The organism is Fervidobacterium sp. 2310opik-2 (genome assembly GCF_011057735.1).
Taxonomy (GTDB): Bacteria; Thermotogota; Thermotogae; order Thermotogales; family Fervidobacteriaceae; genus Fervidobacterium; species Fervidobacterium nodosum.
The window spans coordinates 57,672-115,342 of record NZ_LNGG01000004.1 but is presented as its reverse complement, the minus strand read 5'-3'; the positions used below and the strand labels follow the sequence as shown (position 1 = coordinate 115,342).

The 57,671-nt window shown below is 35.5% G+C and carries 47 protein-coding genes and 2 tRNA genes (2 of these 49 cut by a window edge); 29 read left to right on the top strand and 20 right to left on the bottom strand.

From position 1 onward, the window contains the following. The 8 genes from xseA to AS161_RS02370 form a co-directional block, all read left to right on the top strand. Positions 1-271: the end of an exodeoxyribonuclease VII large subunit gene (gene xseA / locus AS161_RS02405; RefSeq protein WP_164541667.1), read on the top strand. Its footprint begins 1,217 nt before the window's first position; the window shows 271 of its 1,488 coding nt (coding positions 1,218-1,488); its start codon lies off the left edge, out of view; its stop codon occupies positions 269-271. Between the two features lie 47 nt (positions 272-318). Then, positions 319-585 (top strand): exodeoxyribonuclease VII, encoded by a 267-nt coding sequence (locus tag AS161_RS02400; RefSeq protein WP_164541666.1) that lies wholly within the window; start codon positions 319-321, stop codon positions 583-585. Positions 586-656: 71 nt separating this feature from the next. Then, entirely contained in the window at positions 657-1,388 is a 732-nt protein-coding gene (locus AS161_RS02395) for a hypothetical protein (RefSeq protein WP_164541665.1), read from the top strand. Positions 1,389-1,662: 274 nt separating this feature from the next. After that, complete coding sequence (locus AS161_RS02390) at positions 1,663-2,661, top strand: ABC transporter ATP-binding protein (RefSeq protein ID WP_164541697.1); 999 nt, start codon at positions 1,663-1,665, stop codon at positions 2,659-2,661. Then, a complete protein-coding gene (locus AS161_RS02385) occupies positions 2,654-3,661 on the top strand; it encodes a dipeptide ABC transporter ATP-binding protein (RefSeq protein WP_164541664.1) in 1,008 nt (335 codons plus the stop codon). The genes AS161_RS02390 and AS161_RS02385 overlap by 8 nt, the downstream gene beginning before the upstream one ends. Positions 3,662-3,663: 2 nt before the next feature. Next, positions 3,664-5,400: an ABC transporter substrate-binding protein gene (locus AS161_RS02380; RefSeq protein ID WP_164541663.1), complete on the top strand. Its 1,737-nt coding sequence runs from the start codon at positions 3,664-3,666 to the stop codon at positions 5,398-5,400. Between the two features lie 122 nt (positions 5,401-5,522). Next, positions 5,523-6,488, top strand: a complete 966-nt coding sequence (locus AS161_RS02375; protein WP_164541662.1) for an ABC transporter permease — start codon at positions 5,523-5,525, stop codon at positions 6,486-6,488. Positions 6,489-6,503: 15 nt separating this feature from the next. After that, the gene (locus AS161_RS02370; RefSeq protein WP_164541661.1) at positions 6,504-8,219 is read left to right on the top strand and encodes an ABC transporter permease; all 1,716 of its coding nucleotides are present in this window, start codon (positions 6,504-6,506) and stop codon (positions 8,217-8,219) included. 88 nt (positions 8,220-8,307) lie between these two features. Here the strand turns inward: AS161_RS02370 and AS161_RS02365 are convergent, their stop codons facing one another. Genes AS161_RS02365 through AS161_RS02330 form a run of 8 tightly spaced genes read right to left on the bottom strand, consistent with a single transcriptional unit; the run spans position 8,308 to position 17,302 of the window. Continuing rightward, entirely contained in the window at positions 8,308-9,339 is a 1,032-nt protein-coding gene (locus AS161_RS02365; RefSeq protein ID WP_164541660.1) for a glycoside hydrolase family 5 protein, read from the bottom strand. Positions 9,340-9,352: 13 nt separating this feature from the next. Further along, the gene (locus tag AS161_RS02360) at positions 9,353-10,354 is read right to left on the bottom strand and encodes a LacI family DNA-binding transcriptional regulator (protein ID WP_164541659.1); all 1,002 of its coding nucleotides are present in this window, start codon (positions 10,352-10,354) and stop codon (positions 9,353-9,355) included. Between the two features lie 31 nt (positions 10,355-10,385). Beyond that, on the bottom strand, positions 10,386-11,786 hold the full coding sequence (gene bgaS, locus AS161_RS02355; protein ID WP_164541696.1) for a beta-galactosidase BgaS: 1,401 nt from the start codon (positions 11,784-11,786) through the stop codon (positions 10,386-10,388). Between the two features lie 51 nt (positions 11,787-11,837). Further along, positions 11,838-12,758 (bottom strand): ABC transporter ATP-binding protein, encoded by a 921-nt coding sequence (locus AS161_RS02350; RefSeq protein WP_164541658.1) that lies wholly within the window; start codon positions 12,756-12,758, stop codon positions 11,838-11,840. Next, positions 12,751-13,707 carry an ABC transporter ATP-binding protein gene (locus AS161_RS02345; RefSeq protein ID WP_164541657.1) on the bottom strand — a complete coding sequence of 319 codons (957 nt, stop codon included), beginning with the start codon at positions 13,705-13,707 and terminating at the stop codon, positions 12,751-12,753. The genes AS161_RS02350 and AS161_RS02345 overlap by 8 nt, the downstream gene beginning before the upstream one ends. Before the next feature lie 42 nt (positions 13,708-13,749). Further along, on the bottom strand, positions 13,750-14,592 hold the full coding sequence (locus AS161_RS02340) for an ABC transporter permease (RefSeq protein ID WP_164541656.1): 843 nt from the start codon (positions 14,590-14,592) through the stop codon (positions 13,750-13,752). Next, positions 14,592-15,581 (bottom strand): ABC transporter permease, encoded by a 990-nt coding sequence (locus tag AS161_RS02335; protein ID WP_164541655.1) that lies wholly within the window; start codon positions 15,579-15,581, stop codon positions 14,592-14,594. The genes AS161_RS02340 and AS161_RS02335 overlap by 1 nt, the downstream gene beginning before the upstream one ends. A gap of 41 nt (positions 15,582-15,622) precedes the next feature. After that, positions 15,623-17,302: an ABC transporter substrate-binding protein gene (locus tag AS161_RS02330; RefSeq protein ID WP_011994701.1), complete on the bottom strand. Its 1,680-nt coding sequence runs from the start codon at positions 17,300-17,302 to the stop codon at positions 15,623-15,625. Between the two features lie 360 nt (positions 17,303-17,662). On the opposite strand from AS161_RS02330, the gene AS161_RS02325 reads away from it, so the two are divergent. Next, positions 17,663-21,058, top strand: coding sequence for a hypothetical protein (locus AS161_RS02325; protein WP_164541654.1), 3,396 nt, complete (start codon positions 17,663-17,665; stop codon positions 21,056-21,058). Positions 21,059-21,235: 177 nt separating this feature from the next. Next, positions 21,236-22,039 (top strand): flagellin, encoded by an 804-nt coding sequence (locus AS161_RS02320; protein WP_011994699.1) that lies wholly within the window; start codon positions 21,236-21,238, stop codon positions 22,037-22,039. 67 nt (positions 22,040-22,106) lie between these two features. Here the strand turns inward: AS161_RS02320 and AS161_RS02315 are convergent. Further along, positions 22,107-22,194 (bottom strand) — tRNA-Leu (locus AS161_RS02315). 157 nt (positions 22,195-22,351) lie between these two features. On the opposite strand from AS161_RS02315, the gene AS161_RS02310 reads away from it, so the two are divergent. Further along, positions 22,352-23,536 (top strand): 6-phosphofructokinase, encoded by a 1,185-nt coding sequence (locus AS161_RS02310; RefSeq protein WP_164541653.1) that lies wholly within the window; start codon positions 22,352-22,354, stop codon positions 23,534-23,536. A 37-nt stretch (positions 23,537-23,573) separates the two neighbouring features. Further along, positions 23,574-24,665: an MFS transporter gene (locus tag AS161_RS02305; RefSeq protein WP_164541652.1), complete on the top strand. Its 1,092-nt coding sequence runs from the start codon at positions 23,574-23,576 to the stop codon at positions 24,663-24,665. 54 nt (positions 24,666-24,719) lie between these two features. Here AS161_RS02305 and AS161_RS02300 read toward each other — a convergent pair whose 3' ends face one another. The 3 genes from AS161_RS02300 to AS161_RS02290 form a co-directional block, all read right to left on the bottom strand. Beyond that, the gene (locus AS161_RS02300; RefSeq protein ID WP_011994696.1) at positions 24,720-25,343 is read right to left on the bottom strand and encodes a hypothetical protein; all 624 of its coding nucleotides are present in this window, start codon (positions 25,341-25,343) and stop codon (positions 24,720-24,722) included. Positions 25,344-25,366: 23 nt separating this feature from the next. Beyond that, positions 25,367-28,039 (bottom strand): PQQ-binding-like beta-propeller repeat protein, encoded by a 2,673-nt coding sequence (locus AS161_RS02295; protein WP_164541651.1) that lies wholly within the window; start codon positions 28,037-28,039, stop codon positions 25,367-25,369. A gap of 106 nt (positions 28,040-28,145) precedes the next feature. Next, positions 28,146-29,717 carry a hypothetical protein gene (locus tag AS161_RS02290; protein ID WP_164541650.1) on the bottom strand — a complete coding sequence of 524 codons (1,572 nt, stop codon included), beginning with the start codon at positions 29,715-29,717 and terminating at the stop codon, positions 28,146-28,148. A gap of 176 nt (positions 29,718-29,893) precedes the next feature. Here AS161_RS02290 and AS161_RS02285 point away from each other — a divergent pair. From AS161_RS02285 to fliY, 16 genes are all read left to right on the top strand, one after another. Beyond that, positions 29,894-29,969 (top strand) — tRNA-Ala (locus AS161_RS02285). Between the two features lie 300 nt (positions 29,970-30,269). Then, positions 30,270-30,539: a co-chaperone GroES gene (groES, locus tag AS161_RS02280; protein ID WP_164541649.1), complete on the top strand. Its 270-nt coding sequence runs from the start codon at positions 30,270-30,272 to the stop codon at positions 30,537-30,539. A gap of 21 nt (positions 30,540-30,560) precedes the next feature. Further along, entirely contained in the window at positions 30,561-32,177 is a 1,617-nt protein-coding gene (gene groL, locus AS161_RS02275) for a chaperonin GroEL (RefSeq protein WP_011994691.1), read from the top strand. A 115-nt stretch (positions 32,178-32,292) separates the two neighbouring features. Next, positions 32,293-32,814: a dihydrofolate reductase gene (locus AS161_RS02270; protein ID WP_041257230.1), complete on the top strand. Its 522-nt coding sequence runs from the start codon at positions 32,293-32,295 to the stop codon at positions 32,812-32,814. A 134-nt stretch (positions 32,815-32,948) separates the two neighbouring features. After that, on the top strand, positions 32,949-35,006 hold the full coding sequence (fusA, locus tag AS161_RS02265) for an elongation factor G (protein WP_164541648.1): 2,058 nt from the start codon (positions 32,949-32,951) through the stop codon (positions 35,004-35,006). Positions 35,007-35,163: 157 nt separating this feature from the next. Then, on the top strand, positions 35,164-36,108 hold the full coding sequence (locus tag AS161_RS02260; RefSeq protein WP_164541647.1) for a hypothetical protein: 945 nt from the start codon (positions 35,164-35,166) through the stop codon (positions 36,106-36,108). Continuing rightward, on the top strand, positions 36,105-36,479 hold the full coding sequence (locus AS161_RS02255) for a hypothetical protein (protein ID WP_164541646.1): 375 nt from the start codon (positions 36,105-36,107) through the stop codon (positions 36,477-36,479). Before AS161_RS02260 ends, AS161_RS02255 begins: the two co-directional genes overlap by 4 nt. An 87-nt stretch (positions 36,480-36,566) precedes the next feature. Next, on the top strand, positions 36,567-38,741 hold the full coding sequence (locus AS161_RS02250; RefSeq protein WP_164541645.1) for a flagellar hook-length control protein FliK: 2,175 nt from the start codon (positions 36,567-36,569) through the stop codon (positions 38,739-38,741). Further along, complete coding sequence (locus AS161_RS02245; RefSeq protein ID WP_206518745.1) at positions 38,713-39,369, top strand: flagellar hook assembly protein FlgD; 657 nt, start codon at positions 38,713-38,715, stop codon at positions 39,367-39,369. The genes AS161_RS02250 and AS161_RS02245 overlap by 29 nt, the downstream gene beginning before the upstream one ends. Positions 39,370-39,403: 34 nt before the next feature. Beyond that, positions 39,404-41,716: a flagellar hook-basal body complex protein gene (locus tag AS161_RS02240; RefSeq protein WP_164541644.1), complete on the top strand. Its 2,313-nt coding sequence runs from the start codon at positions 39,404-39,406 to the stop codon at positions 41,714-41,716. A 45-nt stretch (positions 41,717-41,761) separates the two neighbouring features. Beyond that, the gene (locus tag AS161_RS02235; RefSeq protein ID WP_011994684.1) at positions 41,762-41,965 is read left to right on the top strand and encodes a flagellar FlbD family protein; all 204 of its coding nucleotides are present in this window, start codon (positions 41,762-41,764) and stop codon (positions 41,963-41,965) included. 46 nt (positions 41,966-42,011) lie between these two features. Continuing rightward, positions 42,012-42,800 (top strand): motility protein A, encoded by a 789-nt coding sequence (locus AS161_RS02230; RefSeq protein WP_011994683.1) that lies wholly within the window; start codon positions 42,012-42,014, stop codon positions 42,798-42,800. Then, positions 42,800-43,672: a flagellar motor protein MotB gene (locus AS161_RS02225; RefSeq protein WP_164541643.1), complete on the top strand. Its 873-nt coding sequence runs from the start codon at positions 42,800-42,802 to the stop codon at positions 43,670-43,672. Before AS161_RS02230 ends, AS161_RS02225 begins: the two co-directional genes overlap by 1 nt. A 2-nt stretch (positions 43,673-43,674) precedes the next feature. Then, positions 43,675-44,199 carry a flagellar basal body-associated FliL family protein gene (locus AS161_RS02220; RefSeq protein ID WP_164541642.1) on the top strand — a complete coding sequence of 175 codons (525 nt, stop codon included), beginning with the start codon at positions 43,675-43,677 and terminating at the stop codon, positions 44,197-44,199. 45 nt (positions 44,200-44,244) lie between these two features. Further along, a complete protein-coding gene (gene fliM, locus AS161_RS02215; RefSeq protein WP_164541641.1) occupies positions 44,245-45,234 on the top strand; it encodes a flagellar motor switch protein FliM in 990 nt (329 codons plus the stop codon). Continuing rightward, complete coding sequence (gene fliY, locus AS161_RS02210; RefSeq protein WP_164541640.1) at positions 45,231-46,304, top strand: flagellar motor switch phosphatase FliY; 1,074 nt, start codon at positions 45,231-45,233, stop codon at positions 46,302-46,304. The genes fliM and fliY overlap by 4 nt, the downstream gene beginning before the upstream one ends. A 61-nt stretch (positions 46,305-46,365) precedes the next feature. On the opposite strand, the gene AS161_RS02205 is transcribed toward fliY, so the two are convergent. From AS161_RS02205 to mgtE, 8 genes are read right to left on the bottom strand one after another with little or no spacing between them, the layout of a single operon-like run. Continuing rightward, positions 46,366-47,682 carry a GH1 family beta-glucosidase gene (locus AS161_RS02205; RefSeq protein WP_164541639.1) on the bottom strand — a complete coding sequence of 439 codons (1,317 nt, stop codon included), beginning with the start codon at positions 47,680-47,682 and terminating at the stop codon, positions 46,366-46,368. A gap of 34 nt (positions 47,683-47,716) precedes the next feature. Then, positions 47,717-48,253 carry a Gx transporter family protein gene (locus AS161_RS02200; protein WP_238374584.1) on the bottom strand — a complete coding sequence of 179 codons (537 nt, stop codon included), beginning with the start codon at positions 48,251-48,253 and terminating at the stop codon, positions 47,717-47,719. Next, positions 48,184-48,555: a NusG domain II-containing protein gene (locus AS161_RS02195; RefSeq protein WP_011994676.1), complete on the bottom strand. Its 372-nt coding sequence runs from the start codon at positions 48,553-48,555 to the stop codon at positions 48,184-48,186. The genes AS161_RS02200 and AS161_RS02195 overlap by 70 nt, the downstream gene beginning before the upstream one ends. A 6-nt stretch (positions 48,556-48,561) precedes the next feature. Further along, complete coding sequence (gene hutI / locus AS161_RS02190) at positions 48,562-49,755, bottom strand: imidazolonepropionase (protein ID WP_011994675.1); 1,194 nt, start codon at positions 49,753-49,755, stop codon at positions 48,562-48,564. Positions 49,756-49,794: 39 nt separating this feature from the next. Then, entirely contained in the window at positions 49,795-50,379 is a 585-nt protein-coding gene (gene rdgB, locus AS161_RS02185; protein WP_164541694.1) for an RdgB/HAM1 family non-canonical purine NTP pyrophosphatase, read from the bottom strand. 60 nt (positions 50,380-50,439) lie between these two features. After that, positions 50,440-53,217: an excinuclease ABC subunit UvrA gene (gene uvrA, locus AS161_RS02180; RefSeq protein ID WP_164541638.1), complete on the bottom strand. Its 2,778-nt coding sequence runs from the start codon at positions 53,215-53,217 to the stop codon at positions 50,440-50,442. 4 nt (positions 53,218-53,221) lie between these two features. Then, positions 53,222-53,572, bottom strand: coding sequence for a hypothetical protein (locus tag AS161_RS02175; protein ID WP_164541637.1), 351 nt, complete (start codon positions 53,570-53,572; stop codon positions 53,222-53,224). A 35-nt stretch (positions 53,573-53,607) separates the two neighbouring features. Further along, positions 53,608-54,951: a magnesium transporter gene (gene mgtE / locus AS161_RS02170; RefSeq protein ID WP_164541636.1), complete on the bottom strand. Its 1,344-nt coding sequence runs from the start codon at positions 54,949-54,951 to the stop codon at positions 53,608-53,610. A 378-nt stretch (positions 54,952-55,329) separates the two neighbouring features. Here mgtE and leuS point away from each other — a divergent pair, with 378 nt between their 5' ends. Next, a protein-coding gene (gene leuS, locus AS161_RS02165) for a leucine--tRNA ligase (protein WP_164541635.1) crosses the window boundary here: on the top strand, positions 55,330-57,671 show its 5' portion. It continues 118 nt past the right edge of the window; 2,342 of the gene's 2,460 nt are visible here — the first part of the coding sequence; the start codon lies at positions 55,330-55,332; its stop codon lies off the right edge, out of view.

The following is a 57,671-nucleotide window of genomic DNA, read 5'->3' as shown; positions in this document are numbered from 1 at the left end:
AATTAACAACATCAATCAACAAGTAGAACGATACATTAAACTTTCAGATACTTTAGAAAAACAGTATTCAAACTTATCTAATTTAGTTGAAGAGAAAAAAGAAGAATTCGTAAAAATTGGTGGTCCACTTTCTGCGTTATCTTTCGGTGGAGCGGTGGTCTTAAAAGATAGGAAAATTATTCAAAGCAAAAAAGAGCTATCTATAGGAGAAAATGTTATAATAAACTTTATCGACGGAAAAGTACAAGCAACTATTTCCGGGAATGATTAAAGTTTAAACACGATAAAATATATTAAATATATATGGAGGTATAGATAATGGAAATTAAAAACGTCGAAAAATTACTAAATATGACTGAAGAAGACATTCAAAAGTTAACCTTTAAAGAACTAATGGAATTAGTTGAATTCATAAAAACGACTTTTCTATCATCAGAATTGGAGATAGAAAAACAGATAGAACTCTATTCAAAAGCAATATTGCTACTTACAAAAGCAAAAGAAAAATTAACGATGATAAAAAAACAAAAAGAAGAAATCGATAGAAAATACGAAGAATTCATAAATAGAATTGATTTAGACTAACTAGTTTAACTAAAGTTAGCTAAAAATTTAAATTTATCCTTAACACATCTATATTATGGGGGGGAACTTGCATGCATTCTGATAAATACTTCTTTCAAAAATTTCCAATAGGTTCTGTCATAACACTCCTTGTTGGGATTTTCCTTTTCCTGGTAAATTTAAGCTTTGTTGAGCAAATCAAATACTTAAGAGAATACAATTATCTAGTGCATTTTGCAAAAAATTCGATTGCATTCGTTTTAATTGTTTATTCTATCCCTTTCATCTTAATGTACTTCATAAAGTTTCCAAACAAAAAGAAATTTGAAATGAACCTTGAAGAAGTTAAGAAAAATTTCCTCGACAATATTAAATCTAAAGATGGTAAATTGATAGCTGACTTTGTATCCTTTAGACCTTGGATGAACCAGGAATTTTATGTAAAATCAGTGAAAGGTATTCCAAAAATTTTTATACCAATCTACTTAGTTTCATTTACAATTAAAAATGATATTCTTTACATTATAGAAGCCGAAGTTAGTATAAACTCAAAAGAGTACCGTATATCAGGTTATTATTTAGTCCATTTATCAAACATTGTTTCCGCAAACCTCTCTCAAGATAGAATATTTTTTTCTTCATCAATGGGTGATGCTGCAGCAAAAGTTAATTTTATTGAGATAATCCATTCCTCTGGGACTATTAAAATTCCAATTTTTGAGGAAGAATTACTCAGCAACTACGGTAATATATCACCGTTAAGGGAAGAATACTCGCTGAAAGTAATGACGCTCTTAAAATATCTAAACAAAGAATTACTCTAAATTATATTGAATTTTTTTGTAATTAGGCTGGCATACTTAAGGAAAACGAAAAACAATGAAATTAGGAAATTAGAAATCTCAAATTTTATGTTATATTTGAAAAAAGTAAAGTTGATTTAGTTAAAATTAATATGATATAATAAAAAGAGGTAAAATGTGTCGCTTAAGAAGCTAGTATTAAAATATACTAAAGATATAGATAAAAAAATTTGAACCAGATATTTTTTAATTTCTTCGCTAATATCATATAATTATATAAGGAGGCTTGGTAGTTTTGGAATCGATACTCAGCGTTAGAAACCTTAGTACCTGGTTTTACTTAGAAGAAGGGGTATTAAAAGCTGTTAACGATGTTTCCTTTGAACTTTCCGAAAATGAGGTTCTTGGGATAGTTGGCGAAACCGGATCAGGAAAGAGTATAACAGTTAGAAGTATTATGAGACTTATCCATCATCCTGGTAAAATTGTCCAAGGTCAAGTTATATATAGAGGCCGTGGTAAAGAAGAAGACATAGTTAAAATGAGCGAAGATGAATTGACACAAATAAGAGGTAAAGAAATTTCAATGATATTCCAAGACCCGTTGACATCACTTAACCCGTTATATACAATAGGTGACCAGCTTATAGAAACGATTATGCAACATCAAGATGTCGATAGACCAACTGCTTGGAAGCTTGCTGTCGAGATGCTTGAAAAAGTTCAAATACCCGAACCTGAAAAACGAATGAATTCATACCCATTTGAGTTCAGCGGTGGAATGAAACAACGTGTGGTAATTGCTATAGCACTTTCATGTAATCCAAAAATACTTATAGCTGATGAGCCAACAACGGCTTTGGACGTTACAATACAAGCACAAGTCCTTGAACTTATGAAAGATTTACAAAAAGAATTAAAAACAGGAACGCTATTCATAACTCACGACCTTGGGGTTATATCTGCTATGGCTGACAGGGTTATGGTCATGTACGGTGGAAGACAGATGGAACTTGGTCCAGCTGAAGATATCTTCCACAAACCGATGCATCCTTACACAAATATGCTTCTTAAATCAATACCACGTGTTGATATAAAACAAGATAAAATTGAAGCGATACCCGGACAACCGCCAAGAATGATAGATGTTCCCGACGTATGTCCATTTGCACCAAGGTGCCAAAGAAGATTAGATAAATGTACTAAAGAACTACCAAAATTTGAAGAATTAGAACCAGGACATTTTGTAAGATGCTTTAACCCAGTAGAAGCCGGAGGGGATGTAAATGCCTGATAAAAAAAATAACGAAGTAATAATTAAAGTAGAAAACCTAAAAAAATACTTTCCCATATACAAAGGATTTCTAATGAAGAAACATGTTGCTGATGTTAAAGCAGTTGACGATGTTTCATTTGAAGTAAAGCGTGGGGAAACATTCGCATTGGTTGGAGAATCTGGTTGTGGAAAGACTACAACTGCAAGAGTAATGCTAAGATTGATTGATCCAACAGATGGAAAAATAGAAGTCCTTGGTACGGATATTTCAAAAATGTCAAGAGAAGAGCTTCTACCATTTAGAAGAAAAATGCAAATAGTTTTCCAAAACCCTATTGGTTCTCTTAATCCAAGAATGACAGTTGGACAAATTCTTACGGAACCGATGCTCTTCCACAAAATTGTTCAAAATCAACAAGAAGCAAACGAAAAAGCGGTTGAACTTTTGAAGATGGTTGGTTTAAAAGCATTTCATATGGATAGATATCCACACCAATTTAGTGGTGGGCAAAAACAAAGAATTGCTATCGCACGTGCTCTTAGCGTTGACCCAGAGATAATATACCTTGATGAACCAACTTCTGCACTTGATGTGTCTGTTCAAGCACAAATAGTAAATTTGCTCTTGAAGTTCCAACAAGAGCTTGGATTAACATATGTATTTATCTCACATAACCTTGCACTCGTTAGATTTATTAGTAACAACGTTGCTGTTATGTACCTTGGAAAAATTGTGGAAATGGGAGATGTAAATGAAGTATTTGACAATCCTATTCATCCATATACAAAAGCGTTATTATCAGCATCACCAATTCCAGACCCTGCAATAGAAAAGAAGAGAAAACGTATAATATTAACAGGTAATGTACCAAGCCCAATAGCAAGACCAAGTGGCTGTTTCTTCCATCCAAGGTGCCCATTTAAAATGGATATATGTGACAAAGAATATCCACAAATGAAATCAGTTTCTTCAAATCACCAGGTTTCGTGCTTCCTGGTAGATAAAAGGGAGGTGTAGGTATGAAGAAGGTTCTCGTAACGCTTCTTGTTTCTTTATTTGTATTCTTCGCTTTTGCTAACACTTACATTGGTGCAGATGCAACTGGTAAAAAAGGTGGGACACTCATTCTTCCAACACTTAGTGGTCCAAGAACAGTTAACGACACAGTGTCCAAAGAAACAAGTTCTTCTGATGTCATTGCCATGTTCATGAGCTGGGGTGGAACACTTATCGAAAGAGATGCGAGAGACGGTAAGTTCTATCCAGCACTCGCGGAAAAATGGGATGGTCCACGTCTAACAAAAGATGGCGGTATGGAAATTATATGGTACCTTAGAAAAGGTGTAAAGTGGAGTGATGGTACACCATTCACAGCAGATGATGTTGTCTTCACACTCAACGATATTTACACAAACCCAGATATCCCAAGTTCATTCAAAGATGTCATAAAGAGTACAAATGGTTACTTACCAAAAGCAACAAAGATAAACGATTACACAGTTAAAATGTACTATCCAGAACCATTTAGACTTGCTCTCAGATACCTTGGCGGAATGTACATATTCCCAAAACACAAGGCCGAAAGCTGGGTTAAAAACAAAAAATTCGCAGAATTCTGGACAGTCGATTCAATCAATAAGAAAGAAATTGTTGGTTTAGGGCCATTCATTCCAGTAGAGTATGTACCAGACCAATACGTAAGATTTGTAGCAAACCCGAATTACTGGAAGAAAGATAAGAACGGAACACAATTGCCATATTTGAAAGAAGTAGTTTACAAAATTATATCTTCACAAGATGCACAAAAATTGGCATTTGAAAAAGGAGAAGTTGATATTTACTCACCAAGAGGTACAGAATTTAACTACTTTAAAGAAAACGAAAAGAAATTCAACATAACCGTTCTCTCATATGGTCCAGCATATGGTACACTATTCATAACATTCAACTGGAACAACAAAGACCAGGCAAAGAGAGACTGGTTCAGGAACGTGCACTTCAGAAAAGCAGTCGCTTACGCAATGGATAAGAAAAAGATGATTGATACACTCTTCAACGGTCTTGCAATTGAACAATGGTCACCAGTTTCAATGGCTTCACCATTCTACAACGAAAAAGTCACAGTAAAATATCCATACGATTTAAATAAAGCAAGAGCAGAACTTAAACTTGGTGGATTCAGCTGGGATAAAAATGGAAGACTTATAGACAGCAAAGGTAGACCAGTCAAATTCACAATCGAAACAAATGCTGGAAACACAGTCCGTGAAGGTATGGGTAACATTATAACCGCAGCTCTCAAACAACTTGGTATGGATATCACATTCGTACCTGGTGATTTCAACACACTTATTAACAGAATGCTTAACGTTGGTGACTGGGATGCTATAATCATTGGTCTAACAGGTGGAGATGAACCACAAGGTGGAAGAAACGTATGGGCACTTGACGGTTCGTTACACTTCTGGAACCTCTCACCAGAAAATGCAGACTGGGTTGATCCAAAAATTTACTGGGTACCAGATTTTGAAAAAGAAATAGATAAGATATTCAAAGAAAACGTTAGAATACTCGACGAAAATGTTGTGAAAGACTACTGGGCAAAATACCAAAAACTCGCATCTGAAAATATACCACTTATTTACACAGTTAACAGCTTAAGACTCTTTGCATGGAGAAATACAATTAAGAATGTTAAAATAACACTCTTAGGCGGAACAACATGGAACCTTGACTGGCTCTACAAAGAAGAATAATATTTAAATTTTAAACTTTATTAAAACATTACAACCGCGGGGCATCCCGCCCCGCGTTTATTAATAATAATCATGTTTTTTGTTAATTGAGTATTTTTAATAACCTTCGGAGGTGAATAGGGTTGATTAAGTACATAGCACGTAGGCTCATAATACTTCTACCAGAGTTATGGATAATAACAGTAATCGTTTTTACCCTCATGCAACTATCCCCTGGTGACTTTTTAGATCAATACAGGCTTGACCCTTCTGTCTCAAAGGAGACATTGCAAGCTATGGAAAAAGAACTTGGGCTTGATAAACCAGCAGTAGTACAATATTTTTACTGGTTTGGAAAATTACTTAAACTCGATTTTGGCTATTCTTTCTACTATAGACGTACTGTAGCAAGTCTTATATCCGAAAGGCTACTTGGAACTTTTGTACTATCACTTTATTCATTTGTTATTTCATGGATAATCGGTGTTGTCTTAGGTGTAGTTTCAGCGTTAAAAAAATATACTCTTACAGATAAAATACTAACAGTTATAGCATTTAGCGGATTAGCACTTCCCGGATTTTTCCTTGCGCTTGTTTTACTTTACATGGCCGCAAGAACAGGCTGGTTCCCAATAGGTGGAATGTACAGCCCCGAAACATCCCGACTCGATGTCTGGAATGCATTTAAAGATATTTTTTGGAGGTTGCAATTACCCGCTTTTACACTTACGTTTGGTGGTTTTGCCGGTTTAATGAGATACCAAAGAGGTACTCTTCTTGATGTTCTTAATGAAGATTACGTAGAATTTGCAAGAGCGAAAGGAATGCCCGAAAGGGTTGTTATATATAAACATGCATTGCGAAATGCTATTAACCCTCTTGTTACGATGTTTGGTGGTAGTTTAGCAGGATTACTCAGTGGTGCAGTTATTACAGAAACAATCTTCTCCTGGCCTGGACTTGGAAGGTTAACCTATCAAGCCCTTCTACAAAAAGATTATTACGTTGTTATGGCAAGTACAGTAATTAGTACAGTTTTACTTATAATCGGTAACCTCGTTGGTGATATACTCCTCGCAGCAGTTGATCCAAGAATTAGATACGAATAAGGAGGGCCTGATGAAATGAGTGAAAAGAAAAAACTTAAAAATGAACTAAATTCGGCACAAAGTCAAAATGTTTCTAATGAAGACTCAGGAACTGTAGACTTTGAAGATGTTTATCTATCGCGTGGGCAGTTAATGTGGCGTGCTTTTAAGAAGAATAAGTTGGCTATGTTTGGAATGTGGGTACTTATAGTAATGTACATTGCAATGATTTTTGCGGATTTTCTCGCTCCGTACAATCCTTTTCAGCAAAATTTGAACCATTCTTTGAAAAAGCCAACAACAGTGCTTTCAAAATACGAAGTTGCAGATTTAAAAACGAAGATGGCGCCTTACGTTCTGCCAGAAATTAGTTACATCGATAGTTTAGATTTTACACAGAATTTTAAATCTATGCTCTTCCCAAGTAGAATCAAAGTAAAATACAGCGATGGAAGAGAATTAGCTATAATAGACAAAAACGTCGTTGAGGTTAAAGATGACGGTACAATTGTCCCAAAATACTTACCAAAGGGCAGGAAGTTGGATGAACAATTTGCACTAGCAAATTCAATAAAGCTTGTTGTAAGAACTATAAAATACGCGAAAATAGATGGTGAATGGAAACAGTATTCAGACGAAACGGAAGAGATTGAGAAACTTGTTTTTGGTGTTGATAATTCGCTAATTGAAAAAGGTAAAAACATTAGGGAAACAACCTCAAGAACTGCAAGATCAGTTGTTGCACAAAATGAAGGTTGGAAGATAGGATTTTATGCTGTAGACGAACAAGAAGCTATGGAAAGACTCACAGCAATAAGAATAGAGCAAGAAGTTATAGGTATAAAATACTACGATGAAGAATTCAATGAACATGAAATTTCACTTGATGAGGCTAAAATTGTTTCTTACGATTACAAATACTATCCAGTTAAATTCTTTGTTAAATCTTGGGGTCCAGACAGAACTGACCCAGAACGTGTAGGTTATCTATTCTGGATAATCCCACTTCACTATCATCTTTTCGGTGTCGATAACTACGATAACAACGAGTATGTTTCTCTCAACATCTTTGGTTCGGATAGGTACGGTAGAGATGTCTGGAGTAGAATTATATTTGCATCACGCGTATCGCTAACAATAGGTTTCATCGGTTTGTTTGTTACACTTGTATTGTCACTCTTCTTCGGGGCGCTCGCAGGTTTCTACGGCGGACTTGTAGATGAAATAATCATGAGATTTTGTGAAATTTTAATGGCTATTCCTGGTTTTTATCTGCTTCTTATGTTACGCGCGTTGTTACCAATTGATTTGCCAAGCTCGCAAATATACATGTTGTTGATATTCATACTTGCATTCTTGGGTTGGCCTGGAAGAGCAAGGATTATCAGGGGTCAAATACTAGCAGAAAGACAAAGGGAATATGTAGAGGCAGCTATCGCGCTTGGCTTCCCAGATATGCGCATCATGTGGAGACATATAATTCCAAACCTTGCAACGTATATAATCGTAAGTTCCACACTCTCTATACCTGGATATATCCTTGGTGAGGCAGGTCTTTCATACCTCGGACTTGGTATAAGAGAGCCTTCTGCTTCATGGGGTAATATGCTTACAGCTGCTCAAGATGTATACATACTAGAAAAAGCCCCGTGGCTACTTATTCCAGGTGCATTCATATTCATAGTGGTTCTTGCATTTAACTTCGTTGGTGACGGTTTAAGAGACGCTTTTGACCCAAGGGCATTAGGATAAAATATTTTAAAATAATTAAAAGAACAAGAAAGTGGCGGTTTTTAACCGCCACTTTCATTTTACCTTCGTTTCTTAGTATTTTAATTGTTTATTTTCCAAGTGCAGAGGTAGTAAGAGGTTCTATCCATGTTTTTGCCCATCTATCATACAATCCAAACCCTGCACAAAATTCCCAATATGCAAGCGAAAATCCGAATTCTTCAGCGATTCTCCTAACTGTTTTGGTCCATTTCACCCGTGATTCCATATCTGCTTTTGAATATGCGCCAAACTCACCTAAAAATATCGGAACATTGTTTTTCTTTGCCCACTCACTAACATATTTGAAATGATTCCTAATTTGCTCAACTTCCCAATCTTTTCCTTCCCATTTAACGCCAATTGGAAGCGTTGGACTAACCCATTCAGCACCTTGGTGAGTAAAATTAAAAGGTTCGTAATAATGGAATGAAACAATTATATTTTTATCATCAACAAGCTTTAACTCTCTTACGTAGCTATAGTTCGACCAATTTGGAACGTCTATAATTACAATTCTTGATGGATTCGTTTTTCGAATTTCACCTAAAACTTTTGGATAAAGCTCATTCCACTTAGTCGGAGTCAAATTTTGAGCTGGTTCGTTAAATATTTCAAAGAACAATTTGTCTGGATAATCTTTAAAAGCTTGGGCAATTTGTTTCCAAACTTCAACTAATACTGGACCATACTTATCAGGGTCTTGATACAATTCCTCGAAATGGTGACAATTGATTATTACAACCAAATCATTCCTCAATGCAACATCGACAACATGTCTAACTCTGTCTAAAAAGAACTTATCAATTTCGTAAGGATATTCCTCAGAAATATGGGCAGACCATCTGATAGGAATTCTTACAGAATCAAAACCTCTTTCTTTTATTATTTTAAAATATTCATCTTCAATATAAACTCCCCAAGAACCTTCTACAGGGGCTTCTAAAGCATTTCCCAGGTTTATCCCATGTCCAATCATTTTATTATATTCAAAAGCACTACTTTTATCGACATTACTCACACTTTGGTCAGCTTTGCAATTACCATTCATGAGAAAAATTAAAGCGAAACCAAGTAAAACACTCAATATCTTTTTATTCATTATTCCACCTTCTTTACTCAATTTTCTTGACAGACTGCCTTTCAATCAATTGAGTTGGTAAAATAACGTTTCTTGCAATCTTAGGACCTTTACCAAGAATTCTATCGATTAGCAATTGAGCTGCCATCTGCCCCATTTCCCAACGCGGTTGCCGGATGGTTGTCAGCGGTGGGTAAAGATATTCAGAATACGGTGCATCATCATAACCGATAATTGAAACATCTTCTGGTATTTCTAACCCATTTTCCTTTAACGCTCTAATCGCTCCTATCGCTGACCAATCATTTACAGAAAAAACGGCTGTAAACAATTTTCCTTTTTTCTTCAAAAATTCACTTACAGATTGATATCCATCCTCAGGATTAAATCCTTCGTGCTCACTAAAAAACACTTCAACATCTTTGTGCCTGTCTAAGAACTTTTTAATACCTTTTTCCCTATTTCTTGAAGCCGGCGAATATTGTGGCCCCCTTACATAAAGTATCTTTCTGTGTCCCATTTTGTACAGATATTTCATAGCGTTCATCGCACCAGTTAAATTATCTATATTTACAGAATCGCAAACCACCTCTTCTATATAGTAATCGAGTGCTACAATTGGTATTCCACTGTTTATGAAAGGTTTGAGATACTCAATACCTCCAAATAACTCACACAAAATTATCCCATCGATCTTTCTTTTAAAGTACTGATCCAAAACATGCTTTTCCTCTTCTGGAAGCATATTAGGAACCGAGACCATCACTTCGAAATCATTTCTCTTTGCGTAATCTTCTATAGCCATAAGTATTTCGTTGTAATGATCGCCCTTTAAATTTGGTAATAAAACCCCTATAGTATAAAGAAGTTCCGATGCCTTCCTAAGTGAAGGCATCGGCTTGTAACCAAGTGATTTTATCGCCCGCAAGACTTTCTTTCTTGTCTCTTCATTTACGTTACTGAAGCCATTTATGACCCTCGAAACCGTTGCTATAGAAACTCCTGCTTCTCTTGCTACGTCTTTGATTGTTACCATATGGACATTCCACCTCTTTTATATTCTCTCCTCAGAATTTCATCAAGTTATAAGGGTCGTAACCTTTGAATTTGTCAATAGACTTTTCCTTTATTATCTCTCTAAAAATGTACATAGAAGGTCTAGGTATATATTTTTTGGTTGACAAATCCGTGTGAGCAAGTCCAAATCTTTTACTGTAGCCTTTCGCCCATTCGAAATTGTCTATAATCGACCAGTGTAAATAACCTTTTATTGGTATTCCTTCGTTTAATGCTTTTTCTATAGCATAAAGATGCGATATGATAAAAAGACTTCTGTATTTATCCTTTGAATCAGCTATACCGTTCTCCGTAACATAAATATCTTTTTTGTATCTATTATAAACATGTATCAAAATATTGTACAGCCCTTCAGGGTATATTTCCCATCCAAATTCGCTTGCCGGCCTTCCGGAGAGTGCGAATCCTCCCTCTTCGCAAGAATAACCGTAACCTCTCAAAGTATACCAATTCATTTTAAATTCGCCAAAGTCAATAGTGGTGGGAAGTCTATCGATAACCGCTCTTGTGTAATAATTTACACCTATGTAATCAGTTTTATCTTTTACCATGTCTATAAATCGCCAATTTGTGAGATCCATAGCATTTTCAAAAGATTCCTTGTCGTCTTTATTAACAGTATCGTACCATGTAAAAGAGTATATAACTCCAACAAGATTATTTGTATACTTTTTTATAGCATCATAAGCTAAGTTATGTGCTTTCGCTTCGTTTTCTAAACTTTTGATATACCATGAAGGATTAAAATAACTTGGTGGAAATCCCGCATTTATTGCAAAATATCCAAGCTGACTTACAACGTGTGGTTCGTTCATAGAGGCCCACATATCAACTATATCGGCAAATTTCCATGCCATGTACTCTGCATACTTCGCAAACTCGATAGGTGTAGCATCAGAAATCCAACCAAGTTTATCTGTCTTCTCACCTTTGTGAACAGCTATAGGGTCGTGCAACCAAATAGGTAAAGTAAAGTGGTAAAGGTTAACGAACAATTTTAACCCCTTTGCTTTTATATCCTCCATTATTTTCCTGTAATGACTTACCGCTTTTTGGTTTGCTAATTTATCCAATTTTTCGAGCATATCCGGTGAGCCGTACTCAACATTTTGCGTACTAGCTGGGAAAATCCTCGACCACTCGGTTCCTATTCGTATTACATCCATCCCAAAATCGGCAGCTAATTGGTGGACTTTGCCGTACTGCTTCCAGTACCATGAACCATTTTCAGGCAAGTCCCCACTTACAACTCCATTTACAAGATTTCCGATATACCTTACCCAAATATACCAATCTGTATTTGGATCAACTTCCTCTACGTCTTGAGGATTTCCCATCTCAAACTGGAACCCTGACATCGAAACACCAAATAAAAAATCTTTTGGAAACATCATCAACCACCTCTTTCACCAATTTTTTAGGACAATTAGTTAATCAATTACTTAAATTTTTGTGCATGCAACAAAATGATTATCTTCAACTTGACGTAATTCTACATTCTTACAAGCACTATCACCCAAAGGACATCTATCATAGTATTTACAATATCCTGGCGGAGTTCTTCTGCTTTCAGCTATTAATTCTTCCCTTGTCCATTTCTTATGTGTTGTTGGAACGGACTCAAGTAGCATTTTGGTGTAAGGATGCAATGGGTTATTGAAAACTTTTACTGTGTCTCCATACTCCATTATCGATCCACGGTATAATATTATTGTCTTGTCACTTGTATAGTAACCTAACGAAAGGTCATGAGTAATAAATAAAACAGACAAACCCTTCTCTTTTAGACCTATCAAAAGATTCAAGATATCTATCCTTGTTGAAGCATCTAACATACTTATAATCTCATCAGCAACCAAAAATTTTGCGTTCATAAGTAATGCACGAGCGATAAGCAACCTTTGAAGTTGTCCACCACTCAGTTGATGTGGGAACTTTCCAATTATCTCTTTTGGGTTCAATCCAATATCTTTTATAGTGCTTTCAACTTTTCCCATCCATTTATCGCGATTTTCAGACGGATAAAATTCTTCCCTTACCATTTCAAATATTCTATCAATTTTAAAAATTGGATTGTACGAACTAAATGGATCTTGAAAAATTCCTTGAACATACCTATAGTATCCCTTAATATTTTTAAATGTTGAAATATCGGTACCATTGTAAATAATTTTCCCGGAAGTTGGTTTTGTAAGACGTAATATAAGCTTTCCAATGGTAGTCTTTCCACTACCACTTTCACCTATTAACGAAACTATTTCGTTATCTTCAATTTTAAAAGACACATTATCAACTGCATAAAATTTCTCTTTCCCAAACGCTCCTATATTGTAAGCTTTTGTCAAATTGACTACTTCAAGCATTGGATTTCACCTTCCAACAATAAGCTACGTGCCCTTCTTCAATTTCCACCATCGGTGGTTCTTCATCACATTCTTTTGTGCGAAGTGGACATCTGTCTTTGAATCTACAACCCTCTGGTGGATTTAACAATTGAGGTGGTTGACCTGGTATACCCTTTAGTTTGTTTTCAGTATACCTTACTCCAACTTCGGGAAGAGATGATAAGAGCATTTTTGTATATGGATGTACCGGATTTTCTATGAGTTGTTGTGTTGTCCCGATTTCGGCAACTTTTCCTGCGTACATGACCATAATCCTATCAGCTATTTGATAGAGCACTGACAAATCGTGAGTAACAAATATAAGGGATTTAACGATTTGCTGATCTTTGAAACCTTTAATCATTAAACAAACAGACTTTTGAGTAGATACATCCAATGCAGATGTGATTTCATCAGCGATAAGCAAAGAAGGGTTAAGTAGAGTGCTAATTACCATAACAAGTCTCTGTTTCATTCCTCCAGAAAGTTCGATTGGATACATTTTTAGGATTCTTTCTGGAAGTTTAACATATCTCAACCGTTCCATTAGAGTATCTTCAATACTTTCGTAATTAATATTTCTACTTTCAAGAATTTCTCTAATGTATACACCTATCTTCCTTGTTGGGTTAAGGGCATCCATAGCATACTGCGGGATTATAGAAATTTTCTTAAATCTAAAATCATTCATTTTTTCGAAATCGTTTATTGGTAGGGGCTCAGAGTCTAAGTACACATTTCCACCAAAATAATTCATAGGTGGTTTCAATAGTGTTAAGCTATTGACAAGCGTTGATTTTCCACATCCTGATTCACCTGCAACTCCTAATAGCTCCCCATCTTTAACATCGAAAGTCACATCATCGAGAGCTTTCACATAACCCTTAAGAGTTTTATAGTATATCTTTAAATTTTTGACCTCCAACATCTTATTTATCAACTCCTTAAGATTCGTAAATCTCTTTATTTATTACATTTCTCTCAACTTAGGATTAAATACCTCATCAAGCCCTGTGTTCATAAAGTAAAGTGCGCCCACGACAAGTGTTATAACTAATCCCGGAGGAATTGCCCACCACCACATTCCAAGTTGAATTGCGTTCCACAAAACAGCATTTTGCATCATTAAACCAAGTGAAATACCCCTTGTTGGTCCTAAACCTATAAAGTCTAAACCAACGGCCGCAAGTATCGCTCCACCGAATTGCAAGATAAAAACCATAAAGATGTATGAAAGCATATTGGGCATTATTTCATATAAGATTATCTTTAAATGAGACCTTCCAGTTATTCTCGCAAGGTTTACAAATTCACGAGCTTTTAACGAAAGTGTTTGAGCTCTAACCGCCCTAGCAGTCCAAGGCCATGCTGTAAAGCCTATGATTATGCTCTGTATTAAAATACCTCTGTATGGAAGATATGACGCGACTATTATCAATAGAGCAAGGGTTGGGACAACAAGTAATATATTTGTTAGCATCATCAAAAGTTCATCTATTATTCCACCTTCATAACCTGCAAAAAAACCTATAATTATCCCTATCAACGTCGCTAACCCACCACCAACAAGCCCAACAAAAAAAGAAGACCTAAGGCCATAAACTAACTGTGTAAACACATCTTGGCCAAAAGTTGTTGTACCGAGCCAATGTTCTTTACTGGGAGGTTGTGAACCCATCCCAACGTAATCAAGAGGATCTTTATATTTTGATATGTAAGGCCCAAAAAGTCCAAGGAGCAAGAAAAACAAAATTACCGAAAGCCCTATTCTGAGTTTATTATTTCTAAATGCAAAAAACAATATTTCCCTCATCAAATCTCACCACCGTAAGAATATCTAACTCTTGGATCAAGAACCATATATATCAAGTCAACAGTAAAATTAGCAACCAAAACTCCTATTATTATGAAAAGGAAACAACCCTGAATAAGGAAGTAATCCTGATTGAGTATTCCCTGCGTTAGCACGTACCCTATTCCAGGATATGAAAAAACGACCTCTGTGGTAACTTGGCCAGCTATAACAGTTCCAAGTTGCAACGCCAAACCGGTAACTTGTGGAAGTATTGCGTTCCTAAAAGCGTACTTTCTTATCAAATTTCTTTTAACACCTAAAGTTTCTAAGTATCGTACATAATTATTCTCAAGTTCATAAATTATCATGTTTCTCATTCCTATTGCCCAACCACCAAGTTGTACTATGAAAAGTGAGAAAAATGGTAAAAACCAATGTTTTAGATAGTCCCCTATGAAAAGCCAAGAAAGATGAGGTCTCAAGGAAAAACTATAAGCACCAGATATTGGAAACCATCCTAACAAGAATCCTAAAAAGTAAGCGAGTAAAATACCAAACCATAAATAAGGTGCACCAGTTAAAAAGTACATTATTGGAAGCATAATCGAGTCTAATTTTTTTCGTCTGGCAGCGATAGCTCCAAGATTGTTGCCTACAAACCAACTCAGCAAAATAGCTGGAATTAGGATACTTAAAGAATAAGGAAGCGCACTTTTGAGGATATCCAAAACTGGTTTCGGATAAAGGTATATACTTATTCCAAGGTCTCCTTTAAATAGAGCCACCCAGAAATTTATGTATTGTTTCCACATCGGCAAATCTAAACCAAACGCTTTAGTTAAATAACTGTACATTACTCTTGCAGATTCTGGCAAACCTGAGAACCTCGAAACTAAAACAAGAATGGGATTCCCAGGCATGAGCCTGGGAATCAACCAATCTATAGTAACTGCGAAAATAAAAGTAAGAATGTAGACTAATATTTTTGTTCTTAAATACTTTTTCATCTCTTACACCTCTTAGATTGATTGTAAATTATGCCGTAATATTATTTATTGGTAATTCCTATAAGCATTAACACTCCACCAGTCTGCCATCTTCCACCCCATGTAACTGGATATGCATATGGTTTTTTCTCACTTGGCCAGTTCTTCCATACTTGCGTACTTGCTTGGAACCACATACCGTTGTACCAAAGAGGAATAGCAGGCATTTCTTTTAAGAAAATTTCAGCGATTTGCTCCAATACTTTCTTGTTTGCAGCTATATCTTCCATTGGTGTTGAGTTAAGTTGTGTAATCAAATCGAAGAGTTTTTGATTTTTATATTTACCGAAGTTTCCATTGTACATATTGTCACTTATGTTAGAATTGAATAACCAATTAAACATTGTCCATGGTGAAACCGTCATCTGACTGTTGAAGTTGTTGATTGCCATATCAAACTTTCCTGTTGTCAAATCTTCCCAGTATTTGCTGTAATCTGGGAATTTTGCTTCTGCATTAATTCCAACCATCCTAAGCTGAGAAGCAATTATTTTGATTGATTCCATCCAATCTGTCCAACCATATGGAACAATTATTTCAACTTTGAATTTGCTACCATCTGGTGCCTCTCTATATCCGTCTTTGTTAACATCTTTGTACCCTGCCTTATCAAGAAGATCTTTTGCCGTCTTTGTGTCGTATCTAAATCCGTATTGTTTTACGGCATTTTCTGGGTAATATTTCATCCAACCCTTAATTGGTAAGAAACCAATAGAATTAGATGGAAGGACCTGACCTTCAAATACTGTTTTCGCTATAACTGTTGGATCAATTGCAAATGCTATTGCTCTTCTGAAGTTTGGATCATTCAGAGGTTTCTTTGTTGTATTAATGAACAAGTAAGCTGTGTTGTCTGACAACATGTAAGGTTCTTTGTCAAACCATGTATGAATATCACTGTAAGTTTTCTTAAGTGTCGGCACACCAGGAAGGAAGAAGTTCGATATATCAAGTTCACCTTTCATTATCATTCCAAGTGCAACGTTGTTACTAAGAACTCTCAAATAAACAACTCTCTTTGGCTTTGGTTGCCCAAAAACTTTGTTACCCCACCAATTATCATTTCTGAGGTAAACCATTCTGTCGTCACTGTAAGTTTCAAACATATAAGGCCCTGTTCCTATCGCTTTTTCATTTGCTCCACTTAATATTTCATCTTTTGAGCGCTTTGACCAAATGTGTTCTGGGATAATTGGAAGCTGGTAAAGTTGGTATGCCCATTCGTGGTATCTTGGAGATGAGAATGTGAAAACAACAGTGTAATCATCTGGAGTATCAACCTTCGCAAGCCATGTCCAAACTGGGCTGTAGGAAATCTCTGGTATTTGTTTTGCAATCTCAAATGTAAATTTTACATCTTTTGATGTAAATGGTTTACCATCGTGCCATGTAACTCCTTTTCTTAGTTTAATCTCGTAAGTGTTCTTTGATGTCCACTTTCCGCTTTCAGCAAGCCATGGAATCATTTCGTCTTTCAGTGGGTCGTAACCGTAAAGAGTTTCATAGATTAGCCCAACAGTACCAGTAACAGCATTCCAAGGAGTAATAGGGTTCCAGTTTGATGGTGGTGCCCACATACCTCCTCCAGCGTACAACGTCTCATCTCTTTTGTAAACTACGTCAGAAAGTACCAAAGTCGAGAAAACTGCTACCAATAACAATGTCATGAAAACCTTTTTCATAAAATCCCCTCCTTTTGCCAATGTATTGCCCATAGGGCTGACATAATTATATTTATGAAAATATTTACATTCCATCTTCATAAAAATACCAAATTCCAGAACTTTTTTTATAAAATTCAAAAAAAATGCCGTGAAAATCGAAAAGTTCACCAGAACTGAATTTTGGAAAATTTTCTATCTTCTTTAAAAATATGTTGCATTATTTAACATTTAATGTGGTATAATAAAATTGGTTATTTGTAAGTTTGGTTAAGTATTAATATGTATTAATTAGATTTTGAGTTTGATAATTAAGTCTAATGATAAGATTTAATGTGTATTAAGTATAATACATCTATCTATTAGGAGGGGGGAACATTTATGAAGAGATTTTCCGTATTTTTTCTGGTAGTTTTGATGCTAATAAACTTCGCGGCTTTATCTTTTAGTCAAACAATTCAAACAACACCATTAGCAAAGTTATATTACGAGTTAAAAGCTCTTTTAGAGAAACCTGATGCTAATCTATCAGACGCAATTAACCAAATCTTACAAAAGTACGCACCTATAGTTGAACCAATACTACCTCCGGGTGAATATGAAGAATATTCACTTTCTATGTCTCAGTTAGATAAAGAGTTAAAGGAAATGGGCATTTGGATCACGCGAGCAACAGTCGAGATTTTTAATCAGGAAATTGTTGAAGGACCATTTGAACTTAACTACGATCGTGAAACAGGACAAGCTACCGGCTTGATTACAAAATTAAAAGCTGGAAAATACAACGTAATAGTTAAAGTCCTTGGACTTGTTGACAACAAAAATGAAAGAATAGTCGCATATGGAAGAGAAGATGGCGTCGAAGTAGTTAGAGATAAAATATCTCTCGCTAGTATACCTCTTAAAGTAATAATTGGAACAGGAGGCGTGCTTGTAAACGCTTTACTCGATTTTCAAAATTCAGAATTTATTCCTGGGGAGATTGCATCAATCGAGCCATCCGATGGTGAAAAAGATGTTTTACCAACTGTAACCCTCAAGTGGGATTCGCTCCGTGCAAAAGCTTACGATATCTATTTCGGTGAAGAAGGCAATTTGGAAATTAAAGAAAAGAATTACTTTGACAAACAATATACATTAGAGGGACTTAAGCCAAGTACAACTTATCAATGGAAAATTGTTGCTAAAAATGCATTTGGCGAAGTGGAAAGCCCTGTCTTCAGTTTCAGAATAGGTGACGCCCCAACTGCCCCAGCGACTCCTGTGCCATACGATGGTGCTGCCAAAGTTTGGATACAACCAACCTTAATGTGGGAATCTGAAAAAGCTGCAAGTTTTGATATTTATTTAGGTGAAAGGCCAGATCAGTTAGAGCTTTTAGCTACCGTATTAGAACCAGAATACGATTTACCCAATCTAAAGTTAGGTACAACATATTATTGGAAAGTTGTTGCAAAGAATGCGTATGGAGAAACAGAGGGACCAGTATGGATATTCACAACAGGCGATGTACCAACAAAACCTGTACTTAAAGAACCAACGGGTGAAAAAGTTTGGATACAACCAACATTCAGATGGGAAAGCGAAGATGCCAACGAATATGAATTATACCTTGGTCAAGAATACGATAATTTAGAACTTGTTGCCACGACAACAAGTGCAGAGTACACAATACCATACGATTTACCAATGGATACAACATTCTTCTGGAAAGTTGTTGCGAAAAATGATTTTGGTGAAAATGTAAGCGATGTTGAGATGTTCCAAACAGGAAAAGCGCCTGTTGTTATAGGTGTAGTTCAACCTCTTGACGGAGAGGAAGATGTTTGGAAATCACCAGTTCTTGAATGGGAATTCGAATGCGCAGATAAATACGATGTGTACCTCGGTACTTCTCCGGAAGAATTAGAACTCATTGCTCAAGATGCGACACCAAATACCTTAGAACTTAAAGACCTTGAACTTGGAAAAACATACTATTGGAAAGTTGTTGGAAAGAATAAATTTGGTGAAATTGAAAGTCCCGTATGGAAATTTACAATTGGTAACGTGCCCGCTGTACCATTTAACCCGGAACCAACCGATGGTGCCCTTGATCAATTCAATAATCTTGTCCTCAGATGGGAAAGTTCAAAAGCGGACAGTTATGACCTTTACATAGGATTTGCTGAAGACAAACTTGAGCTCTATCAAGCAGACATTAAAGAGAGCGCTGTTGAATTATACGACTTACTATTTGGCACAACATACTATTGGAAAGTTGTCGCGAAAAACAGATTTGGAAATACAGAAGGGCCTATATGGAAATTTACAACTGGGCAAATTCCAGAAAAACCAATCGCAATTTATCCAGAAGATGGAAGCATTGTACCTATAGATGTTACGCTGAAGTGGCAGAGCGAAAGAGCAGAAGAGTATGATTTGTTCTTTGGAACAACGTCTCTTGAACAAATTGCCGCTTTGAGTGAAAATGAATATAAACTACCAGAATTACACTTTGGAACGTGGTACAGATGGAAAGTTGTTGCGAGAAATGTATTTGGAGAAACTGAAAGCGAATTCAAATTCATGACAAATTTACCAAAAGTTGAAAAACAGTTATCTATCGGTGGAACAAAGTCCGATGCAGGTAAGAGACTGATAAAAACATCTGATGGTGGTTACATACTTGTTGGAAACACTCAATCACCTGATGTTGAAGGTTTCAAAGGTGAATCTGATATATTAGTAGTAAAACTAAATAAAGATTTAGAGGTTGAATGGAAGAAAGTCTTAGGTGGAACTGGTTGGGATGAAGGAACAGATGTATTTGAATACGATGAAGGATACATTGTAGTTGGTTACACATTATCTTCTGAAATAGAAAATCAAAAGAACAAAGGTGGTTGGGATTATCTCGTTGTAAAACTTGATAAACAAGGCAACGTAATATGGGCAAAACTTTTCGGTGGCACTGGTAATGATATAGCACAAAAAGGTTTAGCTACATCCGATGGTAACTTCTTAGTTGTGGGAACAACAAATTCAGTAAATGGTGACACTGGTGGAAATATCGGAACTTGGGATACATGGATTTTAAAAATCAATAAAGATGGTGAAATGCTTGCAAGTAAAACATTCGGTGGTCTTGATAGAGATAAAGGCGTAGACATTATCGAAGTCGAAGATGGCTATATTGTTGCTAATGTTACATACTCTCTCGAAGGAAATATACCATACAACCATGGTAGTTCCGATATCTGGTTGTTCAAAGTAACGAAAGACTTAAAAGAAATAACTCTCAACAAAGCTTATGGTGGTAGTGACCAAGATGAAGTAGCAAAAATACTCAAAACAAAAGATGGGAACTTGTTAATCGTTGGTTACACAACATCTGTCGATGGAGATGTACAAAAGAACGCTGGATATTGGGATGTATGGGTTGTAAAGGTTGATATGCTTGGTAACATAATTTGGCAAAAAACATACGGTGGAAGTGAAGAAGATATAGCTTACAATGTAGCAGAGTTCCCAGATGGTGGATTTGCAATAGTTGGTCATACACTCTCTAAGTTCGATGATTACAAAGGTGGAGTAGATATATTAGTGCTTGATATCGACAACGATGGAAATCTCAGATGGAGTAAAACATACGGTGGAACATTGGCAGACTATTCTTACAGCGTATATGTGGAAGAAGATAAATCGATAGTTGTACTAGGCACAACATTCTCCAAAAATAATGATACAACAAACAACTTAGGTGGTAGTGATATATTAATTTTGAAAATTAAATAATCTCTAACCATTTTAGAAAGTGGCCCTTTAAAAAGGGCCACTTTCTTTTTTTATTATTGAACGATTTTAAACTTAATGTTGTCTAAATTTATAGTCGAGAAAATAATACAAATAATGAACCGATTAAAAAACTGTTCAATAGCTCATTTTTGTCCATGTTTTTGGGAGGTGTGACCTATGCGTATTAATAACAACGTTGGAATGTGGGCAATTCGATATCTTCAAAATTTACAAACCCAACAAAACACACAACAACAAAGCTTAGCACAATCAACTATACCTTTAAATCAAAATATATCTTCCAACGTCATAGCTGAGAGGATACGTTCGCAAGTTAATGGCTATCGCGAAGCTATGGTAAGTACGTACAATACAATAGGCATGATGAACACCGCAGAAGGCGGTTTACAAAGTATTAGTTCAAATTTACAAAGAATGCGTGAATTAGCGATTCAGGCATCTAATGGCACACTTTCTGATTCGGAAAGAAGTGCTTTGCAGAAAGAATTCACGCAACTATCACAAGGTATAAACAAAGTTGTTGAACAAACAAAATATAATAACCAAAGAGTACTTGGTGGTGAAATTAGAAATATGCAAGTGCAACTTGGACCAAATGAAGGTCAGAATATGAAGGTCACCCTCCCAAGCATGGACATTAAGTCTCTCGGGCTTGAAAGTGTAAATCTTAACAGCACAGAAAATGCTCAAAATGCATTAAAAGCTATTGATCAAGCTATATCTAACGTTTCTACAACACGTAACTACATAGGTTCCGTAAATAACAGATTAGAAAGCGCTGCAAGAAATCTTAGTGAAACAATGATAAATCTCACCTCCTCTGTAAGTATTTTAACAGGAACAGATATGGCTCGTACGACTATGGAATGGATAAGAACTCAGTTACAATCACGAGCCACGATAGGTGTGCTGTCACAATCAAACGTTAACAGTTCCAACGTACTAAGATTGCTTGGATAAGTTGAAAAACTATTAGAAAGTAAAACAAAAAACGCGGTGGAAAATTCCACCGCGTTTCTTCTTTAACTGGTGCCGAGGGCGGGACTTGAACCCGCACGGAGCCTAGCTCCTGTTGATTTTGAGTCAACCGCGTCTGCCAGTTCCGCCACCTCGGCATTTTTTACTTTCCTACGCGTGGTTATTTTATCATAAATACTATGAAATTTCAAGTACCTAAAACTTTTAGAGATGAAAAATGAAAAATATGGTAAAATATTTTATAAGTTATTGATATTGAAAATAATTGAAGCAAAAGAGGAGGGGATTGTATTTATGAAAGCTTTATACGCACAGTCTGGGGGAGTTACAAGCGTAATCAATGCAAGTGCGTACGGTGTAATTGATGAAGCAAGAAAGAATGGAATAGAGATACTGGTTGGAATCAATGGTGTGACGGGTATACTAAAAGAAAATTTTTTGGATGTTAGTGAGCTTGATATCGAATTTCTCAAATACACTCCCGCTGGTGCCTTTGGTTCTTGCAGGAAAAAGATGAAAAATGATTCTGATATAGAAAAGTTGTTTGAGATTTTTAGAAAAAATGAAATAAGATATTTCTTCTATAACGGTGGTAACGATTCAATGGATACAGCTTGGCGTGTTCAAATGGAAGCTCAAAAAAGAGGCTATGAACTCAAGGTAGTTGGTGTCCCCAAAACTATCGATAACGATTTACCCCATACAGACCATTGCCCTGGCTATGGCTCCGCCGCAAAATATATAGCGATATCGATGATGGAAGCCGCCCTCGATTTAAGAAGCATGTACGTCGACTCAACACAAGTTTTCGTAATGGAAATAATGGGAAGGCATGCGGGCTGGCTTGCTGCTGCTGCTGGTCTTGGGTGGATTAATGGAATAGGTGCAGATGTGATACTCCTTCCCGAAAAACCGTTCAATAAAGATGAATTTCTAAGCACTGTGGACAAAATTATCTCGGAAAAAGGATACTGTGCAATTGCCGTAGCCGAAGGTTTAAAATACCCTGATGGATTTTTTGTCTCCGATATGGGCTTCACAGATAGCTTTGGAAATAGACAACTTGGTGGAGTTGGGTTTACAATAGCCGGTATGGTAAGGTCAGAACTGGGTCTTAAAACACACGTAGCCATTCCAGATTACCTACAAAGGAGTGGCAGACATATAGCGAGTAAGACAGATATAGAAGAAGCAGAGATGTGTGGACGTATGGCTGTAAGATACGCACTCGAAGACAATTATGGTGTTATGGTAACTATGGAACGAGTGTCAAATAATCCCTATCAAATTAAATATAGCAGTGTCCCACTGAATTTAGTTGCCGATCAAACAAAGATGTTACCAAAAGATTTCTACAAAGGCTATACTGTAACCGATAAATTCTTTGAATACGCGCTGCCACTCATATCCGGTGAATTTTATCCACCATTTGAAAATGGTTTACCAAGTTATAAACTCATAAATCTAGGAAAAAAGTAAAAAAATTATAGAAATAAACAAATTAGGAGGTGCATAAATGGAAAATCTCTTACCTATGTTTATTATCTTCTCATACTCATTAGTTTTGAACTCGATGGCTCCACTTTTGAAATCTTTTAAAGAACTATTTGAGATATCAACTTTTGCATCTTCACTATTACCATTTTTTTCATTAACAGGCACGGTGTTATCAAATATTTTAGTAGGGCTATACATAAATAAATTAGGTCTCAAACGTTCATTGATAATTGGAAGCATTCTTACAATTATCGGAACAATCACAGTTGCGTTCGGAAGTAATTACTATATAACACTCCTTGGAATGTTTGTATTTGGACTTTCAACGGGTTTTGGCTTCACAGGAGGAACAACTTTACTTTCGACAAGTAAAAAAGCAAATTTCGGTTTTTTTCATGGCGCGTATGGACTTGGTGGAGTAATTGCACCGTTCGTAATAATTTTAGTTGAAAAAAGCACAGGTAACTTTAAAAACGTCTATTTTGTTTATTCTGCAATGTTCATATTATTTTCAATATACGCATTTTTTAGAACGTTCCCGGATATAAAGACCGATACATTCAAGCTTACCGATATAAAATTTGCGTTCAACGACAAATCATTTGCATTTTTCCTTACTTTGCTTATTCTATATTCTTCCGCAGAAATAGGCACAATCACTTGGGCTGGCACGTCGATGAAACAAGAATTTATAAACTCTTTCATGGCTTACACATTATTTTGGTCTTTATTTACGATTGGAAGGTTTACAGTCAACTTAATCGCAAAATTCGTTGGGAATTTAGTAAGAATCAACACATTTACTCTTGCGATTATAATAATATTATTTATTCTAACTAAACACCCCGTATTATTTGTACTTTCTGGCCTATTTCTTGGTCCAATCTTTCCATACGTTCAAAGTAATGGGATAAAATCTATAAACCAAAAATACATTCCCATATTCAACGGTGCAACGTACGCATTCACATCTTTAGGTGGAAATATAGTAAGCACAACGATGGGAATAGTACTCGATAAAAGTATCTTCATAGCTTGGTTGATACCACTAACAATCGTTTTAATTATCTTTATTTTAAGTAGAAAATGCGCGCAAAATTTATGCAATTAACAAAATAGCCTCTGCTTAACGCAGAGGCTATTTTGTTGTTTCTAATTCACATTATCACTTAATTTCCTCAATCTTAGCTATCCTTGGAGCATTTGTTGCTGGTATATTTAGTTTCACAACAATTTCGTTAGGATTCATATCCAATCCAACTTTCCCCATTCCTTTTCCAACACCAATTAGCCAGTTACCTGCTAAGAGTGTTTGGCCTTTATTCAAGTTTATTTGAGTAAATCCAGCTAATCTATCTTTGAGCCAAACTTGGAAGTACGGTTTATCACCATATCCTATAGCATAGAACATTAACTTTCCATCAGCCGTCCTTAAAATATTAATTCCATTTTTATCATTTCTTTCAAGAACAATATTAACTTCTTTACCTGACACAACGTCAACACTTTTTACTTTAAACAAAGTCAATTCTTCGTTGAATTTGTAACTTGAAACGTTTTCTATCTTAGCTGCGACGAAAACACCATCTTTATCAGCTTGAATCTTGTAACCATTTATTGTTCCATCTATAAATAACTTGTTGCCATATGGATCGTAGATATTGATTGTTGTCTTCACAGTACTTGAGTTACTATTTGAGTTATTATTTTTAATAATGCCACAACTTGAAAAGACAAACAGCAAAGACAGTAAAGCTATAAACATTATCTTATTCATATTTCTCTTCATATTTTTCACCACCTTTCCACCAATTATTTAACCCTTTCACTTTCAGGAACAGCAAAACCAAACATTGTTGTGAAATAGTACAAATCAGATTCCGTTATATCATTTGTCGTATCTGTCAAGTAACCTGCCCTGTAATTCGTATAATTTGGATATGGCGGGTTGAAATCTTCTCTCGGTCCTATGTTATAAATCAAATCGTTTCCAGACACCGTAGTACCTAGCACATTCACAAATAAGTTCCAGTCATTTATATCCACTACAAAATCACCGTTGAAATCGCCAACAACATAAAGGTATTTGTTAGTTTTAAATACACGTTTTGCCCTTAAGTTTTCTGGATCAACCAACTGACCTTGAATTTGTGCGTAACCATATAAGTCAAATTTCTGCAAAAATAAGCTATCACCATTTGATTCAAATGTTGTTTTCTCCGGGAAGTTTAAGTTGACAACGATAGTTGCTACCCTTGTTGTTCCAGGAAGCGGATTTTCCATACTATTCAAAGTGTATTTCAATTCTGTTGGCCTAACAAAACTTAGTGAATTCACTTTGGATACATTGTTCGCAAATTCCTCAGATAATACACTATCTATTGTTATACCAGATAACGGTTTTAAATCAATGTTGTATGCTATAGAGTTAGTTGCAGCATCCAAGAACAGATAAGCGCGAGTTTTCCCGATTGCGAACTCAGGCAATAACAAAGTAACTGTTGCACTGAGTTGCGCGTAATAAATCTCAATGTAAGCAGGACCTTTTATAGGTAACCGGATACTATCTTTGTCGTAATAAGTATTCTTCTCAAAACCTCTTGGGTCATCTGGGTTCCACTGATAGACAACCCATTTGTACGCATACCACTGTTGACCTTGATAATTTGTGTTAGCGTCAACAGTGTGTACTGCACTATTTGGATTTGAACGATAAGTGTTATAATCAAATTTAACATCAATAGAATCTGTAGCCTCACTATTTGTTTGCAATGGATATTTATTATAAATATAGAAGGTGTAAGTAGCATCCGTAAAAACAGTTAAATACCTATCGTTGAACATGTAAGTTAATATGGCTGGATTATCTCCCTCAGAACCTTCATATTCATTTTGTCCCGTTTTCCAAAATCTGAAAGTAAAAGTCGAGTCAACGGTTGGTTTAGAACCTCCTTGAACACTAAACGATGGAGTAAATAATAATAATCCACCGGTTGGCGTAGCGAACTTTACTTCGAGTTTTTGAGATCCTGGTATTCCTTCTGGAATTTTAGCTAAGTTTGTTTCATTCGTTCTTAAATTAGAAAGAGTTACAGCAATTGTATTATCTGGATTTATTAATTTTGCATCGTAAAGTAGTCCATAAGTACCTGTATTATTGAATAACGCTCCACTCAATTCTTTTCCATAAAATCCTTCTTTGGCGGTTATGAATATTCTCGTTTTAAATGACATAGAAGCTGAGTCAACAAAACCTGTGTGGTTTATATTCTGACCGTACATTGCCCAAACACCGTATGGCCCTCTTGCATCAAACTGCCATGCGTAAATTGTTCCATCGTTCGTTGCCGTTGCAAAATAGTAATTATCATTGTAAAGAGCTCCAAGTGGTGCAACGTTAACAGCAGCGCTTATTGGGAATGTACTTGTTGTAGTTACCTCCCATTCTTTGGAAAATACACCACTTGTAGGATTAAAACTAAGTATAGTTATTTTTCCAGTACCACCTGTCGAAGAAGAGGGAATTATCAGGTAAGTTATCCCATCACGCCCTTTCACTATAGCCGGCGTCGTTGTTATCTGCTGACCGATGGAGTATTCACCAAGTTTAAGCAAATTTTTGTTTAGCGCAGCAACTTTACCGTTATCACCAAATATGTAGATATATCCTTCACCATCTATAAGAGGGCCTGAACTGTTCGAAGCTGATAAGAAACGTACGTGATTTTCCGACCCAGAAGGATCAATCTTATAAAGATATCCTGCCGTACTTAGAGCATATATGAAACCGCTTTCGTCCATAGCCATAGGTGTTGAAAATTCATCACCGATAGAAAGAATAAGATTAGGAGTACTGAATGCTGCGACATTAATACTGTAAAATTTTCCATTTTGCGTTAAAATATAAACTTTATCTTTGGAAGGACTCATAAGTGGCGGAACTTTTACAGGTCCACCAACAGTAACGGAACTAGGAGTAAAGTTAGTACCATCAAACGTTACTTTGTAAACCGTTCCTTTCATCGTTGCGGTAATTATAACTAAATTTGCTCCATTAGCGTAAGCGACAAGCCCGTAAGCAGAACCATCAATATTAAAAGATTCTGGCGTTCCAAATGAACCATTTATTTTTAAAACATTCAGTTTATTTTGTGCTGTTTCCTGAGCTGTTACCCATATAAGATACTTATTAGAACCATTTTCTACATACGTTGGTGGTGCAACAACGTTGTTTATACCACTAACTTGACCTAAAGCAACCATAGCACCAGACATTTGAAGTTCGTAAACCGCTCCATCCTTGGAAAGTACCAATAAGTTGCCGCCGTTCTTTGCTATAACCCCCGGACCGTATTTCCCAGGAAGAACCCAACTGTACTTCGTAGTTGACCATAAACCTGAAGTGTTAAGTGCAGCAAAAGTTTGTACGAAAAATGCTGAAATAAGGACAAAAAACAAGAAAGAGAACTGTTTTCTTTTATTCATAAACCCACCTCCATGTTAAAAACAGATATTATTTATAATATATTCATACATATTATCGGAACCAATTGAGTATTTTTTATTGGAATAAATTTTATCCTTTCAATTCTCATTGTACATACAATAAGAATCTACCTATATCTCTCATCAAATTACCACTTTTATCTTGAACGTTCATAACAGATATGTAATATTGTCCTAAAGACATAGGTGTTGTGACAGAAAAGGTTACTATCCTACCATCGGGTGAAACTTCCTCTACTTCCATTTGCAAATCCCTATAGTACATGGTGAATTCATCCTCTTTAACTAACAAGCGTGGCAACGCTGTTAAACTAACTCCGCCTGGATCTTCTACTGTAAGCGAGAAAGTTACTAAACCAGGGAAAACATAGTTAGCCTCAGTTTTTTTAAGTTCTATTCCGTTTGCCTTTAGAGAAACAAACCTTGGTCCATTATAATCTTTTACACTTACCCATGTCTCGGCGATTCCAGCCCTTCCATCTTTGGATTCTGCATATATTGTTATAAAATGAGTACCTTCTTCAACTGACCATATTGCAAAACTCTGAGCCGATGTATCTCCATTACTGCTAAAATCAGCAATCGCATGACCATCAACAAGAAAAACGATTCTCGTATAAATAACATCTTTCTCATTCGGCACCATAGCGATAACTGCGGAAGCGTTTGCGGTTGGTTCAGATGGGCTAACTTGAACGTTAAAGCTAAGCGCCGTGCCACCAATGTATATCCTTTTTGCATATGTATTCATATTACCTTCTGCATCATACGCTACTACATTTATCGCATGCGTTCCAATCTCACTTTTACCTATCATGACTTCTTTCACAAATTTCTTACCGGATATATTCTCCTCAGATATAACTTTATCATCAAACGTAAGCATGTACTTTTTCAAGTTTATATCGTCTGTAAGCTCTATCCTAACTGAGACATTGGAGTTTTCAGAATAAAAAGTATCCGCATAAACACTTATATTAGGCGGTGTTAAATCTCTTGGCCTTACATCAAAAATTAGTTTTGTTGCATCTTCACTTTTGTAAGCAACCGAACGTAAAAACAATTCAGTCTTTCCGGGTTCTGTTATCCTTGGCAATCTTAGATAAACATATTTATCAGAAGTCTTCGTTGAAGTATTAAACCATGACGCACTCGAACTCAAAATTCCATTAACATTGATATCTACAAAAGGATTTTCACCATCTAATTTCAGTTGTAAAAGCACCTCATCACCAACATATGGTGCTTCCGGAATAAGCTTTATGTCTTTTAAGTAAGGTGGTTTCAAATCGTATACAGTCAATGTTGAAGATACAGTATACCATTTACCTTCAGTTATAGAATACCCTTCGGCTTTTACCGTATACACACCTGGCATTTTAGGTGACCAGGTTTTGCTATAAGGGTAAGCGCTTAACAACATCAATTCGTTATAACTGTTGTTACTAATAATTACCTTTATATTCGATATACCCGGTTCTCTTGGCTCCACATTGATATTTATCGGTGTTCCAATAACAGCAACAGAAGGAATTGAAATAGATATTTTTTGACTATTAGAATCATCAAGTTTTTTTGCAACACAAGAGGCTAATGAAACTATTAAAATAACGGTAATAAATATTCCAAAAAAGCCACTTGCATGAATTCTCTTCATGCTTGACACCTCCAGTTATCCATAAAATTCACCAAATCTTATTTCTACATATATTATCTAAAATCCTATGTAAAAATATATTTGCTTCATTAATCATGCTTAAAATTGACAAAATATCTTGATTTTTTGTATAAATATGGTAAAATGATTAGCGTCAAACAATTGGTATATCCAGTGGGGCCGTAGCTCAGGTGGGAGAGCGCTACCATGGCACGGTAGAGGTCGTGGGTTCAAGTCCCATCGGCTCCACCAAAAATAACGAAAACAAAACAAGCCTTGAAAAAATCAAGGCTTGTTTTATTTCTATAAAAAATGGCCATAAATCAAAGTCTAACAACATGTTATTTCCAGAAATTATTTATTTTCAAACTTTATCGTTGTAAAAATAAGAAAGAAAGAGATTTATACATATATTGTTATTTAAACTTACATAACAGTCCATAATTACCAATAGTTAAAATTCACTTTTCACATTTTTTTGTTATACTAAAATTAGCAACCTACACATAAGAGTGATAAAAACAAAAACTACTTGTAGGAGGGGGTAAGATTATGAAAGTAAAGCCACTTGGTGAAAGGTTATTGATAAAGCCAATCGTTGAAGAGAAAAAAACAGCAGGCGGTATTGTTCTTCCAGATGCCGCAAAAGAAAAACCCATGAAAGCAGAGATTGTTGAAGTTGGTAAACTTCCTGAAGACTGCCAGCTCAAAGTTGGCGATAAGGTAATTTACAACAAGTACTCTGGTACGGAAATAAAGATAGATGATGAAGATTATATCATCATCGATGTAAGCGATATTCTAGCAAAAATAGAAGAGTAAAAATTCAAGGAGGTGCGAGATATGGCAAAGTTATTAAGATACAGTGAAGAAGCAAGAAGGTCATTAGAAGCAGGTGTAGATGCAGTTGCTAATGCAGTTAAGATTACATTGGGTCCAAAAGGTAGAAATGTTGTTATTGAAAAATCATGGGGCAGCCCAACAATTACAAATGATGGTGTCTCTATTGCAAAAGAAATTGAATTAGAAGACAAATTTGCAAATCTTGGTGCACAACTTGTTAAAGAAGTTGCAAGCAAGACTAATGATGTTGCTGGTGACGGTACAACAACGGCTACAGTTCTTGCTCAAGCGATGATTAAAGAAGGACTCAAGATGGTAGCAGCTGGCGCAAATCCGATATTGATTAAAAAAGGTATCGACAAAGCAACATCAAAGGTTGTTGAAGAGATTAAGAAAATTTCAAAGAAACTTTCAAGCACAGAGGATATCGCACACGTCGCATCAATCAGTGCAAATAGTGAAGAAATTGGTAAATTAATCGCAGAAGCAATGGAAAAAGTTGGCGAAGATGGAGTTATCACAGTCGAAGATAGCAAAACAATTGATACTTACGTTGAATTTACAGAAGGTATGCAATTCGACAGAGGTTACATCTCACCATACTTTGTAACAGACCCAGAAAAGATGGAAGTCGTTTACAATGAACCATTCATACTCATCACAGATAGAAAACTTTCAAACGTTAAACCTCTCATTCCTATTCTTGAAAAAGTAGCTCAAACAGGAAGACCACTTGTAATTATCGCAGAAGATGTTGAAGGTGAAGTTCTCACAACGTTAGTTCTCAACAAACTCAAGGGAACACTTAACACCGTAGCAGTTAAAGCTCCTGGCTTCGGTGACAGAAGAAAAGCAATGTTACAAGATATAGCAATTCTCACAGGTGGTATTGTAGCAAGCGAAGAAGTTGGAATTAACCTCGAAGACCTCACACTCCAAGACCTTGGTAGAGCAGACGTTGTAAGAGTTAAGAAAGATGAAACAATAATTGTCGGCGGAAAAGGTAAGCCAGAAGAAATCAAGAAGAGAGTTGCACAAATCAAAGCACAAATCGAGCAAACAACAAGCGAATACGAAAAAGAAACACTCCAAGAAAGAATGGCAAAATTAGCTGGTGGTGTCGCAGTAATTAAGGTTGGTGCAGCAACAGAAACAGAACTTAAAGAAAAGAAACACAGAATTGAAGACGCACTCAGCGCAACAAGAGCAGCTGTTGAAGAAGGTATCGTCCCTGGCGGTGGAATTACATTACTTAGAGCAAGAAAAGTTCTTGAACCAGTTCTCAATGAACTTACCGGTGACGAAAAACTCGGTGCTCAAATAGTCTACAATGCTCTCGAAGCACCAATTAGACAAATCGCTCTCAACGCAGGTTACGATGGTGCAATAATTATCCACAACGTACTTTCAAAAGATGATGTAGCATACGGTTTTGATGCCCTTAAAGGTGAATACTGTAACATGTACGAACGTGGAATTATCGACCCAGCAAAGGTTACAAGAAGCGCTCTACAAAACGCAGCATCAATCGCAGGTATGCTCCTTACAACAGAAGTGCTCGTAGTTGAAAAACCAGAAGAAAAGAAACCAGCAGCACCTGAAATGCCAGAATATTAATACTAAATACTTAAAAAATATTAATAATAGCAGCGTCGAGGAAATATTCCTCGGCGCTTTTTCGTTTTTTATGGTAAAATTAATTGCAATAAATCACTAAAAAGTAGGTGAAGCTATGCGCGTAAGGCTTTTAGCTGTCACAGATATCCACGGTGTTATAGCTACAATGGAAAGCGATGACATTAGTTGGGGGAGTAGAGAAGATAAGGCTTTATTTAAAGAAATTACCACAAGTTCTGGCGTTGTAGTTATGGGGCGAAAGACATTTGAAAGCATTGGAAAAAAACTCCCTAATAGATTTAATGTTGTGTTGACTAAAAAAACAATTGAATATTTTGAAAATTTAGATTATAAACCTGATTTAATACTATCTTGTAGTTCTCGTGAGGCGGTTGAAACATTAAATAAGATGGGATATAATGATATTTGCGTTATTGGTGGTCAAAGTGTTTTCACTCAATTTCTAAATGAAGGTATAGTTACTGACATCCATCTTACCATTGAACCTGTAATTTTACCCGGCAATTTTTACTTATTTTCCAATGAAATCACAAGAAAATTCGATTTAATTCTACAAAATATAAGGAAATTGAACGATGTTGGGACAATAAACATACATTACATTATAAAATACTGAACTTAATCTTTATCCTTCATCCTGAAAAATTAAACGGATGTTTGAAAAAAGATAAATAATCTGGTAAAATACATAAGATAGTTATTAACATTTTATTTTTAATTCTAACTATATAAACTGTTGGAGGTGGGGAAATGGTTGCGAAGGATAAACGCACAGTAGTGCTTGTAGGGCATAACGGTTCCGGTAAATCTGCTTTAATGGTTAGCGCGTTAAACCTCGGAGGTTTTAACGTAACAAAAAAAGATATCGATTCAGATCCTATTGAAGTCCAAAGAGGAGCAAGTATTAACTCGCATGTTGGAACATTTAAATACGAAGGCAAACAAATTACATTGATTGATACACCGGGTTTCAGTGATTTTATAGGTGAAGTTATAAGCGCGGTATTTGTTTCAGAAAACGTTCTAAGTGTTGTAAACGCAACAGCTGGCGTTGAAATTCAAACAGAAAGAACATGGGCTCTAGCAAATGAAATGGAAAAGCCCATTATGGTTTTTGTCAACCAAATGGATAAAGAAAGAGCAAGCTTTGATAATTCCATTGCTTCATTGAAAGAAAGATTTGAAGCTAAAATAGTTCCAGTTGTTTATCCAATAGGTCAAGAAGCAAGTTTTAAAGGTATCGTTGACTTACTATCAGGAAAAGCCTATATATATGAAAATGGAAAGGCCAAAGAAACAGATATCCCTGCAGATTTGAAAGACAAAGTAGAAGAAGTTAAAATGTCAATAATGGAAGACATTGTCTCTCTTGACGATGCGTTGATGGAAAAATATTTTGCAGAAGAACCAATATCTGCGGAAGAGCTTTGGAATGCTTTGAGAAAAGGTTTTATTGAAAGACAAATTGTACCTATCTTCGCAGGTTCAGCTGAGAAAAACATAGGAGTTGATTTCTTACTTAAAGCGATTAACGCACTAGGTGCATCACCTCTTGAAGTCAAACCTTACAAAGCGAAATTGGAAAGTGGCGATGAAGTAGAAATAATCCCATCAGAAACAGATCCGCTTGTAGGATACACATTTAAAGCAGTTGTTGACCCATTTGTTGGTAAGTTGAGTTTTATTAAAATAATATCTGGAAATATGAAACCTGGAGATGCATTCAACAACGTTACAAGAGGGACTCAAGAAAAAGCAGGCCACTTATACTTTGCAAAAGGTAAGGAAACATATGAAATAGAAGAAGTCTCATGTGGTGATATCGTTGTTCTTCCAAAATTAAAGGATAGCGGAGTTAAAGATACAATAACACATAAAGATAGAAAACTCACGATAATTTCTCCAGAATATCCAGAACCGATGATTTCAAAGAGTGTCAATCCAAAATCAAAGTCAGATATAGATAAAATCAGTAACGGTCTTAGCAGACTTGCCGATTCAGACCCAACGTTTGCATGGGAATTTGACCCAGAAACATCCGAAACTGTTATTTCAGGTATCGGTGGAATGCACCTTGACGTAATGGTTGAAAGATTGAAGAACATATTTGGTGTCGATGTCGAAGTTGGTAAACCAAAGATAGCATACAGAGAAACAATTTTAGGTAAAGCGGAATCCGAACACAAACACAAAAAACAATCTGGTGGACATGGTCAATACGGACACGTAAAAATATTGCTCGAACCAGCTGAAAGAGGAACCGGTTTTGAATTTGTTGATAAGATCGTTGGTGGAGTTATACCAAGAAACTTTATTCCATCCGTTGAAAAAGGTATTAGAGAAGCTATGAAGAAAGGTGTATTGGCGGCTTACCCTGTCGTCGATGTCAGAGTTACACTCTTCGATGGTTCATACCACGAAGTTGACTCTTCAGATATTTCATTCCAAATTGCCGCTATACAAGCTTTCAAAAAAGGTATGCAACAAGCAAAGCCTGTTTTACTTGAACCTGTGATGTACGTAGAAGTATTTACACCAGATGAAAATGCGGGAGATGTCATGGGCGATATCAGCTCAAGAAGAGGAAGACCTATGGGAATGGAACCTGCGGGTAAAGGTATTACCGTTGTAAAAGCAGAAGTACCACTTGCGGAAATGTTAGATTTCCAAGGAAGGCTTTCATCAATAACAAGTGGTAGAGGATACTTTACTATGAAATTTGAAAAGTACGACGTTGTTCCACCAAATATCCAAGAAAAAATTATAGCCGAACGTAAGAAATATCTTGAAGAACAAGCTGAAGAATAATAAACATAATAATTTATTCATAATTTATTCAGACGGGCTGATTTTTTCAGCCCGTTTTTGTTTTCTTATTTTTTAGGAAATAATAATATGAAGCAAGAAAATTAAATATGGAGAAGTTTAAAAAGTCAAAGTGAGAAAAGCAATTCGAGGTGGATTTATGCAAAAAAAAGCAAAAATTTTAACTATACTTTTCGGTATTATTTTTGCTATAGTTCTTATCTTTATATTATTTTTGTACGGTTATTCAACTTTCCTTGAAAAACAAATTTACGGAGAAGGCGCAAGTGTATTCCAAGGGTGGAGAAGTTATGTGAGTTATCTTTTCTCCAAAATACCATTTGTAAAAAATTTTATAAATTACGAAGGTTTAGAAGTAATGACCGCTAGAGAGTATTTCGAAAAAATATATGAAAATTACAGTGCACAACTAGAGGAAAAAATAAAAGAAATCGAAAACAGAGAAAAAGAACTTTCATCAAAAGAAGCCAAAGTCGATAATTTGATTAATTCAATAAAGGCTATAGAGGAAAGTTGGAAGGAAAAAAAGCTTAAGGAAGAAATAAGCAAGGTTGAAGATACAATTAGTCTAAAAAGATTGCAAGACATAGTTGATACATTTGTGAATTCAGATGCGGCACAGTTGAGAAGACTTATGAACGCAGATAATATGTCAGTAGATACACTCGCGCTTGTATTTTCAAAACTAGCTCCCGATGTAAGGGCAGAAATGGTACAAGAACTTACAGCAGTAAATCCTGTAAAAGCAGCTCAAGTTTTAGAAAAAATGGGAGGAGTAGACCAAATAATAAGCGATATAGATTTCAAAATAGAAGAATTAAAAAACACAATTTCCGATTTGGTAAATACAGAAGCAGAATTAGTTACGCTCAGTGGTTTTAGTAAAGGTTTATCTTCTTTCTTGAATAAAATGAGTTATGAGGAACTCTGGAATTTTATCTTGAAGATAAAATCAAGACCGGATTTAGTATTTTATTTACTATCGAACGTCGACCACCAAACAATGGTTAGGTTACTTAAAGACATTAAAGACAACGACGAACAACTATTTATAGAAATAATAAATAAGGGAGTGAGATTTTGATTAACATTGTAAACTTAACAAAATTGATTCAGTCTCAACCGCCAGAGATTGCTAATGAGATATTAAAAAAATTAGAAAATCAAAAAGAATATGGAAACAAGCCTTTTGAAGAAATTCTGAAGGAAATAATAGAACAACTAAATTACACGAAAGAAGAAAATAAAAAGTATCAAAGCGTTCAACAGAACGTTCAACAAAATCTTAAGCAACAAAACATTCAAGCCAATAGTCTTGAAAAGGATCTTTCTGAAATTAATAAATTACAAGTTGATAAAGCAAAAGAGGAAAAAGAAATAGGCAGTATATTTGAGAATAAAAATGTTTTCAAAAGTACTGAGAATACCATTAGAAAAGAAAAAGTACTTTCCTAAAGTGTTGGAAATGAAAATTCTAATGAAATTGAGAAAGATACAAAAGAAACTTCAGAAGAAAATGTAACTACCGAAAAATCTGAGCAAATGGAAACAATAAAAATACATAAAGGAAATAAAAATGAAGAAAATAGTGTTGAAAACGACCAGCAAATTAAATTAACAGAAAAAGATTTGGAATTTTTAAATAAGGAATTATCGAAATTACAAAGTGAAATTGAAAAAGAAGGAAAAAAGTCAACGCTAATTGCTTCTTCCGAAAGGTTTGAACCAAAAGCGCAAACAAATTCAAGTGCACTCGAGAAAAATGATTATAATGCACTTACACAAAAATCAGAGGAAAAATTACAAATCCCTAAACAAAAAAGAGAGTTAATTCAAAAACAAGATCCAAATATAAATATTACACCAGAAAAAATTGAAGCTCGAACCGTTGATAAAAATCCTAAAAAAGAAAATGGCGTTATGGAAAAGTCAAATAATAAGTCTGTATTAGATAAAAATACAGATAATTTTTTTGTGCTTGATAATCAAAAATACACAAAAGAGAATATGGATAAATTAGTCAATAGGATTCCAAAAAGTTATGGCAATAATTCTGAGACCAAAAACCCAAAAAATGAAACGAAAAATATACAGAATAATCAAGTAAAAGTAGATTTAAACAAAAATACACAGAAAAATGTGAATTTATTAGAAAAGTCGAATGAAAACAAAAATCAAGAAGCTTATATTCAAGTCAATATATCACAAGATAAACTCGAGAAAATCCACACCAATTCTCCAGAAACACTCACAAAAGAAAAATCAAAAATAATTTATAAAGAAGATTATATTAAGCAACCTAACCAAAAAACAACAAATGAAAATAAGAAAGATTACATTTCGCAATTTTCAACAAGCTATATTACCAATATATCAACCTCATCTAATACACAAAAAGATACGATTCAAAACACTAAAGTTGGTAATATCAATATCAACGTTAACTACCAATCTCAAAGTTCAAATGGCAAAAAAGAAAACTATGTTAAGCAAAACGATTTGATAACATCAAACAATGACATCAAAAATGTACTAAATGAAATAAACAATATTGTTATTGCTTTTAATAATCTCAATATGTCATCCCAAACCAACCAAGCAGATCAAAGCAATCTAAAAAATAAAACAATTCTCAACTATGTTGCCAACTATGTTAATGAAATCACCAAACAGGAACAGAAACAACAAAATTCAAATATTCTAGATTTAAGTGTAAATACTAATATAAAACCTAAGAATCTTGCACAAAATGTCCAAGAGAAATATGAAGACAATGAAATAATTTCAGATCTTTCAAAATCGATAATTCAACTTAAAGCCATTGTAGATATAGCTAACTTAGAAAATTTAAATATTAAAAACACCAAAGATACAGACTCAAAATCATCTTTACAACTAGGTGTTAAGACAAATGACCCTACTTATATTATTAATCCACATTCAACCATTATCGAAAATTCTACAGATTTTTCTAATAACACTTTAAATAATTCAAAAAATTCACAGACAAACCCATATCCTGACAATTCTAAAAATAATTTTCAAAATGAATTAAATGAATTAAGGAATAACACCTATGAGACATCGAAAAATAATTTAGAAGTAAAATCTCTAAAGATTGAATACAACAATAAAAATCAGCAAAAACTGGAATCAGAGATTGAAAAATCAAATTATGAAGACAGGCCAAAAGTTTCAAACAAATTCATAGAAAGACTTGCGGAAATGACTTACAGAAATTTAGAGCAAAAAAATGACGTATCATCTACTACTCAAACTAATAGGTTTGAGTTAGCAGAACGACTTCAATCTTCAAGAAACCTTGAGCAAATTTATGAAAAGATTAGAGAATTTTCATTATCAAATAGAATTGAGGAACGAGTCCAAATGAAATTGTTACCAGAAAATCTTGGAAATCTCGATATAGAAATGAGAAAAGAAGGTAAACAAATAACACTTCTTTTCATAGCAGAAAATGAAAAAGCTAAAGATACAATCGAGAAGAATATACACATCTTGCGTGATAGATTAAGTAACTTAGATCTTGAAGTAAGAAATGTAGAGATTAAAACCAAGGAAGAAGAAAAATATTACGAACATGAAAGAAATGACCATCAAAATTCACAACAACAACAACGAAATGAAGAAAATCAAAAAAGAAAATACACCTACGAAGAGGTGATTGAAGATGATGATGAACGTAAACGCGATGTCTAATCTATTCTCAGCGTCAACCGATCGAACCACGAAAAAAGATTTAGATAAAGAAGCTTTTTTAAAGTTGCTAATCACACAACTCAAGAGCCAAGACCCACTTGAGCCTATGAAGGATAGAGACTTCATAGCTCAAATGTCTCAATTATCATCACTTGAGCAGGTTATGAACATGAGTAAATCGGTCCAAAATTTCGTTGACACCGCTGCTCAACTTTACAGAACGCAGGCCGTATCTATGATTGGTAAGACCGCGGTTGTAAAAACAAATGTTATCAACGTTGAAAATGGTGTACCTGAATCAAAGGTATTTAAGTTAGAATCTCCAGCGAACATTGTAATAAAAATATTTGATTCAAACGGGAAATTAATAAAAGAAGAGAAAATTGGTCAAGTTGAGGCAGGAATGCAACTCTTCGCTTGGGATGGAAAAGACGAAAATGGCACAAAAGTAAAAGATGGTAGATACACATTTAAGATATTAAAAACAACTCCAGATGGCGGGTATGAAGAAATTCCAAGTGTTGAAAGCGGAATTGTGTCGGGTGTTCAATTTGATGGAAATAAAATAAATGTTATAGTTAGCAACAAAATATACGACATATCAGAAATTTCCGAAATACATGCGTAAAATAATAAAAATCTTATAGAGGGGTGAACTATGTATGATGAGATCGCTCTACAGTGGTGTTTCAGGTTTACAAGGATTTCAACAAGAAATTGATGTAGTAAGTAACAATATAGCGAATGTAAATACCATAGGATTTAAAGGCGCACGTGTAACGTACGCAACTAATTTTTCGCAAATTCTTGATATGTCAAGAAGAGCAACAAACAGCACGGGTGGAACAAACCCAAAACAGATAGGCTACGGTATAAGGGTAGCTTCTATCGATAAAATAATGAACCAGGGAAGCTTCCAAAATACAGGTAAAAAAACAGACTTAGCAATTCAAGGCGAGGGTTTCTTTATACTTTCAAACGGGCAAAGACAATTTTTCACACGTGCCGGTAACTTTGACCTTGATTTGAACGGTACCATTGTTCAACCAACAACAGGGTTAAAATTACAAGGTTGGGTTGCAGAAGTAGATCCCATGTCTGGAAGAAGGTACGTTGATACTAATAAGCCCATTAGTAACATACAAATTTCTTCCGGGCTAAGTATGGCAGCCAAGCAAACAACAAGAATGACCATGGCCGGTAATTTGGATGCACGCGTTGGCCCTGAAAAATTTGTCATTGCAATAAACGGTTACGGTGGTAGAACCATAAACACGAAAGTTTCGTTTGAAAGAGACTTTGGAGCACTTCAGGATACTTTTAGCGATTATCAAGTGTACTTAGGGAAAATAGATGCGAATTTGGACGATAAAGTAGATGGAAAAGTTTATATAAAATTTGACAAATTTGGTAATGTTGTAAATGCTGGAGCAATTAAACAAAAATTATCGGGTACAGCTTCCGGTGGAGCTTTGACCTTAACTAATCCTATTCAACAACAAGACGGAAACTATTTGTTTATTATCAGAGATAGCAATGGAAAAATTGTTGACACATTATCAAGGAACGTTTTAAATGGTTCGGTCACAGAAGCCATAACATCTGAAAAACTTGTTGATGGTCAAACTTACAGTGTAGAAATTGCCGCGTCAACACAAGAAGTGGTTCCACTTGATATGCAATTTGATTACCAAACAGTAGCATCAACAGCAAATGGTCAACTTTCAAATAATTTTACAGTTCAATACGTAGTTGAAAACCTTGATGGAACACCTGTGGCTATAGCACCACAAAATATAACAAGTTCTGGGACTCAGAGTATATCAGATGCAGCTTTGACCCCAGGAACACAATATAGGGTAAAGGTTATGATAAACGGTAAAGTCTTTGGTTCAGAAGTTGTAACAGCGACAACTGATGGTGCTAATGGTCGTATATCATTTGAATATACTCAAGGAAAATACGGTGTTATAAGAACAGTAAGAGACAGCGTTTCCGGAAATGTTATAGGAACTTATAACGTACTTTTAACAAACGGTGCAAATACGATATACGATGATAATTTTATAAGTGGTAATTCTTACATCGACGAAATATATCAACCTTCAAAGGTTGATATGATAACAATACCAGGTGCTGGTGAGCCAAGATTCTATGAAGCAGATAATCCAACTAATTTCTCTGTTGTTTCATTTAAATCCCCGTTCTACACAACATCAACCCAAGTTTACGATTCGTTAGGTAATCCATACACACTCTATATCGATTTTGTGAAACTTGCATCTGTGTATGGAAACCATGAAAATGCTTGGGCATTTAGAATCAGAAGCGCATCTGGTGAAAACATAAAATACCTATCTAATTATGATACAGCAACCGAAATCACCGGTGGTACTTGTGGAGTATTAAGATTCGATAAAACTGGTAGACTTCTTGGAGTTAATTCATTTGATCCATCAACTGGTAGAATTTCGGAAGGTGAAAATGTAGATGCTATATTGTTCAATGCTGGCGAAAATGGAGACGGTATTGTTAAGATAAAACTTGATTTAAACAGTATGACTCAATTTGCAGCCCTTGCCGATGCATTCGTAAAAAACCAAGATGGTAATGCACAAGGGGTACTTGAATCTTTCTCAATATCAGAAAATGGTGACATAATCGGATCGTTCACAAACGGACTTGTTGACGTACTTGGAAAAGTAGCACTTGCAACATTTAACAACCCAGCAGGTTTATTAGAACTTGGAAACTCACTATACGGTGAAAGTGCAAATAGTGGCACAGCAAGAATAGGTCAACCAAGTAAAGGTGGTTTTGGCTCACTTGTAGCAGGTGCGCTTGAAATGTCAAATGTTGATCTTTCGGAAGAATTCACAAAATTGATAATTGCTCAAAGAGGTTTCCAAGCAAACGCTAGAACAATAACAACAGCAGATCAAATTCTACAAGAGGTTGTAAACCTCAGAAGATAATGAAAATAGCTTAAAATATCTTAGAATCATATACGGAGGATAATTATGATTCGACTTACAGGACTTAATGGAAAAGAATTTTACTTGAACGCTGAATACATTGAGAAGATAGAAGCAAATCCGGATACGACAATTACATTATTTAATGGAAAAAAATACATCGTTGCCGAACCTGTTGAAGAAGTAGTAAAAAGAGTGCTTGAGTATAAGAAAAAAATAATTTTACCACCAAGACCTTCAGAAGAATAGTTTAATCGAAAAAACATTATATGTATCATACGGTAGGTGATGTTTGGTGGATATAACTGTTCTTATAGGTGTTGTTTTAGGATTTGGAATGATGGTTTATGGTATAATAAGTGGTTCAGGTGACTTTGCGACATTTATTAATATACCATCATTAGTAATTACAGTGGGTGGTGCTATTTCATCTGCCATTACAGCAAACAAAAAGAATGTTGTTTTTGGTATAGTAAAAGTTATAATGGGAGCTATAAAAGAGCCAAAGATAGATTACGTTGGCACGTTGAGAACGCTTGTTAGTTTTTCCGAAAAAGCTCGAAGGGAAGGTTTACTATCACTTGAGGCTAACATAGAAGAAATCCAAGATCCATATTTTAAAAAAGCCATTCAACTTGTCGTTGATGGAACTGAGCCCGAAGTTTTGAGGAACATGATGGAAATCGAAATTGATATGGCAACAGCAGAAATGATGGACCAAAAAGCTTTTTTTGACTCACTTGGAACATTTGGACCAGCATTTGGAATGATAGGTACTTTGGTTGGTCTTATACAAATGCTTAAAAGTTTGAACAACCCTGAAACGTTGGGACCATCGATGGCGGTTGCGCTTATAACAACATTGTATGGTTCTATCCTTGCTAACATTGTTGGAATACCAGTTGCAGAAAAAATTGCTAAAAGGGCGGCTGATTTGGAAGTTTTCAAAAGAATGATATTAGAAGGCATCATATCTATACAAGCTGGGGAAAACCCAAGAGTGCTTGAGGAAAAGTTGAAATCTTATTTACCATCTCAGGAAAGGACAAAGTATGAAGCACAAGTCCAAGGAGCTGGTGCTTAGTGGCTAAAAAGGAAAAGTGTGTTTGTAAGTCCGTTCCTGAATGGCTTAATACATACGGAGATATGGTTACATTACTTTTGACGTTCTTCGTTTTGTTATTCTCAATGTCGACAATAACTCCCGGTAAATTCCAACAGGTAGTTGTAGGTATAACCGTTGCGTTAAAAGGTAATCCACCAAGCGTTTTAACTGGTGGTCAAACACTTAGCGAAGAGGCGCTTATCTCAAGTAAACCAGGGGTTTATCAAGAATTATTAAGAATCTCAGAAGAATATAAGGGAAAAATAACTATAGAAGACAAAGATGAAGGTACTTTAATAACTTTGACAAATTTTAAAATATTCGAACCAGCAAGTGCACGACTTACAGCAGAAGCCAAAGAAATTATTGAAAAGTTAGGAGCGGTAATAATCGAACACACTTCAAATATTATTGAAGTTCGCGGATATGCCGATGATAGACCTCTGACGCCTGATTCGATATACCCATCAAATTGGCATTTAAGTAGCGCACGTGCCTCTACCGTTGTTAATTTCATGCTCACTGAACTTAAACAAAAAAGGTATGTATTGAGACTTGCTGATATTCGATCTGGATTGTTTGACATTGATTATTTTTATGCTCCAGACAGATTTGTACCAATTGGAAAAGGCGATGTAGATGTTAACAAGGAGTTGAAATCTTTAAAAGCAAACTTTGATTTTGATATTTCAAAACTTCAAAATGATTATGCAAATGGTAAAATATCATTAGAAGAATATCAAACAAAAAGGGCACAAATTACGTCAAAATACAATGAGGATATAGAAAATACAAGGAGAAAACATAGGAAAATCGAAATAATGATAAAAAGAGAAACGAGAGGTGGATAAAGATGCCAGAAGAAATGGAACAACAACAAGAACAAGGTGGTAAAAAACCTAATCCGATAATGGGAATTTTAAAGTTGGTAGGAATACCTTTGATAGTTTCGTTGGTCGTTACTTTAGCAGTATTCTTTCTTCTTGGCCAAAATAAACAACCACAACAACAACAAGAACAACAACAGGTAACAGCTCCAACTCAAATCAAAGCCGTTGTGATTCAAGCTGGAAAATTTCAAACATTTATGTTAAAGGGTGGAAGAGATGTTGTTGTAATCGATTCATTAACACTTCTCGTTGGTAGCGAACCTTGTCGTGCAGCAGTCGCAGACAAAAACGATGAAATAATGGACGCGTTGAGCATAATTTTTCTAAGCAAAGAAAGATTCGAGTTAACGACACCTGCAGGTATTGATTTATTGAAAAAACAAATTAGGGAAGCGGTAAATGAAATAACAGGATTTACAGGTGAAAAGGAAAAATTCGGGGTAATTAATGTATACATATATGTGAAATCAATAAGTAGCGTTCAATAAAGCATAAAACCTAAAAATTAAGAAAATAAAACAGGAGTGATTTGTTTGTCAGATGTTCTCAGCCAGGAAGAAATAGACCGTTTATTGGCTGCGTTATCTCAAGGAGAAGTTAATATAGAGGAAGTAAAAAAGGAGGGCGAAGAGAAAAAAATCCGTACCTATGATTTTTTGCGCCCTCAAAAGTTTTCAAAGGAGCAAATTAGAACCGTTCAAATGATTCATGAAAACTTTGCTAGAAGCGTTTCCACTTATCTTTCAGGAAAGTTAAGGTCATTCACATCCGTAAATGTCGTTGGAATAGACCAGTTAACATACGATGAATACATGAAATCGATTGGAAATCCATCCTTTATAACCATCTTCACAGCTAGGGAATTCGTTGGAAGCTCTATTCTGAATATTAATCTAGAGATATTCTATGGTATATTAGACGTTCTGCTCGGTGGACCTGGGGAAGTTATCGATGCTAAGCGAGTACCAACGGAAATCGAAATAGGAATTATAAAGAAAGAAATAGTTAATATTTTAACTTCTCTTTCACAAGCTTGGGCTTCCGTTCATCCATTTATACCTGTCGTTGAATCAACGGAAACAAATCCTCAGTTTGTTCAAGTTGTTCCAAGCAATGAAATGGTACTTGCGGTAACTTTTTTCGTGAATTTTGGAAAAATCGAAGGATACATGAGCATATGTTGGCCATCTTCTGTAATTGAACCAATAGGTGAAAAATTAACGACACAAAGTTGGTTTAAAATAAAACAGAAAGAAGTTACACAAGAATTAGTAGAAAATCTTAAGCTTAACATAAAAAAAGCAAAGCTAGATGTCATTGCTAAAATTGGAGAAACTAAACTAACGCTAGGTGAAATATTAACCTTGGAAGTAGGTGACGTAATTAGATTGCGTGAACACTACGATGACCCAATAAAGATAGAAGTAAATGGTAAAACCAAGTTCCTTGGTAAGCCTGGGCAGTTTAAAGGTAACTATGCAGTAAAAATTACTGAAGTTATCGAGGAAGGTGAAGAAGAATGATAGCAGACGATTTCCTCTCCCAAGAAGAGTTAGATGCATTATTGGGACAATTAACAGGTAACGAATCGCTAACTGATATAGAAAAAGACATGATAGGTGAAGTCGGCAACATAATCCTTGGCAGTGGTGCTACAGCTCTTTCAAGTATACTTGGAAGAAAAGTTGATATTTCAATACCCGAAGTTGAGGTAAAAACTCTTAAAGATTTAAGAAGTGAAATTGCTGGAGAAAAAGTTACTGTTATAATACATTTTGAAGGTGCAGTTGAAGGATTAAATGCTCTTGTTCTTGAAAAAAAGACCGCCGCTGAGATTGCCGATATCATGATGGGAGGACTTGGAAAAGTTGAGAGCGATGAACTAGACGAGATGAAATTAAGTGCTGTTGGTGAAGCAATGAACCAAATGATGGGGTCTGCTGCTACATCCCTCTCTGACATGATTAAAAAAAGCGTAAATATAACACCTCCGACCATTGAAATTCTTAATTTTGACAACGCGGAAACAAAATTTCCACCAATCGGGGAAGATGCTGATAAAGTAGCAAAAGTTAATTTCACAATGTCAATAGAAGATTTAGAACCTGCAAAATTTTTCCTAGCAATGCCCATACCATTTGTGAAAAAATTGTACGAAATGATATTCGGCAGTTCTGAACAGCAAAAAGCTACTTCTCAAACTCAAAAAACACAAACACAAAGTATACCAAGTGCTCCAATACACAAAGAAAAAACAGCCGTTGCAGCAAGGCCTGTACAATTTGAAGACTTTGGAAAATCCCCATCAGTTCAAGAGCAAACACAAGTTATGGACGAAAGATTACAATTGCTATTTGATATACCTCTAAACGTAACTGTCGAATTGGGCAGAACAAAATTATCGCTCAAAGAGATTATGGAGCTTGGCGTTGGTTCATTGATTGAGCTTGATAAACTTACCGGTGAGCCGGTTGATGTTTATGTAAACAACAAACTTATTGCGCACGGGGAAGTTGTTGTTATAGATGAAAACTTCGGTGTAAGAATTACTGAAATCGTCAGCCCAAAAGAGAGATTATATGGATTGAAGTGAATAAACATATAAATCAATAAAATCGGTCGGTAAAAACCGACCGATTTATTTATCTATGATTTCATCTTTTCAAAAACTCTTTTAACCATTGTGCACTCTTTTTCATAATTCTTTTTTGTGTGTTGTAATCTACGTAAACTATACCAAATCTTTTTGAATACCCATAAGCCCACTCAAAGTTATCAAGGAGCGACCAAATAAAATATCCTTTCAAATTAACACCAGCATTTATAGCTTCAAGTGCTTTTTCGAAGTGTTTCTCTAGGTATTCTATTCTGTAATCATCTATAACTTTACCGTTTTCAACTTTATCTGGTCCAGCCATACCATTTTCTGTTATGTAAAGTGGTAACCTATACCTTTCTTTGAGATAGATTAACATATCGAATAAACCTTGTGGATAAATTTCCCAACCCATTTCCGTCTTTGGTAAATCACCGCTAACATAAGAAAATTTCATTGGATTTGTTTCATCAAACACAACAAGAGTTCGAGTATAGTAGTTAACACCAAAGAAATCTATAGGTGTTGATATAATGTCAAAATCGTTATCAGGAACATTAAGCCCCATCTCAACGTAATTTTTAACAGCTTCTTCAGGATATTTTCCAAAGATAACAGGATCGTGGAACCATGCGTTGATTACTTTGTCAACCAAACTAGCTACAAAGAAACTTTCCGGTCTTGAATCACCTGGTTCCACTTTCATAACAACGTTCGTAAGTCCTATCTTTCCATCTCTTACCTCTTCTCTAAATGCTTGTACAGCATGCCCATGCGAACGCAAAAGATTATGTGCTGCTATCAAAGCCTCTTGCAAATTTTGATGACCTGGCGCATGTTCACCAGTAAAGTATCCAAGGAAAGATGAACACCATGGCTCGTTTAATGTAATCCAATGTTTTACCCTATCTCCAAGTTCATTAAACATGAGTGTTGCGTAGGCTCTAAAATACATTGCTATATCGTCGTTAAGCCATCCACCTTTCTCGTACAACGCGTAAGGCAAATCCCAGTGGTAAAGAGTAATAAATGGAATGATATCGTTTTCTAAAAGTTCATCCACTAGTCGATTGTAAAAATCGATACCTTTTTGATTATTGTTCTTTCCATCTGGCATAACTCTAGGCCAAGAAATTGAAAAACGATAAGCGTTAAGACCTATTTCCTTCATTATAGCTACATCTTCTTTAAATCTATGGTAATGGTCACAGGCAATATCACCAGTGTCACCGTTGAATGTTTTACCTGGTGTATGGGAAAAAACATCCCAAATAGATGGTCCTTTACCATCTTCCTTTGCCGCACCTTCTATTTGATACGCTGCAGTCGCTGTTCCAAACAAGAAATCTTTCGGAAAATCTGAACGTTTTATCATATTCTCACCCCCAATATCAAAAATCCAATAAGATCTAATTCTTTATTTCTAATCGTGCTGTTTGAAGCGCCAAATAAGCGTTTGCAATCGCTGAAAAACTACCAAAGAAAAGTACTATCGGTAACAAACTGTAAATAGCTTTCGAACTTATTAAAACACTACCAACAAAAAATTGTGTTATGTTATTCGCAACCATTCCTATTATACTTATACCTGTTATCCCAAATATTTTTGTTTTTGAAACCAAACTCTGTACCATGGCAGAAGCAATACTTCCAAAAAAACCCATAAAAAAACCTGGTGTGAATATGGTACCAGAGAGAATGGAGCCCAAAAGTGATTTTGAAACCGCAAGAAGTAAAGCATCTGATAAGGAACTATAATAAGATAGATATAAAACTATAAAATTTGAAAATCCCCACTTCCCACCAGGAACTGGAAACGGGATTATACCTTCAACAACATAAACAACACTACTAATCGCAATAAATAAGCCGAATATCACCACGTTTCGACGTCTATATTCTGATTTACCTTTTTGAATTCTATTATCGTTCTGTTGGGGACACATATTATACTTCCTCCAGGTTTAACTTTTCCGGTCTTTTCACATATTTTATCTGGGCAATTCGATTCCGTCACCCAAATAAAATTCCCATCATAGTGTAAAGTGGTTATATATTTACCATCTTCGTTATTAATTTTCCATTCACCTGGTTTATCAAAATAGTACGTCTCTTTTCCAGAAATTCTAACAACTACCCCTTTGTAATTATCGACTTTTCTAAAGATTTTACCTACTAAAAAAATAACCGCTATAGATAAAACAACCACAAAGATTACAAAATCCGCCTTTTTAAAATCCTTACGCATCTAATATTACTCCTTACTTAAAATATCCCCATCAATGACAACTTTATCAACAAAATTCGTTTGGAACATGTATGGTATATCAAGAAATTCGTTTGTATTCCATAAAATAAGATCCGCAGGATACCCAGGCTTTACAACTCCAGACTTTAAACCGAGCACGTATGCGCTATTCACAGTGTACGCATTTAAAACCTCCTCTGGTTCCATACTCAAAAATCTTATGGCAAGATGCATAACAAACGCTGGATTGTAAATAGGTGATGAACCGGGATTGAAATCCGAGCCCAACGCAACTCCTATACCACTATCGATAATTTTTCTCGCAGGTGCGTATGATTCACCAAGATAAAAACTCGTAGAAGGCATTAAAGTAACAAAAGTTTCATTCTCTGAAAGTACCCAAATATCTTCATCGTTTATTTTTAAAACATGGTCAACACTCACAGCTCCGATTTGCGTTCCGAATCTCGCCGCGCCAACGTTCTCAATTTCATCTGCGTGAAGCCTTATCTTAAAGCCCAAATTTTTCGCTTCAACAATAAAATCTTTGATTTCTTCAGGTAAGAATACCCCTTTATCAACAAACGCATCGACAAAATCCGCAAGCTCCTCTTTTTTAATTAACGTCAATATTGATTTCATATCAGAGATATACTCTTCCGTTGTCTTACCTGAATCGCTTCTTGGTCTTGCATGAAGCCCAAGAAACGTACCAACAATTTTATTTTTCATCTCATGATTAAGTTTTTTAATTACTCTAAGCTGCTTCAACTCATTTTCTATATCAAGCCCATAACCACTCTTGCACTCAATACCTATAACTCCGTGTTTCGTAAGTTCTTTGATTTGCTTTTTTCCTTGCTCAAATAATTCTGTTTCTGTACTTTTTCTAACTAATTCAGATGTAAAGTGAATACCTCCACCAGCTTTTAGTATCTCAATGTAACTCTTCCCACGTGCTCTCATCAAAAACTCTTTCGAACGTGAGCCCACAAATGGGATATGAGTGTGTGCATCAAAAAATCCAGGCGTTACCATCTTAGCTTTTATATCAGCATTTTTGTGTTTTCTTATATCGATAACGTTTTTACCTTCTATAACTATATCAACATCAAATAATTCCTCAATTTTTTTCATTTCTATGCCTTTAACTGGCTGCTTAATAGGGGTAATTAATCTTTCAGCATGAATCGTTAGCACATAGAACACCTCTTTAAACATTTTAACTATTTTGAACAATTAAATTTGTCGAAGTTCCCCAATTTTTATCAACATATCGAAAAGCTTTTTAAAGGCCACACTTCTATGACTAATTTTCTTCTTCACTTCTTCTCCGAGTTCTCCGAAAGTCTTATCGTATCCTGCTGGGATAAATATTGGATCATACCCAAATCCATGACTGCCACGTATTTCAGTTGCTATAGTTCCTTCAACAAAACCTTCTACGGAAATTAAGAATTTGTTTAATGGATTAAAATATGTAGCTGAGCAAACGAATCTTGCCTTCCTTTCTTCTGGTGTTCTAAAGTTTTTCATAAGTTGCAAAATACTTTCCATTTTCTCTACATAACTTGCATTTTCCATATACCTCGCAGACATAACTCCAGGAAAACCGTCCAGACTGTCAATAGATAAACCCGAATCATCAGCTATAACCGGTTGATCGATATGTTTTCCATACTCAATGGCTTTTATAACAGAATTTTCCAAAAAAGTCTCTCCGTCTTCAACAACGTCCATTTCTGTATCTATACTCAATAATTCAACAAAATCAGGTATAATCAATTTAATCTCATGTAATTTGTGCACATTTTTACTTGCCATGAAAATTTTAAAACCCAAACCAATCCCTCCACAAAATTATTTCATAAAATTATTAATTATTTAAGCAGTCGTTCTTTCAGAAATTTTAAGTACTTCTTTCAAATATCTTCCAGTCCAAGAATTATCACATTGCGCTATTTCTTCAGGTGTACCAGTTGCGACAATGTAACCTCCTTCTTCGCCACCTTCTGGTCCAAGGTCTATTATGTAATCTGCAGATTTTATAACATCTAAATTGTGCTCTATAACAATTACTGTATTACCCTTATCTACAAGTCTATTCAAAACTTCTATCAGTTTTTTCACATCGTCAAAATGTAATCCAACCGTTGGTTCGTCAAAAATATAAAGCGTTCTACCTGTTGCCTTCTTTCTTAATTCAGATGCAAGTTTAACTCTTTGAGCTTCACCACCGGAAAGAGTCGTTGCTGGTTGACCAAGTTTTATGTAACCTAACCCAACGTCTGATAATACTTGCAGTGTATCTCTTATTGCTGGTATATTTGCAAAAAATTCGAGAGCTTCATCCACAGTCATATTAAGCACATCGGCTATATTTTTCCCTTTATAGGTAACTTCAAGCGTTTCAGAATTATATCGTGAACCCTTACAAACATCGCATTCAATGTAAACTTCTGGTAAGAACATCATTTCAATTTTAACTACACCTTGCCCTCCGCAAGCTTCACATCTTCCACCTTTCACGTTAAAACTAAACCTTCCCTTGTCATATCCACGCGCTTTGGCTTCCGGAGTCATTGCGAATAAATCTCGAATAGCGTCAAAAACCTTTGTATACGTTGCCGGATTACTACGTGGTGTTCTTCCTATAGGTGATTGGTCTATCGCAATAATCTTATCGATTTCTTCAATTCCCTCTATTTTACTGTACTCACCCGTTTCGTATTTAGTTTTGTAAAGTTTGTTTGCTATCGCAGGATAAAGTGTATCTAAGATAAGTGAGCTTTTCCCAGAACCACTAACACCTGTAACAACTATGAAAGTCCCAAGTGGGAACTCTACTGTTATGTTTTTCAAGTTATTATGTCTTGCACCAATTAACTTTATAGATTTACCATTTCCTTTTCGCCTTTGATGTGGTATTTCTATCCTCATCTTACCTGATAAATACTTACCAGTTAAAGATTTATCTGATTTTATAATTTCTTCTACAGTACCAGCAAAGACAACCTCTCCACCGTTTACACCAGCGCGAGGCCCTATGTCTATAACATAATCTGCATTTTTTATAACATCTTCGTCATGTTCAACAACGAGAACTGTATTTCCAAGGTCACGAAGTTGCTTTAACATATTTATCAATCTATCATTATCTCTCTGATGCAATCCTATCGTAGGTTCATCTAAAACATATATAACGCCTGTCAGCTTTGAACCTATCTGCGTCGCCAAACGTATTCTTTGAGCTTCTCCACCAGATAGTGTACGCACGTTTCTTGAAAGTGATATATATCCTAAGCCAACTTGCTCAAGAAAGTCAAACCTTTTTTCTATTTCATTCAGCAACTCTTTTATAGCTTCGTATTGCTTAGGTGTTATAACCTCCGGTAACTTTCTTATAACCGCAAGTTCTTTGGAAATGGGTAATTCTGTAAAATCTATTATACTCAAACCGTTTATTGTTATACTCAATGCTTCCGGTCTCAATCTTTTACCTTTACACGACTGACAGGTTCGTTCAACAAAGAAATTCTCCACAAGCCACTCACGAGTCTCTTCCGAGGTATACTCTTCGTATCTTTCCTTGACAAGAGTAACTATACCTTCGAAATATTCAGTACCATACAAAATAGCTTCTTTAACTTCATCTGGTTGAGCAGAAAATGGTTTATTTAAATCACCATGGTACTCTCTAACAATTCTTTCAAGTCTTCTTGGAAGCCATCCATCCGCTTTATGACCAATCCTTAAACCCTCAATTACCGATTTGTCTTCTTCGAATAAAGAATCTTCATCTACTTCTAATTTAAAACCAAGGCCATGACAATCAGGACACGCACCATATGGACTGTTAAAAGAAAATAGTTTAGGTGTAATTTCGGGCATTGAGAAACCGCAAGATAGACAAGACAACTTTTCAGAGTAAAGATGTTCATGGCTCCCATCTTCTGTCTTCACTAAAACAAAACCATTACCTTCTTTAAGTGCAAGTTCAATTGACTGAAACAATCTATGCGGATCAGCTTCACTTAAATATATTCTGTCAATAACTAAATTAATATTGTGTCTAACATTTTTATTTAGCTCTGGCACTTCCTCGAGTCTGTAAATCTTTCCATCAACTTCCACTCTTGTATAACCGCGATTTATAAATTCGTTGAACTCTTCTTTGAAAGTCCCTTTTTTCTCACGAGCAATTGGGGAAAGAATTAAAACTCTTTTGTTTTCAAAATGTTTTTGCATATTATTTACAATTTCGTCTACGGACATCTTTTGTAATTCTCGCCCGCAATGTGGACAATGTGGAAGTCCTACTTGAGCGTATAGAACTCTTAGATAATCGTATATTTCAGTCACTGTTCCAACAGTCGACCTTGGATTGTGAGAAACACTTTTCTGGTCTATAGCTATAGATGGAGATAAACCTTCAATACTTTCAACATCTGGCTTCTTCAATTCACCTATAAACTGTCTTGCGTAAGTTGATAAACTTTCCAAATACCTTCTTTGTCCTTCAATAAAAATAGTATCCATTGCCAAAGAGCTCTTACCAGAACCCGAAAGCCCAGTAATGACAACGAGCTTGTTCTTCGGTATCTCCACATCGATACCTTTCAAGTTATGTACTCTTGCACCTTTTACAATGATTTTTTCCATTGTATTATCTTCTAAACCTCCTCGTTAAAACCGTCCCAAGCATCAAAAGCATAATTACTCCAAAAACTAAAGCTTCAACGCTCAGTGCTATTAACTTTCTCCTAACATCATCTACTGAAAGATAACCGTAAGCTCCCACTTGAAATGGGAAAAACCAAGTAATCGTCATTATTATAAACATGGTAACTATAGTTATAAAAGCGTTTCTAAACGCTGACCAAGTATCGTCTAAATCATCTGTAAGTCTATTTATTTTTACATTAAGTTCTTCTAAATCTTTTTCATACCTTTCAACATGAGATTCTATCTTATCAATAGTCTCTAACAGCTTCCTTTCGATCTCTTCACGCTCCATATAATCCCCCCTTGAAAAAGCTCAAAAAATTCAAATTACATCTTTAACATAGAATGTGCTATAGCAAAGTAAATCATTATTCCGCCAAGGTCCGCAATAGTTGTTATAAGTGGTCCAGACATCAAAGCTGGGTCAATATGTAAAAGTTTCCCAAAGAAAGGTAACATAGCTCCAACCACATTTGCAAAAACTATTATTAAGAAAAGAGAAATTGCCGCGGAAAAGTTAACAATGATATTGTTTGAAATCATGAATCCCCTTAAAAAGAGTGTTATACCAAGAATTACGCCTAAAAGTGCTCCAACATACAATTCCCTTAATAAAACTTTCCACCAGTCTTTGAGCTCAACTTCACCAAGTGCCATACTTCTTATTATTAACGTACTACTTTGACCTCCGGTATTACCTCCAGCATCAGCCATTGTGGTCATAAACGCCGCGACTATTGGTATTGCTGCAAGAAAATCTTCATATCTGTGAACTATAAATGCATTAACACTTTCTAAAAGTAATAATCCAACTAGCCAAGGGAGACGGTTCTTTATAAAAACAAGCGGCGATGTATGAAAGTAAGATGTTGTAGTTACATTCATACCAGCCATCCTGTGAATATCTTCCGTCGCCTCTTCTTCGATGATGTCTACGATATCATCTATAATTACCACGCCAACGAGTCTCATATCGTTATCAACAACAGCAATAGCATTCAAATCGTATCGTTTCATCAATTCCGCGACTTCTTCTTGGTCCGTTGTAGTTTTTACGTAAGGAGGATCTGGAGTGAATATCTCATCAACAAGTGTATCAGGTTCCGCAAATATCAAATCTTCCAAGCTAAGTGTACCAATCAAAGTCTTATCCTCTTCAACTACAAATATCGTGTATATTGTATCAGCGTCTTTTCCAAACTTGCGCACTTTTGCTAAAGCTTCTTCAACCGTCATGTTTCTTACTACATAGACGAAATATGGAGACATTAAACGACCCGCTGAGTTTTCAGGATAATTTAATATCTCTATCGTCTGTTCTCTTTCACTCTTTGGAAGGAAAGAAAGAAGCTTGGTAACAACATCGGCAGGAAGTTCATCAAAAAGTTCAGCACGATCCGAAGGGTCCATGTTCCTTATAATAGATTTTATCTCTTCATCTGTTAACATTCGTACAAGTTCAAGTTGTTCATCTGGCTCAAGTTTGGAAAAGACCTCCGCAGCTATATCTTTATGTAACAAGCGGAAGACAATAGCTTTTTCCGAGGTTTCAAGTTCTTCGATCATTTCATATACAACATTTGGATCTTGGTCTTCTAACAAAAGCTTTAACGTTCGAAAATCACCACGTTCGATGAGCTTTTTAATATCAACCTGGAGTTTGACCTTCATTCATAACAGACCTCCCCTTTTCAGTTTTTTGCTATGGTGGTTTTGTTGTAGAATTTGACGAATTACACGAATAACTCGGATATTCCACAGTTACTCACCGCCTTTCGCCCTCGTTTTGATTTTTAAGACAAAAGAAACCTAAAAAAATAAAAGCAAAAAACAAATTGCTTCTTTTAATTAATTATACCAAAATAATGGTACTTGTTACCCAAAGTTTCTTGAAGTTTTGGTTAAATAAAGTTTTAACTTTGTGTGTGAATGTATCTTATCTAAAAACTTCAAAAAACAAAACACAGTACAAATATAAAAAAACTTGTGATATAATTTATTAAAAACCATTTCACAAAAAATACTATTACAAACGGAGGGATATATACCATGAAAGAATACAAGCCACAAGAAATAGAAAGCAAGTGGCAGGGTGTTTGGTCTGAAAAAAAAGTTTTTGAAACTCCACAGTACTCGGATAAGAAAAAGTACTATGCGCTTGTAATGTTTCCATATCCTTCTGGAACACTACATGTTGGTCACGTAAAAAATTACGTTATCGGTGATATAGTCGCAAGATACAAAAGAATGCAAGGGTATAATGTTCTCCATCCATTTGGTTATGATGCTTTTGGATTGCCTGCGGAAAATGCTGCTATTGCTCACAAAATACATCCGAAAAAATGGACGTTGGACAATATCAATGTGATTCGTGGCCAAATAAAGAAAATAGGAATAAGTTACGATTGGAATAGAGAAGTAATAACCTGTACGGAAGATTACTACAAATGGACCCAGTGGGTATTCTTAAAATTATACGAAGCTGGCTTAGCATATAAGAAACCTGGTGCTGTAAATTGGTGTCCAAGTTGTCAAACAGTTCTTGCGAACGAACAGGTAAAAGACGGAAAATGTGAAAGATGCGGTACAACAGTTACAATGAAATATCTTGAACAATGGTATTTCAAAATAACAGACTACGCCGAAAAATTGTTGGAAGGTTTAGATAGATTACCGGGATGGCCAGAACATGTTAAAACAATGCAGAGAAACTGGATAGGTAAAAGTACCGGTGCTGAAGTTGATTTCCCAGTAGATGGAATGGATAGAAAAATAAGAATATTTACAACCAGACCGGATACGATTTACGGTGTCACATTTATGGCAATTGCCCCAGAATCACCACTTGTAATGGAGTTGGTCACTGAAGATAAAAAGAAGGAAGTCGAAGAATTTTTAGCGAAAGTAGCTCTTGAAGATAGATTCAAAAGAACGAGCGTTGAGGCCAAAAAAGAAGGCGTATTCTTAGGAAGATACGCGATAAATCCTTTAACAAACGAAAAAATACCAATTTATGTCGCAAATTATATACTTTACGAATATGGGACAGGTGCTATCATGGCTGTCCCAGCACACGACCAAAGGGACTATGATTTTGCGAAAACTTATAATTTGCCAATAAAGCAGGTCATAAAACCAAAAGATGGCGAATGGAATATAAACGAAAGACCTTACGAAGAAGAAGGAATAATGATTAATAGTGGCCCATTTGATGGACTTGAAAGTTCAAAGGGTATTGAAGAAGTAACGAAATACATTGAAGAGAAAGGTTTTGGAAAAAAGAGTGTTCAATACAAGCTTAGAGATTGGCTTATCTCAAGACAAAGATACTGGGGTGCTCCTATTCCCATTGTTTACTGTGAAAAATGTGGTATAGTACCTGTCCCAGAAAAAGATTTACCCGTGAGACTTCCAGAAAATGTCGAATTTTTACCAACGGGACAATCACCATTAACATTGAGCGAAGAATTCAAACATACAACATGTCCAAAATGTGGAGGACCAGCTCATAGAGAAGTGGAAACGATGGATACATTTGTCGATAGTTCTTGGTATTTCCTCAGATATGTCAACCCAAAATTAGACGACAAGCCATTTGAATCAGATGATGTGAACTATTGGTTACCTGTTGACCAATACATAGGCGGCGTTGAACATGCAGTTCTCCACCTTCTCTACTCAAGGTTCATAACAAAAGTACTTCACGACCTCGGATACCTGAAATTCGATGAACCATTTGAAAATCTCTTCACACAAGGGATGATTTACAAAGATGGTTGGAAGATGAGCAAATCGAAGGGAAACGTTGTGTCACCTGACGATATGATAAACAAGTACGGTGCAGATACACTGAGAATGTACATACTATTTATGGCACCACCTGAAAAGGATGCGGAATGGAATGATGCAGGCATCGACGGAGTAAATAGGTTCATAAAGAGGTTGTGGAACAATTACTACAAAATATTAGACATAATAAACAACAATGACACAGAAAATGAAAATGAATTTGGAAAAGAAGAGAAAAACCTTAGAAGAAAATTACACGCAATGATAAAGAAAATAAAAGAAGACATCGAAGGTGGATTTAAATTTAATACGGCAATCGCTGGCCTTATGGAATTCAACAACCAACTTTCAGATTACCTTGAAAACACAAAGTCACCTAATAAAAAACTTTTAAGAGAAATTGCAGAAAAGGTTGTTTTGATATTATCACCATTTGCGCCACATATGGCAGAGGAAATGTGGCATGACCTTGGCAAAGAAACACTTATTGTCGAAGAAAAATGGCCTGAGTACGATCCAGAAGCCCTAAAGGAAGATGAATTAACTATCGTTATTCAAGTAAATGGTAAAGTTAGAGGTAAAATTACAGTTCCAGCGGATGC

Coding starts and splice junctions, on each gene's coding strand:
- AS161_RS02400 (WP_164541666.1), top strand. CDS start 319: ATGGAAATTAAAAACGTCGAAAAATTACTAAATATGACTGAAGAAGAC.
- AS161_RS02395 (WP_164541665.1), top strand. CDS start 657: ATGCATTCTGATAAATACTTCTTTCAAAAATTTCCAATAGGTTCTGTC.
- AS161_RS02385 (WP_164541664.1), top strand. CDS start 2,654: ATGCCTGATAAAAAAAATAACGAAGTAATAATTAAAGTAGAAAACCTA.
- AS161_RS02380 (WP_164541663.1), top strand. CDS start 3,664: ATGAAGAAGGTTCTCGTAACGCTTCTTGTTTCTTTATTTGTATTCTTC.
- AS161_RS02370 (WP_164541661.1), top strand. CDS start 6,504: ATGAGTGAAAAGAAAAAACTTAAAAATGAACTAAATTCGGCACAAAGT.
- AS161_RS02365 (WP_164541660.1), bottom strand. CDS start 9,339: ATGAATAAAAAGATATTGAGTGTTTTACTTGGTTTCGCTTTAATTTTT.
- AS161_RS02360 (WP_164541659.1), bottom strand. CDS start 10,354: ATGGTAACAATCAAAGACGTAGCAAGAGAAGCAGGAGTTTCTATAGCA.
- bgaS (WP_164541696.1), bottom strand. CDS start 11,786: ATGTTTCCAAAAGATTTTTTATTTGGTGTTTCGATGTCAGGGTTCCAG.
- AS161_RS02350 (WP_164541658.1), bottom strand. CDS start 12,758: ATGCTTGAAGTAGTCAATTTGACAAAAGCTTACAATATAGGAGCGTTT.
- AS161_RS02345 (WP_164541657.1), bottom strand. CDS start 13,707: ATGTTGGAGGTCAAAAATTTAAAGATATACTATAAAACTCTTAAGGGT.
- AS161_RS02340 (WP_164541656.1), bottom strand. CDS start 14,592: ATGAGGGAAATATTGTTTTTTGCATTTAGAAATAATAAACTCAGAATA.
- AS161_RS02335 (WP_164541655.1), bottom strand. CDS start 15,581: ATGAAAAAGTATTTAAGAACAAAAATATTAGTCTACATTCTTACTTTT.
- AS161_RS02330 (WP_011994701.1), bottom strand. CDS start 17,302: ATGAAAAAGGTTTTCATGACATTGTTATTGGTAGCAGTTTTCTCGACT.
- AS161_RS02325 (WP_164541654.1), top strand. CDS start 17,663: ATGAAGAGATTTTCCGTATTTTTTCTGGTAGTTTTGATGCTAATAAAC.
- AS161_RS02320 (WP_011994699.1), top strand. CDS start 21,236: ATGCGTATTAATAACAACGTTGGAATGTGGGCAATTCGATATCTTCAA.
- AS161_RS02310 (WP_164541653.1), top strand. CDS start 22,352: ATGAAAGCTTTATACGCACAGTCTGGGGGAGTTACAAGCGTAATCAAT.
- AS161_RS02305 (WP_164541652.1), top strand. CDS start 23,574: ATGGAAAATCTCTTACCTATGTTTATTATCTTCTCATACTCATTAGTT.
- AS161_RS02300 (WP_011994696.1), bottom strand. CDS start 25,343: ATGAAGAGAAATATGAATAAGATAATGTTTATAGCTTTACTGTCTTTG.
- AS161_RS02295 (WP_164541651.1), bottom strand. CDS start 28,039: ATGAATAAAAGAAAACAGTTCTCTTTCTTGTTTTTTGTCCTTATTTCA.
- AS161_RS02290 (WP_164541650.1), bottom strand. CDS start 29,717: ATGAAGAGAATTCATGCAAGTGGCTTTTTTGGAATATTTATTACCGTT.
- groES (WP_164541649.1), top strand. CDS start 30,270: ATGAAAGTAAAGCCACTTGGTGAAAGGTTATTGATAAAGCCAATCGTT.
- groL (WP_011994691.1), top strand. CDS start 30,561: ATGGCAAAGTTATTAAGATACAGTGAAGAAGCAAGAAGGTCATTAGAA.
- AS161_RS02270 (WP_041257230.1), top strand. CDS start 32,293: ATGCGCGTAAGGCTTTTAGCTGTCACAGATATCCACGGTGTTATAGCT.
- fusA (WP_164541648.1), top strand. CDS start 32,949: ATGGTTGCGAAGGATAAACGCACAGTAGTGCTTGTAGGGCATAACGGT.
- AS161_RS02260 (WP_164541647.1), top strand. CDS start 35,164: ATGCAAAAAAAAGCAAAAATTTTAACTATACTTTTCGGTATTATTTTT.
- AS161_RS02250 (WP_164541645.1), top strand. CDS start 36,567: ATGGAAACAATAAAAATACATAAAGGAAATAAAAATGAAGAAAATAGT.
- AS161_RS02245 (WP_206518745.1), top strand. CDS start 38,713: ATGATGATGAACGTAAACGCGATGTCTAATCTATTCTCAGCGTCAACC.
- AS161_RS02240 (WP_164541644.1), top strand. CDS start 39,404: ATGATGAGATCGCTCTACAGTGGTGTTTCAGGTTTACAAGGATTTCAA.
- AS161_RS02235 (WP_011994684.1), top strand. CDS start 41,762: ATGATTCGACTTACAGGACTTAATGGAAAAGAATTTTACTTGAACGCT.
- AS161_RS02220 (WP_164541642.1), top strand. CDS start 43,675: ATGCCAGAAGAAATGGAACAACAACAAGAACAAGGTGGTAAAAAACCT.
- fliY (WP_164541640.1), top strand. CDS start 45,231: ATGATAGCAGACGATTTCCTCTCCCAAGAAGAGTTAGATGCATTATTG.
- AS161_RS02205 (WP_164541639.1), bottom strand. CDS start 47,682: ATGATAAAACGTTCAGATTTTCCGAAAGATTTCTTGTTTGGAACAGCG.
- AS161_RS02200 (WP_238374584.1), bottom strand. CDS start 48,253: ATGTGTCCCCAACAGAACGATAATAGAATTCAAAAAGGTAAATCAGAA.
- AS161_RS02195 (WP_011994676.1), bottom strand. CDS start 48,555: ATGCGTAAGGATTTTAAAAAGGCGGATTTTGTAATCTTTGTGGTTGTT.
- rdgB (WP_164541694.1), bottom strand. CDS start 50,379: ATGGCAAGTAAAAATGTGCACAAATTACATGAGATTAAATTGATTATA.
- uvrA (WP_164541638.1), bottom strand. CDS start 53,217: ATGGAAAAAATCATTGTAAAAGGTGCAAGAGTACATAACTTGAAAGGT.
- AS161_RS02175 (WP_164541637.1), bottom strand. CDS start 53,572: ATGGAGCGTGAAGAGATCGAAAGGAAGCTGTTAGAGACTATTGATAAG.
- mgtE (WP_164541636.1), bottom strand. CDS start 54,951: ATGAAGGTCAAACTCCAGGTTGATATTAAAAAGCTCATCGAACGTGGT.